The sequence below is a fragment of the Collinsella sp. AF25-2LB genome (genome assembly GCF_003458415.1).
Classification (GTDB): Bacteria; Actinomycetota; Coriobacteriia; order Coriobacteriales; family Coriobacteriaceae; genus Collinsella.
On the sequence record NZ_QRUF01000015.1, the window covers coordinates 1 to 48034 of the forward strand.

Annotated in this window: 32 protein-coding genes, 1 tRNA gene and 1 other RNA gene; 14 read left to right on the forward strand and 20 right to left on the reverse strand. The window is 60.4% G+C overall.

Annotation, left to right across the window (positions count from 1 at the left end; translation table 11 throughout):
* Positions 1-142 precede the first annotated feature (142 nt).
* From DWY51_RS07495 to DWY51_RS07515, 4 genes are all read left to right on the forward strand, one after another.
* Positions 143-649 (forward strand): MarR family winged helix-turn-helix transcriptional regulator, encoded by a 507-nt coding sequence (locus DWY51_RS07495; RefSeq protein WP_117770394.1) that lies wholly within the window; start codon positions 143-145, stop codon positions 647-649.
* The gene (locus DWY51_RS07500; RefSeq protein WP_117770395.1) at positions 642-2456 is read left to right on the forward strand and encodes an ABC transporter ATP-binding protein; all 1815 of its coding nucleotides are present in this window, start codon (positions 642-644) and stop codon (positions 2454-2456) included. Before DWY51_RS07495 ends, DWY51_RS07500 begins: the two co-directional genes overlap by 8 nt.
* The gene (locus DWY51_RS07505; protein ID WP_117770396.1) at positions 2449-4368 is read left to right on the forward strand and encodes an ABC transporter ATP-binding protein; all 1920 of its coding nucleotides are present in this window, start codon (positions 2449-2451) and stop codon (positions 4366-4368) included. The genes DWY51_RS07500 and DWY51_RS07505 overlap by 8 nt, the downstream gene beginning before the upstream one ends.
* 533 nt (positions 4369-4901) lie before the next feature.
* Positions 4902-5993 (forward strand): GGDEF domain-containing protein, encoded by a 1092-nt coding sequence (locus DWY51_RS07515; protein WP_199411394.1) that lies wholly within the window; start codon positions 4902-4904, stop codon positions 5991-5993.
* A gap of 43 nt (positions 5994-6036) precedes the next feature.
* On the opposite strand, the gene DWY51_RS07520 is transcribed toward DWY51_RS07515, so the two are convergent.
* Positions 6037-6915 carry a LysR family transcriptional regulator gene (locus DWY51_RS07520; protein ID WP_117770398.1) on the reverse strand — a complete coding sequence of 293 codons (879 nt, stop codon included), beginning with the start codon at positions 6913-6915 and terminating at the stop codon, positions 6037-6039.
* Positions 6916-7147: 232 nt separating this feature from the next.
* On the opposite strand from DWY51_RS07520, the gene DWY51_RS07525 reads away from it, so the two are divergent.
* The 4 genes from DWY51_RS07525 to DWY51_RS07540 all read left to right on the forward strand — a co-directional run bounded on the left by DWY51_RS07525 (position 7148) and on the right by DWY51_RS07540 (position 13022).
* Positions 7148-8029: an SDR family NAD(P)-dependent oxidoreductase gene (locus DWY51_RS07525; RefSeq protein ID WP_117770399.1), complete on the forward strand. Its 882-nt coding sequence runs from the start codon at positions 7148-7150 to the stop codon at positions 8027-8029.
* Between the two features lie 66 nt (positions 8030-8095).
* The gene (locus DWY51_RS07530) at positions 8096-9352 is read left to right on the forward strand and encodes an MFS transporter (RefSeq protein WP_117770400.1); all 1257 of its coding nucleotides are present in this window, start codon (positions 8096-8098) and stop codon (positions 9350-9352) included.
* A gap of 69 nt (positions 9353-9421) precedes the next feature.
* Positions 9422-10462, forward strand: a complete 1041-nt coding sequence (locus DWY51_RS07535) for a Gfo/Idh/MocA family protein (RefSeq protein ID WP_117770401.1) — start codon at positions 9422-9424, stop codon at positions 10460-10462.
* Between the two features lie 412 nt (positions 10463-10874).
* Positions 10875-13022 (forward strand): Tex family protein, encoded by a 2148-nt coding sequence (locus tag DWY51_RS07540; protein WP_117770402.1) that lies wholly within the window; start codon positions 10875-10877, stop codon positions 13020-13022.
* Between the two features lie 226 nt (positions 13023-13248).
* On the opposite strand, the gene DWY51_RS07545 is transcribed toward DWY51_RS07540, so the two are convergent.
* Both DWY51_RS07545 and DWY51_RS07550 read right to left on the reverse strand, forming a co-directional pair.
* Positions 13249-13953: a transaldolase gene (locus DWY51_RS07545; RefSeq protein ID WP_233504658.1), complete on the reverse strand. Its 705-nt coding sequence runs from the start codon at positions 13951-13953 to the stop codon at positions 13249-13251.
* A gap of 193 nt (positions 13954-14146) precedes the next feature.
* On the reverse strand, positions 14147-14974 hold the full coding sequence (locus DWY51_RS07550; protein WP_158556927.1) for an HAD-IIB family hydrolase: 828 nt from the start codon (positions 14972-14974) through the stop codon (positions 14147-14149).
* Positions 14975-15049: 75 nt separating this feature from the next.
* Between DWY51_RS07550 and rlmKL the strand changes: the two genes are divergently transcribed.
* The gene (gene rlmKL, locus DWY51_RS07555) at positions 15050-17617 is read left to right on the forward strand and encodes a bifunctional 23S rRNA (guanine(2069)-N(7))-methyltransferase RlmK/23S rRNA (guanine(2445)-N(2))-methyltransferase RlmL (RefSeq protein WP_117770405.1); all 2568 of its coding nucleotides are present in this window, start codon (positions 15050-15052) and stop codon (positions 17615-17617) included.
* A 93-nt stretch (positions 17618-17710) separates the two neighbouring features.
* On the opposite strand, the gene DWY51_RS07560 is transcribed toward rlmKL, so the two are convergent.
* From DWY51_RS07560 to DWY51_RS07580, 5 genes are all read right to left on the reverse strand, one after another.
* Positions 17711-18424 (reverse strand): response regulator, encoded by a 714-nt coding sequence (locus DWY51_RS07560; protein ID WP_199586771.1) that lies wholly within the window; start codon positions 18422-18424, stop codon positions 17711-17713.
* 4 nt (positions 18425-18428) lie between these two features.
* Positions 18429-20054, reverse strand: a complete 1626-nt coding sequence (locus DWY51_RS07565) for an ATP-binding protein (protein ID WP_117770407.1) — start codon at positions 20052-20054, stop codon at positions 18429-18431.
* A gap of 111 nt (positions 20055-20165) precedes the next feature.
* The gene (locus tag DWY51_RS07570) at positions 20166-20360 is read right to left on the reverse strand and encodes a hypothetical protein (protein ID WP_147333367.1); all 195 of its coding nucleotides are present in this window, start codon (positions 20358-20360) and stop codon (positions 20166-20168) included.
* 61 nt (positions 20361-20421) lie between these two features.
* Positions 20422-22449, reverse strand: a complete 2028-nt coding sequence (locus tag DWY51_RS07575) for a KUP/HAK/KT family potassium transporter (protein WP_117770409.1) — start codon at positions 22447-22449, stop codon at positions 20422-20424.
* Positions 22450-22608: 159 nt separating this feature from the next.
* Positions 22609-23481 carry a nitroreductase family protein gene (locus DWY51_RS07580; RefSeq protein ID WP_117770410.1) on the reverse strand — a complete coding sequence of 291 codons (873 nt, stop codon included), beginning with the start codon at positions 23479-23481 and terminating at the stop codon, positions 22609-22611.
* Positions 23482-23694: 213 nt separating this feature from the next.
* On the opposite strand from DWY51_RS07580, the gene DWY51_RS07585 reads away from it, so the two are divergent.
* Positions 23695-25995, forward strand: coding sequence for an LTA synthase family protein (locus DWY51_RS07585; RefSeq protein ID WP_117770411.1), 2301 nt, complete (start codon positions 23695-23697; stop codon positions 25993-25995).
* A 711-nt stretch (positions 25996-26706) separates the two neighbouring features.
* Here the strand turns inward: DWY51_RS07585 and DWY51_RS07590 are convergent.
* The 7 genes from DWY51_RS07590 to bilS form a co-directional block, all read right to left on the reverse strand.
* A complete protein-coding gene (locus DWY51_RS07590; protein ID WP_117770412.1) occupies positions 26707-27405 on the reverse strand; it encodes a hypothetical protein in 699 nt (232 codons plus the stop codon).
* 2 nt (positions 27406-27407) lie between these two features.
* The gene (locus tag DWY51_RS07595; protein WP_117640426.1) at positions 27408-27989 is read right to left on the reverse strand and encodes a hypothetical protein; all 582 of its coding nucleotides are present in this window, start codon (positions 27987-27989) and stop codon (positions 27408-27410) included.
* Between the two features lies 1 nt (position 27990).
* Positions 27991-33462: a hypothetical protein gene (locus tag DWY51_RS07600; RefSeq protein WP_117770413.1), complete on the reverse strand. Its 5472-nt coding sequence runs from the start codon at positions 33460-33462 to the stop codon at positions 27991-27993.
* A 3-nt stretch (positions 33463-33465) separates the two neighbouring features.
* A complete protein-coding gene (locus DWY51_RS07605; protein ID WP_117770414.1) occupies positions 33466-34113 on the reverse strand; it encodes a hypothetical protein in 648 nt (215 codons plus the stop codon).
* An 89-nt stretch (positions 34114-34202) separates the two neighbouring features.
* Positions 34203-34943 carry a SipW-dependent-type signal peptide-containing protein gene (locus DWY51_RS07610; RefSeq protein WP_117770415.1) on the reverse strand — a complete coding sequence of 247 codons (741 nt, stop codon included), beginning with the start codon at positions 34941-34943 and terminating at the stop codon, positions 34203-34205.
* A 70-nt stretch (positions 34944-35013) separates the two neighbouring features.
* Positions 35014-35571, reverse strand: a complete 558-nt coding sequence (locus DWY51_RS07615; RefSeq protein WP_158556928.1) for a signal peptidase I — start codon at positions 35569-35571, stop codon at positions 35014-35016.
* Between the two features lie 721 nt (positions 35572-36292).
* Entirely contained in the window at positions 36293-36844 is a 552-nt protein-coding gene (bilS, locus tag DWY51_RS07620) for a flavodoxin family protein BilS (protein WP_117770417.1), read from the reverse strand.
* A gap of 347 nt (positions 36845-37191) precedes the next feature.
* Here bilS and DWY51_RS07625 point away from each other — a divergent pair, with 347 nt between their 5' ends.
* Positions 37192-38457, forward strand: a complete 1266-nt coding sequence (locus DWY51_RS07625; RefSeq protein WP_158556929.1) for an ATP-binding protein — start codon at positions 37192-37194, stop codon at positions 38455-38457.
* A gap of 28 nt (positions 38458-38485) precedes the next feature.
* Here the strand turns inward: DWY51_RS07625 and DWY51_RS07630 are convergent, their stop codons facing one another.
* Together DWY51_RS07630 and DWY51_RS07635 are read right to left on the reverse strand one after the other, a co-directional pair.
* Complete coding sequence (locus DWY51_RS07630; RefSeq protein WP_117770419.1) at positions 38486-40345, reverse strand: ABC transporter ATP-binding protein; 1860 nt, start codon at positions 40343-40345, stop codon at positions 38486-38488.
* A complete protein-coding gene (locus DWY51_RS07635) occupies positions 40346-42217 on the reverse strand; it encodes an ABC transporter ATP-binding protein (RefSeq protein WP_117770420.1) in 1872 nt (623 codons plus the stop codon).
* A 209-nt stretch (positions 42218-42426) separates the two neighbouring features.
* Between DWY51_RS07635 and DWY51_RS07640 the strand changes: the two genes are divergently transcribed.
* A complete protein-coding gene (locus DWY51_RS07640; protein WP_117770421.1) occupies positions 42427-43494 on the forward strand; it encodes a hypothetical protein in 1068 nt (355 codons plus the stop codon).
* Between the two features lie 355 nt (positions 43495-43849).
* Here DWY51_RS07640 and ffs read toward each other — a convergent pair.
* Together ffs and tadA are read right to left on the reverse strand one after the other, a co-directional pair.
* Positions 43850-43945, reverse strand: an RNA gene (gene ffs / locus DWY51_RS07645) — signal recognition particle sRNA small type.
* Positions 43946-44397: 452 nt separating this feature from the next.
* Complete coding sequence (gene tadA / locus DWY51_RS07650) at positions 44398-46179, reverse strand: tRNA adenosine(34) deaminase TadA (RefSeq protein ID WP_117770422.1); 1782 nt, start codon at positions 46177-46179, stop codon at positions 44398-44400.
* A 51-nt stretch (positions 46180-46230) separates the two neighbouring features.
* Here tadA and DWY51_RS07655 point away from each other — a divergent pair.
* A tRNA-Ser gene (locus DWY51_RS07655) sits at positions 46231-46320 on the forward strand.
* 3 nt (positions 46321-46323) lie between these two features.
* Here the strand turns inward: DWY51_RS07655 and DWY51_RS07660 are convergent.
* On the reverse strand, positions 46324-46908 hold the full coding sequence (locus tag DWY51_RS07660; RefSeq protein WP_117757518.1) for a TetR/AcrR family transcriptional regulator: 585 nt from the start codon (positions 46906-46908) through the stop codon (positions 46324-46326).
* A gap of 212 nt (positions 46909-47120) precedes the next feature.
* Between DWY51_RS07660 and DWY51_RS07665 the strand changes: the two genes are divergently transcribed.
* Positions 47121-47672: a LemA family protein gene (locus DWY51_RS07665; protein ID WP_089573514.1), complete on the forward strand. Its 552-nt coding sequence runs from the start codon at positions 47121-47123 to the stop codon at positions 47670-47672.
* Positions 47673-48034: the final 362 nt, after the last annotated feature.

The window sequence follows — 48034 nt, forward strand, 5'->3', positions numbered from 1 at the left end:
TTGCAGCGTCGAGCAGCTACGCGGTTTGGTAAAACCGCGTAACCACTAGTTTGGTACCTTGACATTCATTTCTCATGCTCCTAGATTGGTTAGGCACAAAACAATTCCACTACCTAACTAAAGAAAGGAGCAAAACTAATTCATGTGCGATGAACCTCTTAACCTTTGTTCGCACGAGCCCGGCGGCGACCCGTCACAGCCGGCGGATGCACCCGAAGCGGTTAGCTCAGAAGACAAGCTTGCCAAACGCATCCTCAATGGCCTGGGCTTTTGCGGCCATTACATGCATTTTCATGGCGGAGGCGTGTCCGGCAAGGCGCCCATCATCTGCCTGCTGGCCAAGCAACCCGGCGGCGAGATGTCGCAGCAAGAACTCGGCATGCACTTTGACCTCAAGCCGGGGTCGCTTTCCGAGATCCTGTCCAAGCTCGAGCTCAACGGCCTCATCGAGCGCAGCCGTAACCCCAAGGATCGACGGCAGCTCACCATTCGCCTGACCGAAACCGGCCGGGAAAACGCCCGCATCGACCAGGCAGCCCGCATTCGCTTTAGAGAGCAGGCCTTTGGTGCCCTCACCCACGACGAGCGCGAGCAGCTCGCCGAAATGCTCGAGAAAATCCGTGTAACCTGGGAGGAACTGGATGATTAAAACCCTCATGGGCAGCATCCGCGACTATATAAAAGTCACCGTTGCCACGCCGTTGCTCGTGCTTGGCGAGGTGCTCTGCGAGATGCTGATTCCATTTATCACCGCCAACCTGATCGACGCCATCAAAGATGGCACCACCGTAGCCGAGATGCTTCCCACCGCGGGCTTTTTGGTGCTCATCGCGCTGACGTCGCTTGCTTTTGGCGCCGCTGCCGGCGTCACCTGCAGCCATGCGAGTTGCGGCTTCGCTAAGAACCTGCGTCACGACCTGTTCTACAAGATCCAGACGTTCAGCTTTGCCAACATCGATGAGTTCTCGAGCTCCTCGCTCGTCACGCGCCTGACCACCGATATCAACAACGTGCAGCAGGCCTTTATGATGATCATCCGTATCGCCGTGCGCGCGCCGCTGGTATTGATCTTCGCCTTTACCATGGCATTTATCATGGGCGGCAGCGTCGCCATGGTCTACCTGGTCATCATTCCGCTGCTGGGCTTTGGGCTGTTCTTTATCATCTTTAAGGTGCGTCCCATCTTCTCGCGCGTGTTCCACAAGTACGACGCCCTTAACGAGTCCGTCGAGGAAAACGTCACCGGCATGCGCGTGGTCAAGAGCTATGTGCGCGAAGACTTTGAGAAGGAGAAGTTCGCGACCGCCGCACGCGACGTCCAAATGGACTTCACCCGCGCCGAGAAGCTGCTGGCCTTTAACAACCCCATGATGAACATCTGCGTCAACGGCGCGTTCGTCGTCATCATCTACCTGGGCTCCAAGCTCATCATCACGAGCCAGGGCACGTTGTTCGACGTGGGCCAGCTCTCCTCGATCTTTACCTATGGCTTCCAAATCCTCATGAGCCTGATGCAGCTATCGATGATCTTTGTCATGGTGACCATGGCCGACGAATCGGCGCACCGCATCACCGAGGTGCTGGCCGCCGAGCCCACGATCGCCGATCCCGCCGAGCCCGTGCTCGAGGTCGCCGATGGCTCCATCGACTTTGACCACGTGAGCTTTAAGTATTCCGCGCATGCGAAGCGCCAGGCGCTCGACAATATCGACCTGCACATTAAGAGCGGCGAGACCATCGGCATCATCGGCGGCACCGGCTCGGCCAAGTCCACGCTCGTAAACCTCATCGCCCGCCTGTACGACGCCACCGAGGGTACCGTGCGCGTGGGCGGCGTGGATGTACGCGACTACGACTTGGACGCCCTGCGCCACCAGGTGGCCATGGTGCTGCAGAAAAACGTGCTGTTTAGCGGCACGATTGCCGAGAACCTGCGTTGGGGCGACCCGAACGCCACCGACGAAGAGGTCCGCGAGGCCGCGCATCTGGCCTGCGCCGACGAGTTTGTCGACGGCTTCCCCAAGGGCTATGACACCTGGATCGAACAGGGCGGCTCCAATGTTTCCGGCGGTCAGAAGCAGCGCCTGTGCATTGCGCGTGCCCTGCTGCGTCGCCCCAAGATCTTGATCCTGGACGACTCCACGAGCGCCGTCGACACCAAGACCGACGCCAAGATTCGCGCAGGGCTGGCAAGCTATCTGCCCAACACGACCAAGCTCATCATCGCCCAGCGCATTAGCTCCGTGCAGGATGCAGACCGCATCATCGTCATGGAGGGCGGCCGCATCGCGCAGATCGGCAACCACGATGAGCTGCTCAAGACGAGCGAGATCTACCGCGAGACCTTTACCTCGCAGAACAAGATGTCTGCCGAGGGCGAAGGGGCCGTCGAGGCCGACACCGAGGCATCTGCAGCACAAGCTCAGACCCAGGAAGGAGGCGAGGCACATGAGTAAGGCAACGACCGCCGAGCGCGCGCTCAACCGCAAGGGCGGCACCATGTCGCGCCTCATCAAGACGCTCTTTGGCTTCTACCCCGTGCTTTTGCCCCTCGTCGTCGTCGGCGTGGTGCTCTGCGCCATCATCAACTCCATCGGCGCGACCTTCCTTCAGAGCGCCCTGCAGATTATTAGCGAATCGTGGCAGTCGGGCGATTGGGAAGCTGCACAGCCCAAGATCGCACAGCTCGTGACCACCCTCGCCTGCATCTACGGCGTCGGCATCCTGTCCTCGCTGTTCTGGAACCGCGCCATGGCCATCGTCACGCAGGGCTCGCTCGAGAAGCTTCGCGAGAAGATGTTCAACCGCATGCAGGACCTGCCGATTCGCTACTTCGACACGCACCAGCGCGGCGACATCATGAGCCACTACACCAACGACATCGACACGCTGCGCCAGATGATCAGCCAGTCGCTGCCCAACCTGCTCATGACGACCATCGTCATCGTCACGGTGTTCTTTATCATGCTGTACTACAGCGTTTGGATGTGCCTGGTCATTGTGGCAGGCGTCGCCTTTATGACCTTTATGACCAAGCTGCTCGGCTCCAACTCCGCGCGCTTCTTTATTGCGCAGCAGACCGAGCTCGGCGTTGTCGAGGGCCATATCGAGGAAGTCATGAACGGTCAGAAGGTCGTCAAGGCATTCTGCCACGAGTCTGCCGCCGAGGCCGATTTTGACGAGCGCAACGAAAAGCTCTTCGAGGTCTCGCAGAAGGCCAACATGTACGCCAACATCCTCATGCCCATCCTTATGAACCTGGGAAACCTGCTCTACGTGCTGGTCGCACTGGCAGGCGGCATTTTCCTGGCGCTGGGCGTGCCCAACCTGAGCATCTCGGGCATGGCGCTGTCCATCGCCGTCGTGGTGCCGTTCCTCAACATGACCAAGCAGTTCTGCGGACAGATCGGCCAGATCTCGCAGCAGATCAACGCCGTGGTCATGGGCCTCGCCGGCGCCGACCGTATCTTTGAGCTCATCGACGAGGAGCCCGAAGCCGACGAAGGCTATGTGACGCTCGTCAACGCTCAGGTGAACCCCGACACCTGGCAGCTCGAGGAGGCCGACCACCACACCGGCATGTGGGCGTGGAAACATCCGCACCGCGCAACCGGCGAGATCGAGTACGTGCCGCTGCGCGGCGACCTGGTCATGGACAACGTCGACTTTGGCTACACGCCCGACCACGAGGTGCTGCACGGCGTGTCTGTGTTTGCCAAGCCGGGCCAGAAGGTCGCGTTTGTCGGCGCCACCGGTGCCGGCAAGACGACCATCACCAACCTCATTAACCGCTTCTATGACATCGCCGACGGCAAGATCCGCTACGACGGCATCAACGTCAACAAGATCCGCAAGGCAGATCTGCGCCGCTCGCTGGGCGTGGTGCTGCAGGACGTGAACCTGTTCACCGGCACCGTGATGGATAACATCCGCTACGGCAATCTGGATGCCACCGACGAGGAGTGCATCAAGGCGGCTAAGCTCGCGGGCGCGGACGACTTTATCACCCGCCTGCCCGACGGCTACGACACCATGCTCACCGGCAACGGCGCACAGCTGTCGCAGGGCCAGCGCCAGCTGATTTCGATCGCACGCGCCGCCGTCGCCGATCCGCCGGCGATGATTCTGGACGAGGCCACGAGCTCCATCGACACCCGCACCGAGGCTATCGTGCAGGCCGGCATGGACAAGCTCATGGAAGGCCGCACGACGTTTGTCATCGCGCACCGCCTGTCCACCGTGCGCAACTCCGACGCGATCATCTGTCTGGACCACGGCCGCATCATCGAGCGCGGCAACCACGACGAGCTGATTGCCAAGCGCGGGTATTACTACCAGCTCTATACCGGAGCGTTTGAGCTGGAGTAGTTCGGCTCGCCGAGATGGCCGATTTGCCGCTCATTCGTCGGGCATGACCCTAAGATCAATGCCCTCCTCTTTCGGGGCAAATCGACTCATCTCAACGACCCAAACACAATGCACCGCAACGAATAAAGCCTCCGCAGCCACACGAGCTGCGGAGGCTTTTTTCATGCCGGCCGGAAACCGTATCCCACTTTTCGGGCCCAGAATGGGATGCCGTTTCCCGCTGGGCCCCCTCCGGGAAACGACATCCCATTTCAAGGGCATAAACCGGGATGTGGTTTCCCCTAACGGCACCTTTGGGAAACCGCATCCCACTCTAGACGCACAAAACGGGATGAGCTTTCCCATGGTGATCCAAGACCAGAAGCATGTCCGATAGCGCGGCCAGGTCAAGAACAACAAGGCAAGCGTCACGCCAATTTGGACGAGCGTCTGCTGCAGTTTGAGGCTGCTGGCCCATATGGTAGAGTTAACCACCCATGAATTTCAGCACACTGCGTGCTACCTGTTCTTTTGTCATTTAGGGGAGTGAACTTGTGAATACTTCTGTCGCCAAGAAGGCCGGCCAGGCGGTGCGCCTGCTCATGATGGTGCTCACGGCAGTTCTCATCTTCTTCTTCATCAATGTTATGCTGCTCGTCTCCGATATCCAGGGCACGGCGCGTGTGGTCAACTACGCCGGTCTGGTGCGCGGTACCACGCAGCGAATCGTTAAGCTCGAGGACGCGGGCCAGCCTCAAGATGACCTGCTTAAAGCCGTGGATTCATACATCAACGGTTTGCGTTACGGAAGTGACGACCTCAACCTCGTCCGTCTCGACGACGATGAGTATCAGGCAAAAATGACCGAGTTTGCAAATTATTTTGATGAGCTTTGCACCGAGATCATCCGCGTGCGCGAAGTCGGCTATGAGAACACCGACATCATCTCCATGAGCGAGGAGTTCTTTGGCATTTGCGACGATGCTACGCGACTCGCAGAGGACTACTCTCAGGAGAAGGCGTCGGCACTCAACTATCTCGAGGGCCTGGTGATCATCGACATCATGGGCTTGGTGGCGACCTTTGCGGTCGAACTTGTTCGCGCGGTGCGAACTGCCGCGCTCAATCGCGAACTGCAGAGCAAAGTCTATCTCGACGAAGCCACGGGACTGCCCAACAAGAACAAGTGCGAGGAGGTCTTGGGGCAGGAGCAGCCTGTCTCCGCGGAGGCGCCCGTTGCGGTGTGCGTCTTCGACCTTAACAATCTGCATACGGTCAATAACAGCTTCGGCCACGAGAAGGGCGACGAATACATCCGTTCTTTTGCCCGGCAACTGGGAAGTGTGGCGTCCGAGACGTGCTTTGTGGGCCGCGACGGCGGCGATGAGTTTATCGCGGTGCTGTGGGATGCCGATCGGGCTGCCGTGGAGTCCTGTCTCGCTCGGGTTCGTGCGAACGTGAACGAGTATTCCGAGGCTCACCCCGACATGCCTATCAGCTATGCGGTGGGCTATGCGCTTTCCAGTGATTTTGATGAACCGCCTACGATGCGCGAGCTCTTTTCCCAGGCCGACAAGAACATGTACGTCGATAAGAACCGCGTAAAGACAGCCGAGGCAGCCGGGCCGCAACGCGAGGACCGCTAAACCCGTAGCAAAGGGTAGCTAATTTGGGACGGGACTCTTTTGGCTACTTGAGGAGTTGGGCCATGGCGTTGACGAATTTTTGTACTTGGAGGGTGGGCTCGAGCGGATAGTGCAAAAAGACCGGCACCTCTCGCCCGCACAGGAACGGCACGCCCACAAAGGCCGGGTGCACCCCCGACCATGCGCCGCAGGTGAGCACCGCGTCGCCCTTTTCCTCTGCCTCGTTAAAGAGCGCAAAGTCAAAGCTGTCCACGTCGATCACGTCTACGCCGCCGTCGGCCAACAGATCGATACGCAGACTGTCCATAGCGTCGTTGCCGTGACGGAGCACGCGCAGGCGCATACCCTCTAAGTCGGCAACTGTGATGCGCGTCTTGCGCGCCAGCGGGCTCGTGCGCGGCAGGTCGATATAAAACGGCACGTTAACGATGCGAAGCTTTTGGCAGGCGTCGCCCCAGCGTGGAGTAGAAAAACTCGACTGCACTACATCCACCTCGCGGCCCAAGCTGCGCATGACGGATTCGCGCTCGTCATAGAGGTCGCTTACCGGCACGATCTCAAATCGCAGCGATGGTTCCAGATCGTGGATGTCCGACCACATCGACAGCGTTTGGCGCCCCGGGCACATCATCGACACGCCCAGGCGCACGGCCCCGCCATCGCCTGCCGCGCGTCGGGCACGGCGCAGCGCGTCCTCGGACTGCCGCATGATCGAACGTGCATCGTCCACCAGCAGAGCACCTGCCGGCGTCACCTTAACACCAGAATGCGAGCGCTCGAACAACGTGATGCCGAACTCGGCCTCGAATCCCGACACCTGTTTGACGAGCGCCGGGGTCGACACGCGCAATTTTGCCGCCGCACGCGAGAAGCTTCCCAGCTCCGCGGCGGCCGATATGGCCTCAAGTCGTCGATCGTACACGTCAATCTCCTGTTTCCAGACGTATGGCAATGAACTGCCAAGGGGGTCGTTTTGGCAGGTCACACACTAAATTAGGGACACATCGTCTTGCGAGCTATAAACCTACGGTTAACGCCATTCTAACAAATATGCAATTCACCTGCGCAAATGCAAAGCATACGATAACCTGCGAAAACCACGTGGGTCGGTTAATGGGAGCGACTCACCGGGAGGCACAAGAAGGGAAGTTCCTATGAGCAATTGGCTTAAGCTCGAGGGCGATGTCTGCGCCGTGACCGGCGCACTCGGCGGTATGGGCGTCGAGATTTGCCGCGAGTTCGCCCGCAACGGCGCCAACGTCGTCCTGCTCGACCTGGACGAAGAGAAGGTCAAGGCCGCAGCCGCCGACCTCGCCGCCGAGTTTGGCATCCACGCCGAGGGCTACAAGATGAACGCCACCGACGAGGCCGAGGTTCAGGCCGCCGTCGACGCCACCATCGCCGACTTCGGCCGTGTCGACGTCCTCGTCAACACCGCCGGCATCCTGCGCTTCGCCGCCATGGAGGACCTGCCGCTGAGCGACTGGGAGCAGGTGCTCAACGTCAACCTCACTGGTTACTTCATCACCTCGCAGCGCTTTGGTCGCGAGATGATCAAGGCCGGCCAGGGTCGCCTGGTGCACATCTCGACCGTTGCCAGCCACTCCCCCGAGACGTTCTCGGGCGTGTACAGCTCCACCAAGGCCGGCGTCAACATGATGTCCAAGATGCTCGCCGCCGAGTGGGGCCCCTACGGCGTCCGCTCCAACTGCGTCGAGCCCTGCTTCGTTAAGACCCCGATGTCGGCCAACTTCTACGCCGATCCCGAGGTCGAAAAGAGCCGCAGCCGCCTGATCGCCACGCGCCGCATCGGCGAGGTCAGCGATATTGCCAACGCCGTCATGTTCCTGGCGTCCACGCGCTCGGACTTTACCACCGGCGACGCTATCAAGGTCGACGGCGGCTTCTCCAACATGATGGGCGACCTCACCGCCAAGCCCGGCGGCCGTCGCGCCTATGCCGACAACTACCTTAAGAACAAGGGTGTCGAGCTCTGGTCCGATGAGTCCGGCGTCGCCAAGCCGACTGACCAGTAAACCAACCTGACAGGGAGGTCCCGCGGACACGCCCGCTCCTCCCCCGTATCGATTAGAAAGAGTCCAATGGCTTCCACCAACTCCAACAAGGGTCGCGCCGTCGTGCTTTCCGCCGCGTGCGTCACCATGTTCTTTATCAGCTCCATCGCGCTGTATTCCGTCGTGAGCAAGAACCTGCTCGCCGTCTACCCCGAGTGGTCGAGCGCCCTTACCTGGGCTTTCCCGGTCTTTCAGACCATCATGGCCGTGACGGGCATCTTCGCCGGCCGCATCTCCGATAAGATCGGCCCGCGCAACGTCGTGATCGCCGCCGCTGTGTGCTACGGCCTGGGCTGGTTTATGTCCGGCACCGTCACCGAGCCGTGGCAGTTCTACCTGTGGTTCTCGCTCGTCGCCGCCATCGGCAACGGCCTGGGCTACAACCCGGCACTCACCACCGGTCAAAAGTGGTTCATCGACAAAAAGGGCCTTGCCTCCGGCATCACCCTGGCCGCTTCGACCGCCGGCCCCGCCGTGCTGTCCCCGGTGCTCGCCTCGTTGCTCATCCCAAGCCTGGGCATCTTTGGCGCCCTCAAGGCACTCGGCGTCATCTTCTTTGTGACGATCGCCGCCTCCGCCCTGTTCCTGAAGGCCCCCGAGGCCGGCTGGCTGCCCGAGGGCTTCGAGGCCCCCAAGGGCGGCGCGCATGCCGGCACCTTCGGCGACCTCACCCCGGGCGAGATGGTCAAGACCCCGCGCTTCTGGGTTCTCATCGTCACCTTCGCCTTTGCCGCCACCGCGGGCACCCTGCTCGTGGGCAAGGTTGCCTCCATCGCCGCCGTCCAGCTCTTCGCCGACCCCACGAGCGCCGCGGCCGTCGCCCTCGGCGGTGTGGTGGTCTCCGTCAACACCTGCGCCAACCTGGTCGGCCGTCTGTCCTTTGGCCAGATCATCGACAAGCTCGGCGCCTATAAGTCGCTGCTCATCAGCCTTGTCGTCACCATCGTCGCGCTCGTCATCATGTCGATGAGCTTTACGCAGGCCATGTTCTTTGTGGCGCTCGCCCTGCTTGGCTTTAGCTTTGGCGCCCTGCTCGTCATCTACCCGCCGCTCACCGGCGGCGCCTTCGGTACCAGCAACATCGGCGTCAACTACGGCATCATGTTTTTGGGTTATGCCGCTTCCACCTGGATCAGCCAGCCCATCACTGCCGTGCTGTATCACGCCGAGGCCGGCAGCGCCGCCTACCAGCAGTCCTTCTACGGCGCCATTGTGATCGCCGCCATCGCCGTCGTGCTCACCGTCTACATGATGGTCTCCGACAGCAAGAAGAAGTCTGCCTAGTTTTACCGATGCGACAAAGGGACAGCCCCTTTGTCGCATCCCACCGGTCACCAGTATTAAGGAGTCGAAATGTCTGAGCTCAACCCCGTCCGCATTGCCGTTATCGGCGCCGGCGCCATGGGCCGCAACCACATCCGCTTTGTCACCGAGGAGCCCGAGGCCGAGCTCGTCGCCATCGCCGACGCCTTTGAGGGCGCCCGCGCCACGGCCGAGGCCGCCGGCGTGCCGTTTTACACCGATCCCGCCCAGATGATGGACGAGATCAAGCCCGAGGCCGTCATTATCGCTACCCCCAACGACCTGCACCTGGGCGTTGCTCGCGAGGCTGTAAAGCGCAACATCGTGCCGCTGGTCGAAAAGCCGATCTCCAACGACCTTGAGGATGCTCAGGCCTTCGCCGCCGAGGCCGAGACCGCCGGCGTGCCCGTGCTCGTGGGTCAGCACCGTCGCCACAACCCCTTCGTCAACAAGGCCAAGGAGATCATCGAGTCCGGCGAACTGGGCAAGCTCACCGTGTCGAGCTTCCACTACATGATCTATAAGAACGACGAGTATTTCGATGTCGAGTGGCGCCGCAAGAAGGGCGCCGGCCCGATCCTGGTCAACCTGGTGCACGACGTCGACCTGCTCCGCTACCTGCTGGGCGAGCCCGTTGCCGTCCAGGGTATGCAGTCCAGCGCCGCCCGCGGTTTTGAGACCGAGGACTCCGCCGTGGTCAACGTCCGTTTTGCCGACGGCGCGCTCGCGAGCATGACCATCTCCGACGCCACCGCCAGCCCCTGGAACTGGGAGGCAACCGCTCGCGAGGATCCGCAGTACCGCCCCTTCGACGCCGACGCCTACTTTATCGGCGGAACCCTGGGCGCCCTGTCGCTGCCCCGCCTGCACCAGTTCTCCTACGACGGCGCCTCTAACTGGCACAAGCCGCTGCAGATGGAGATTCCGGCCGTCGACCCGGCACTGCCGCACAAGATGCAGCTCAAGCACTTTGTGAAGGTTGTCCGCCGCGAGGTCGAGCCCGTCGTGACCCCCGCCGATAACGTTAAGACGCTCACGCTGCTTAACGCTATCAAGGAGGCCGCCGAGACCGGCCAGCTCGTCGAGCTGTAATGCCTTAAGAGCGACCGCGGCAGAAACCCCATGCCGAGTCCCTTCGGTCCGCCACCAACAAGCCCCTCTTCTTTGCCCTGCGAGCAGCCTCCTGCCCGCAGGGCATTTTGCTACCTTGCCGACGATTTTTCTGGGGCAGGGGCTATTTTGCACCTCGACTTGGTTCGTTCGCCACGAAATGCGCCTATCTACTACGTTTAACCGACTACCCTCAACCATGCCGAATTTTGCGAAATAAAAGCCGCAGGTAGACGGCTTGCCGATTTCCGGTAAAACCAGGCACGGTCGACCCATGCGGTTCAAACGTAGTAGATGGGTCGTTTTCGTGGCGCGGCTCCAAAACAGCCTTTTGGGACGGGTGGTATCCTTGGTAGCCCTGTGCTGCAAACGCACCTTAAACGCAAGGAGTCCCATGGATCTTATCGCCCAGCTCGCCCGCGAGCTCAACCTTAAGGCCGCCAACATCGAGGCAGCCGTCAAGCTCATCGACGAGGGCAACACCATCCCCTTTATCTCGCGCTACCGCAAAGAAGCCACGGGCGGCATGGACGACGTCGCCCTGCGCGCACTCGACGAGCGCCTGTCTTACCTGCGCAATCTTGAGCAGCGCAAAGAGGACGTCATTCTGCTCATCGACGCCCAGGGCAAACTCACGCCCGAACTCGAGCAGCAGATTCGCGAGGCCACGCAGCTCCAGCGTGTCGAGGACCTCTACAAGCCCTACCGCAAAAAGCGCATGACCCGCGCGCAGAAGGCCCGCGAGGCCGGCCTGAAGCCGCTTGCCAACATGATCATCATGCAGGCCTCGGCCAAGGGCAGCGCACTCGACGCTGCCGCGGCATACGTCAACGAGGAGGCCGGCTTCGACACGCCCGAAAAGGCGCTCGCCGGCGCGGCGGACATCGTGGCCGAGACGGTGGCCGAGGACCCCGAGAACGTCGCCGACCTGCGCGCCTTTACGCAAAACACCGCCGATATCGTCGTCGAGGCGACCGACCCCGCCGAGAAGACTCCCTACGAGCCGTACTACAGCTATGATGAGCCGCTGCGCCGCATCCCCAACCACCGTGTGCTGGCTATCGACCGCGGTGAGCGCGAGGGCAAGCTCCGCGTGCGCGTGAACGTCGACGGCGCCGCCGCCACGGCACGCCTCGGCAGCCGTTGGCCCCGACGCCAGGGCGTCTTCGCGCCCGTCTTTGACGCCGCCATCGCCGACGGTTACAAGCGCCTCATGGCCCCCTCGCTGGAGCGCGAGGCCCGCGCCAAGCTCACCGTTCGCGCCCAGACCGAGGCCATCAACGTCTTTGCCAAGAATCTCGAGGGCCTGCTCTCGGCGCGCCCCGTGCGCGGCGCCCGCGTGCTCGCGCTCGATCCAGGCTACCGCACCGGCTGCAAGGTCGCCGTCATGGACGAGACCGGCAAGCTGCTCGACCACGGCGTGGTCTACCCCACCAAGCCGCGCCATGACGTCGCCGGCACCAAGCGCGAGCTCGCTCGCCTCGTCAAGAAGGACGGCGTCAACACCATCGTCATCGGCAACGGCACCGCCAGCCGCGAGACCGAGGAAGTCGTCTCGGAGTTCATCGCCGAGCAGGCGCCCAGCCTTCGCTACACCATCGTTAACGAAGCCGGCGCGTCGGTGTACTCCGCCTCCGAGCTCGCCAGCCAGGAATATCCCGACCTGGACGTCACCGTGCGTGGCGCCATGAGCCTGGGCCGTCGCCTGCAAGACCCGCTGGCAGAGCTCGTCAAGATTCCGCCCCAGTCCATCGGCGTTGGCCAGTACCAACACGACCTTGATCAGGCCGAGCTCTCGCGCACTCTGGGCCACGTGGTGGAAGACGTCGTCAACCGCGTGGGCGTCGACGTGAACACCGCGAGCGCAAGCCTGCTGGGATATGTATCGGGCATCACGCCGAGCGTGGCCAAAAACATCGTGGCCTACCGCGAGGAAAACGGCGCCTTTACCGATCGCCGCCAGCTCAAGAAGGTCCCCAAGCTGGGCCCCAAGGCATATCTCAACGCCGCGGGCTTCCTGCGCATTAGCGGCGGCAAGAACCCGCTCGACGCGACAAGCGTCCACCCCGAGAGCTACGAAGTGGCCACATCCGTCTTGGAACGCGCCGGCGTTAAAGCCAGCGAGCTCAGCCGCGGCGGCGTACCCGACATCGAGCGCCGTCTGGGCAGTATCTCGACGCTGGCAAGCGACCTAGACTGCGGCACCCTCACGCTCATCGACATCGTCAACGAGCTCAAGAAGCCCGGTCGCGACCCGCGCGACGACGCACCCGAGGTGGTCTTTAGCCGCTCGGCGCTTTCCATCGACGACCTGGAGCCCGGCATGGAACTCAAGGGCACGGTGCGCAACGTTGTGGACTTTGGCGCCTTCGTCGACGTGGGAGTGCACCAGGACGGCCTCGTACATATCTCCAAGCTGGCCAACCGCTTTGTCAAGCACCCCAGCGACGTGGTGCGCGTCGGCGACACGGTCAAGGTGTGGGTCGAAAAGGTCGATCGCGACCGCAAGAAGATCTCCCTCACCATGGTGCAGGGAAAGTAAACTGTTTAAAGCAAGGGTCCCCCCTCTCGCGACGTGCAAAATCGCGAGTATTCTGCAAATTCCGCCGTTCCGAACGCCCCACAGAGACGAAAAAGCAAAAAAACAGCCCCGTTTTAGCGTCGTCAGAGCCAAAACGGGGGCCGTTCCATGCTTCGGTTAACTGATAAAGACCTTTACCTTGCTGAATACTCGCGATTTTGCACGTCGCTACAGGGGGTACCCTTGCTTACGGCAGAATATGAAAGCCGAGCGAGGCGATATCCTTGGCAAAGCCGCGGACGGTGTCGAGCGAGACCTCGTACGGGTCGCGACCGATGTTCTTGCGCTTGGCCAGGATGCTGTTGGGTACCGTGATAATCTGGCAACCGCAGGCCTCGGCCTGGTAAATGTTGATGAGCTCGCGCGTGGACGCCCACAGGACCTCACAGTTGGGCTTGGCGGCGGCCTTCTTGACCGACTCCGTCATAAACGGAATGGGGTCGACGCCGGTGTCGGCGATGCGGCCGGCAAAGAGCGAGATGATGGACGGCGTCTCGGCGTCAACGGCCTCGACCATCTCATCGACCTGCGTAGGCGTAAAGATGGTGGTGACGTTGACCTTGATGCCGTCGGCCGAAAGCTTGCGCACCAGCTCGGCGGTGGACTCGCCCTCGGTGGTCACGCACGGAATCTTGACGTAGACGTTCTCGGCCCAGGTAGCGATCTCGCGCGCCTCGACCTCCATGGTCTCGACGTCGTCGGCAAAGACCTCAAACGAGACGGACACATCGGTGATATGGGCCAGGACCTCCTTGGCAAACGCGCGGTAATCCGTCACGCCGCCCTTCTTCATAAGGGACGGGTTGGTCGTGAAACCCTGAACGTTGCCGTTCTCGTACATGTCGAGCATGCCCTCGAGGTTTGCACCGTCAGCGAACACCTTGATTGCCATCTGCCTGATTCCTTTCGTTAGCATACGGCCGATAAACTGCTAAACACTTTACCTACGTTTATCAAGGCGTGAACTGCGGTTTTTTATCTTCTCGGCGAACGGTATAAACACCTCAGCGTTTGGATTGATAAATCGATTGAGCATGCAAAAACAAAGAGTCGCAGTTTGAGCAAACGTCAGAACGCGGGATTCATTAGATGAGGCCGAAATGCTGCATCGCTGTGACGGTGCCGTCGTGTGCGACATCATCAGTCACGTAGTCGGCGAGCGCCTTGACCTCGGGCATGGCGTTGCCCATGGCCACGGCCGTCTCGACAGCGGCGAGCATACCCAGATCGTTGCCGGAATCGCCAAAGCCAAAGGTGCGCGCGTTGCCGGTGCGACCCAGGTATTCCAGCGCTCGCGCCACGCCCACGCCCTTGTCAATGCCCTTGGGGCTCAGCTCGCGATTCTGACCACCGGTGTTGCACGGCTCAAACTCGCGATCGATAAAGCCGTCATCGTTGGCTACGCGAGCCAGGTAGCTCGCGACGATGCACACCTTGCCCACGCGCAGACGGCCGTCGACGCGCATTTCCTCGGTGCTGTGCACCACAGAAGTGCCGATCAGAGACGACTGCTCAACACCCGCGGGTTCCAGGGCAAAAGTAGCCACGTTGGTCTCGAAAAAGGCCTCAATCCCTGCCGCGGCCATACGGCGCGCAAGCTCCTCGATAACGTCCTCGTCAAAGCAGTCCTCATGCACCACGCGGCCCTCGACCTCGAGCGTCGCTCCCGCCATGGCAACGACACCCGCCGGGTTCAGCGCGCGCAGGCCATCGGCAATCAGCCACAAGGGACGACCCGTGCAGATAAATGCCTGGTGTCCCGCGTCGCGCAGACGATGAAACGCCTCAACGACCGCCTGCGAGGGGCGAACCGCCGAAAAGTCCTTGTCGGTCATGTTGTCGGGATCGAACGACGTCAGCGTGCCGTCCACGTCAAAAAAGAGCACGGCGGAATCGGGGCACGCATCAATCATATGGGTTCCTTTCGGGGGCGAGAGTAAACGAAGCATCCATCATATAATGGAGCGACGCAACCAGAGAGGTCACCCATGGAATTTTACGCAAGCTGCCCCGAGGGCTTTGAGTCCGCACTCGCCGATGAGCTTAAACGCCTCGGGCTTTCGCATGTTCGCCGGCTGAAGGGCCGCGCTACATTTGAGGGCGAGCTCGAAGAAGGCTACCGCGCCTGTCTGTGGTCGCGCCTGGCGAGCCGTGTGTTCGTGGTACTCGGGCGCTTTGAGGCGCAGGATGCCGATGAACTGTACGACAGCGTTTACGACATCGCCTGGGAGACCATCATCCGCCCCGGCGCCACCATCGCCATCACCGCCCGCGGCGTGACCGAGCAGCTGCGCAACACGCGCTTCTCGGCCCTGCGCGCCAAGGACGCGCTGTGCGACCGTCTGGCCGAGACCACGGGCCGTCGCGCCGACGTCGATGCCGCCGACCCCGATGTTCACCTACTGCTTTCGCTGCGCCAGCGCCGCGCGAGCATAAGCCTGGACCTTTCGGGCGACCCGCTGTTCAAGCGCCTGCCGCCCGCGGCGACCCGTGCCGGCGAGGGTGCGCACGTGTTGCGCCCCGACTACGCCGCCCTGGTGCTGGCGCAGGTCGGCTGGACCGCACTGTGCGAGCGCGAGCTGACGGCCGATGATTACGAGAACGAAGCCCTGCCCACGCTGATCGATGCCTCGTGCGCCGGCGGCGGCCTGTTGCTGGAAGCCGTGAACATTCTGTCCGACCGCGCCCCGGGCGCCACACGCGAGCGCTGGGGCTTCGAGGGCTGGCAGCTGCACGACGCCGCTCTGTGGGAGCAGCTGCTTGCCGAGGCGCGCGAACGCGAGGCGGCAGCACGCGAGCGCCAGGCACGCATCGTGGCCGTAGACATCGACCCCGCCGCCCGCAAGACCGCCGAGCGCATGGTCAAGAGCGCTGGCTACAAGCGTTTCGTCGACTTTTGTGCCGCCAAGCCCGCCACCGTGCTGGACCATGCGGGCGCCGTCGCCGGTGCCGCCGTGGTCGCAGACACCACCGAGACCCCGCTTTCGCTCATGCACGACGCCATGACGCTGGTCGGCGAGCTGCGCCGCGCGCCCGAGCTCGCTTCGGCACCGGTCGCCGCACTCACCCGCGATGGCCTTATGGCCCGCGCGCTCCATGCCGAGCCCGCGCGCTCCATCGCCGTCATGCCCAATAACGAGGAGGCGGCTATTGAGGTTTGGCCTTCGCTCGACCACGCCGCCGCAGCGTTTGAGGCTGCGACCAGTGCAGATGCCGAGGCCGAGGTTGCGGATGCCAACGAAGCCAACGACGAAGCCACCGCTTCCTCCATGCCCGAACCTACCGCCACGCTCGACTTGGGCGACGGCAAGCCGCTGCCCGTGCTCATCCCCGAGTCCGAGCAGTTCGCCAACCGCCTGCGCAAGAACGCACGCCTGCGCCGCAAGTGGGCCAAGCGCGAGGGCGTGAGCTGCTACCGCGTCTACGATGCCGACCTGCCCGATTACTCCGCCGCCATCGATCTGTACGAGGGCTGCCCGCAGACGCCGGGTCGCTGGCTCGTCATCGCCGAATACGCCGCGCCCAAGACCATCGACCCCGCACTGGCCCAGGCCCGTATGCTCGACATTCTGGCCATCGCGCCGCGCATCCTAGATGTTCCCGCCGAGCATGTGCACGCCAAGGCCCGCATGCGTTCGCGCGGCGGCTCGCAGTACGGCAAGCAGGGCGCCGGCAAGGGCGCATCGGGCGAGCGCGCCAATATCGCGCGTCGTCGCCTGCCGCTCATCGAAGAGGGCGGCCTCACCTTTGCCGTCAACTTTGACGACTACCTGGACGTCGGCATCTTCTTGGACCACCGCGTCACCCGCAACCTGGTGCGCGAGCACGCCAAGCAGGCGCGCCGCTTCCTCAATCTGTTTGCCTACACCGGCACTGCCACCTGCTACGCGGCCGATGGCGGCGTCGAGGAAACCGTGACGGTCGACCTCTCCAATACCTATCTGGACTGGGCCGAGCGCAACATGCGCCAGAACGGCTTTGTGGGGCCTCAGCATCATTTTGTGCGCGACGACGTGCTCGCCTGGATTCGCGACCAGCGCCAGACGCGCAACCGCTGGGACCTGATCTTTGTCGACCCGCCCACGTTCTCGAACTCCTCCAAGATGGGCCGCCGCACCTGGGATGTCCAGCGCGACCATGTTGAGCTTTTGGCTGGCGTATCGCGCCTGCTCGCGCAGGGCGGCCATGCCATCTTTAGCTGCAACCTGCGCGGCTTCCGCCCCGAAACGCGCAAGCTCGCCCGCGCGGGCGTGGTGCTGGAGGACATTACGGCGCAGACCATCCCCGAGGACTTCGCGCGCAACCAGAAGGTGCACCACTGCTACATCGTGCGCCGCCTGCCCATCGAGGACGCCATGGCCGAAGTCGGCTTTAGCGCCGAGGAAATTGCCGAGCGCGTCGAGGAACTACGCAACCCCGAGGCCCGCAAGCCTCGCGCAGCAGCACCCGCGCACGCGCAGGCCGGCGACCGCGGACCACACGGCGACGGCAAACCCGCCGGTGCAGGTAAGCCCAAAAAGAAGAAGTTCTACGCCAGCAAGCCCAAGGGCAAATAGCAAAAATGCGGTGGAATAGTTCCCAGACGGCCTCATCAAAGGCCAAAACGGGAACTATTCCACCGCAACTCGTAGTGGGATGGCGGACGCCGTCTATCCCTGGGTAACCAGCCGGTAGCCGATACCCACGTGCGTCTGGATATAACGCGGATGCGCGGGGTCGGACTCGATTTTCTTGCGCAGCGTACCCATAAAGACACGCAGGCTCGCCAGGTCGCTCTTGGTCGCCGTACCCCAAATCTCGTGCAGGATAAATTGGTGCGTCAGCACCTTGTCGGCGTTGTGTGCCAGCAGGCACAAGAGCTTGTACTCGATCGGCGTCAGATGCAGCTCCTCGCCATCCATCATGGCGATGCCAGCATCAAAATCGATATGCAGCTCACCGGTATTAAACGAGCCCTCGGAGGCAACGCCGCCCGTTTGCGCATACGAAAGGCGCCTGAGCGTGGTGCGGATGCGCGCAAGCAGTTCCTCGACCGAAAACGGCTTGGTCAGGTAGTCGTCGGCACCGGCATCGAGCGCTCGGATCTTGTCCGCGTCCTCGCTGCGCGCCGAGACCACGATGATCGGCATGCCCGACCACGCGCGCACCGACTCCACCACCTTGACGCCGTCCATATCGGGCAGGCCCAGATCGAGCAGCACAATGCTCGGCGCCTGCGACGAGGCGGCGGCGATGGCGGCATGGGCGGTCTCCACGGCCATATGGCGCAAGCCGTGCGCCTCGAGCGCGGCAACGATGAGGTTGCGAACGGCTGGATCGTCCTCAACGACCAAGATGAGCGGTTTCACGGCAGAGTTCGGCACGGTGCTACTCCTTATCAAACGAAACATCGGCGACGGGAAGCTCAATCGTAAAGACCGAGCCGTGCGGGTCCGCCGCGGCAACCCCTATGCTACCGCCATGCGCCAGCGCAATGGAGCGGCAAAGCGAAAGCCCCAGGCCCACACTGCGCCGGCTATCGGCCAAACCATGGTTGGCGGTGTAGAACGACTCAAAGATACGCTCGCGGTCCTCGGGAGCAATGCCCGGGCCGTCATCGGCCACCGAGCACGCCACGCGTCCATCGCCGGCGTCAATCGAGATCACGATATGCGAGCCTGCGGGCGTGTAGGTAATGGCATTGTTCACCAGGTTTACCACCAGCTGCACCATCAGGCGCGCATCGACATTGACGAGCGCCGGCTCATCGCTCGCCACCACCTTGAGGTCGTGCTCGCGCACGGCCGGATTTACATGGCGCAGCGCCTCCTCGACGATATCGTCCATAAGCTCGAGCGTGGTCGACAGATGCATGCCGCCGCCCTCGAGTTTGGTGATGGCGAGCAGGTTCTCGACGGTGGCGTTGAGCCACAGCGCATCCGAGCGAATGGATAGCAGCAGGCCGCGGCGCGTCTGGGCATCGAGCACCGCGGTGCCGGTCGAACCCTGATCGAGCAGCACGTCGGCATTACCCGAAATACTGGTAAGCGGCGTGCGCAGATCGTGCGAGATGGAGCGCAGCAGATTGGCGCGCAGCTGCTCGTTTTTGGCGAGCACCGCCGCCTCCTCGCGGGCCTCCATGGCGCGGGCGCGATCGAGTGCCAGCTCGCCTTCGCTCACGATGGCATCGGCAAGTGTCCGCTCCTCGTGCGTCAGCACGTCGGGCTCGGCAACGATAGCCAGCACGCCCACCACCGAGGCAGGATCGCCCGCGCGCACCATGGTGTCGCCCGAGCGCACGGTCAGGTAGATGCCGTAGAACGCCGAGCCGCCGTAGGTGGCATCGAGCGGCGTTCCCACATAGGCGGACGCCGAGAGCCGCGGCGGCATCTGCGGCGCCAGTTCATGCACCGGCGCGACATCGCCCACGGCCGTGTATGTCGCACGCGGCAGCAGGTCATCGCCCTCGGCGTCGGCGCTGTACCACACGACAGGACAGCCCGAAAGACGCGCCAGCTGCGTTGCCATAGCATGGACAATCTGCTGCTGATCGGCGCAGCGCTGCAGCATGCGGTTGGTCTCGAGCACCATCTGCGTGCGGCGGTCGCTGGCGGCGGCCTGCGCCAAGGCGCGGCGCAGGGCCAACGCAATCGAGCTCGACACGAGCGAGACCGCAAACATAATGAAGAACATGCCGGGATAGACGCGGTCGATAAACGACAGCGAGTAGCGCGGGTCGACAAACAGGAAGTTGTAGAGCGCCACGGCGGCAGCCGAACTCAGCAGGCAATACAGGCGGCTCCAGGTAAAGAATGCGCACAGCTGCACGGCGAACACATAAACGATCATGATGCTCGGCGCGAGACCAGGATGGTCGAGCAACGCGCCCACAATCGTCGCCGCGACCAGCAGCCCCGCCGACACGCAGACGTCATACAGAGGGCTGCGGCGCGTCAGCGTCGTGCGCCGCCACCAAAAGTTCTCGGCAATATCGCCGTCCGCACGGACGTCCATCAGCACCCCGCCCCTCTCTCAAAAACAAAAACCACCACAAAGGGACAGGCACCTTTGTGGTGGTTTCCCTTGTGGTGGTTCCAAGTGTATAGCCTTTGCAACCGGCGGTCGCTAGACAAACAGCACGTGCGCGAGCAGGGCACACACGCACACCGCTCCAAATACCAGTGCCACGATCGAAATTACGCGATCGGCCATATCCATGTTGGCACGATTCGTAAAGAACCGATCTTCGGCGGCGTCGACGCGCGCCTCACGCACCATTTCGACCACCGCCTCATGGCCATCGAGCGCCTTTGTATCCATGTTTACCTCCCCGGCCTCATGCTTGTCCATCGAAAACCAACTCCGTGCAACCTGTCGGCGCCTACGGACGCTCGTCGGGAGCCAGGCGCTGCATCTTGCTCACGGCCTTAAACTTGGTGAACAGCGGCACGTACTCAAAGCTCACGTTGGAGTTCTCCAGGCCGTACCAGCGCGCAGGCGTGCCGGCGGCGCGGCGGATGATGTACTTGAGCGTGATGGCCGTACGCTCGCTGGGCTCCACGTCGCTTTCGGGCGCCAGCAGCTTGCGGATCATGACGAACTTAAACGTACCGATGTTGCCCGGGTCCTTGTAGACCGAGTAGTCATGCGTCTGCGCCGGCAGCTCGCCGCTGGCAGCCAGGTCCTGAACAACCTGGCGCAGGTAAGCATTGACGCGCTGGTTGATCTTATAGCCCAGGTACAGATGCACGCGGAATACGTAGTCGGTGCCGAACGTCTCGACCGAGTAGGCAAAGGTATGCGGCTCCTCCATGGTCTCGACATTCACGAACCACCAGGCGCGAGCGCGCTTGGGGTGCTTATCCAAAATCGAGTAGACGATATCGCGGTCGATATAGTCGGTGTTGGTGTCCTTGGTCAGGTACACGATGTTGTCGCTCATGAGCTCGTAGCGATCGTCGTCGCGCAGGCGTTTGAGCTGCGGCAGATAGCTGCGCAGCGGCAGCAGCGTAAACTGACGTTGCTCGACCGCCGTGCCGTTGTACCAGCACACCATAATGCCCATGATGAGTGCAGCCATGAGGATGGTGAAGTAGCCGCCGTGGAAGAACTTGGTGAGCGAGCTCACAAAGAAGAAACCCTCGAGCAAAAGGAAGAAGGCGGCAAAGATCCACGGCGCGACCTTGAGATTGCGCTCCACGTGCAGATAGAAGAAGAGCAGCATTGTCGTGCACATCATGGTCAGGGTAATGGCCAGGCCGTACGCGGCCTCCATGTGCGCCGAGTTCTGGAACAGCAGCACCACGACGACGCAGCCCACGAGCATGACGTTGTTGACCATGGGGATGTAGAGCTGGCCCTTGGTCTCGGCAGGATAGAAGACCTGCATATGCGGCATGAGGTCCAGGCGGCTGGCCTCGGACACCAGCGAGAATGCGCCGGTGATGAGCGCCTGCGAGGCAATGATGGCCGCGACGGTGGAAAGGCCGACGGCAAAGGGGCGCAGACCCGGGGCGAGCATCTGGTAGAAGGGGTTGAGGTCGGCGATACCCATGAGCTCCGGGTTGCCGGCGTTGTTGATAAGCCACGCGCCCTGGCCCATGTAGGACAGCAGCAGGCAGCACTTAACGAACGGCCAGGTGGCATAGATGTTGCCGCGGCCCACATGGCCCATGTCGGAATAGAGCGCCTCGGCACCGGTGGTAGCGAGGAAGCAGCTGCCCAAAATCATGATGCCCGCATGGTTGTTGGGGCTCAGCAGAAAAGCGATGCCACGCAACGGGTTGAGGCATAGCAGCACCGCGGGATACTGGCAGACAAAGAACAGGCCCGTGCCGCCCAGGAACAAAAACCACAGCGTCATGATGGGGCCGAAGGCGTGACCGATCTTGGCCGTGCCGATGCGCTGCACCAAGAAGAGCGCGATGATGATGGCAAGCGTGATGGCGACGACACGACCCTGGTCGTCACCGAGCACGGCATGGACCGCCGGGATGGTGCGCAGGCCCTCGATGGCCGTGGTGACGGTAACGGCAGGCGTCAGGATGCCGTCGGCGAGGAGCGCCGCGCCGCCCAGCATGGCGGGGATGATGAGCCACTTGCCGCAGCGCTTGACCAGGCTGTACAGGGCAAAGATGCCGCCCTCGCCGTGGTTGTCGGCGCGCAGCGAGATCAGCACGTACTTGACGGTCGTCAGCAGCGTGACCGTCCACACGACAAGGGAGAGCGCGCCGAGCACGAACTCCTCCGTCACGCTTCCGATGCCGCCGTTGCCGGCAACGAGCGCCTTAGTTACATACATAGGGCTGGTGCCGATATCGCCGTACACCACGCCCAGCGTGACGAGCATCGCCGAGATGCTCACAGGAATCGCAGCGTGCGAAGCTGCCTCCTTGGCCTTTTGTTCCATAAGCCGGTTTCCTCCCAATTTTAACGTTCGACGGGATTATATGTAATCAGCCCATATTTTAATGGCACCGTTTTCCCAGCTAGATAAACATTTATGCGGCCTTTAGGCCACCGCGGCGATATGGAATGTGACAAAGGGACGCCCCCTTTGTCACATTCGTCATTTTCCGAGCCAGTTTTTGAACCACCACTCCATAGAGCGGCTCATCTCGGCCATAAAGGGGCTCGTGTGCTTACGGGTGTAGATGTCGATGACGCGGTCGCCCACCTCGCGGGCGTGCGGGCGAAACATCGCATCCATCTCGGCCACCTGCGCATCCATCGTCGCGGCGTCGGCGCGACAATAACGCTCCTCGTGCACCAGGTTCACCACGGGATGCGCGATTGCCGGGCGCTCCTTACGGGGCGTGCCGATGATGAGCATCGACAGCGGCATGGTATAGGCAGGCAAGTCCAGCAGTGCGGCAACTTCCTCGGCGTTCTCGACGATATCGCCGATATAGCAGCTCCCCAGCCCCAGAGATTCGGCGGCAACCACGGCGTTTTGCGCGGCGATCACGGCGTCCTGCGCCGCGATGGCAAAGTCACCCAGACCCGGTGCACGACGGGGCGCCTTGCCCGTGCGCTCGACAAACTCGGGCTCAAAGCAACCCGCGTGCTCAAACAGATCGATCCACTTGGCATAATCGACCACAAATATGAGTGCCCAGGGCGCCTTGGCGATCATGGGCTGGTGATCGCACAGGTCGGCCAGACGGTCCAGCGTAGCCTGCTCGCGAATGCTCACGATGGAATACATCATCATAGCGCCTGCCGACGGCGCGCGACTCGCCGCATGCAAAATCGCCGCTCGCTGCTCGTCGGTCACCGCCACGGGACGGCCGTCGTCATCGCGCGCAAAAGCGCGCGTGGACGAGCGGTGCTCCAAAATGTCCAGTACCGCGTTGCCCGTAGTCTCGACCGGATAGCCGTACGTATCCACGCCCGCAGCTCCGTCGCCGCCCATGTCCGCCTCGCAAACCTGCTCGCTCATCGCCCTACCCTCGCCATTTCTTTAAGAAGCCTTTACGTTTCCGTGTAATTCCCGTCCATTATCGCGCAGGTCGCCACTACATTGCGTCACACCGCCACACGCGCGCGTTAATATGGCTGGTTGTTGTGCGCAGCCACCAATCGCTGCGCATATCTTGGTAACAATCGGGTAAATCCCCGCTTTCGTAGGTTTTAGTTTGTGAGGAGTCTCAGCATGTTCGCTGCCGCCATCTCGCTCGTCGGTCTTGCGGCGACCGTCTACCTTGTCTTGCGCGAGGCCAAGGCCATTTGCGCAAAGTCGGGCACCGTTGCCAAAAGCGCTCTTGGGTGGAGCGTCGCCTTCGGCCTGTTCCAGGTCTTTTTGACTATTTGGGGCGCCGTGGGCCTCGTCGCTCAAAACGAGCCGCTCGCCTTTGTGATGCTCATCCTGACCAACGCCATCCTCACCGGCTGCGCTTGGGCCAGCATCGCCCGCGACCGCATCGCCCCGCGCGTCTTTGCGTTCGCCTCGGCCGACGCTCCCGCCCCCACTGGCAAGCTCGCCCGCCTGCGCGGCGCCTTTGTGGGCAAACCGCTCGTCGCCGCCGTCCTGTGTCTGCTGCTCGCCGGCGTCTTTGCGCTGCTGGGCATGGAGGTCTCGTCCAACCACGACTTTACCTGGGTCTACCCCCTGTGCATCCTGCTCGAGTGGGCCATCATCACCGTGCTCATGACCGGCTTGTTCTTCCTATTCCAGCGCCACGGCGCAGCTCCCGCGGTCCTGGCCTTTGCCCTCTTTGTCCTGGGCATTGCCGAGTTCTTCGTCATCACGTTTAAATCCATGCCCATCCAGCCGGGCGACCTTTCGGCCATCTCCACCGCCGCCGCGGTCGCCGGCAACGGCTACACCTTCTCCATCTCGCTGTTCTGCGTGCTGTCCATGGGCTTTACCGCCATCGCCATGCTGCTATGCGAGTACGCCGGCCTGGTGGCACCGCACCGTCAGAAGGGCGCCGCCAACGCCAAGCGCATGCTGCTCACCAACCTGCTCGTGGCAGTGCTGTGCCTGGGCGGCGTGACCGCGCATGTCACGCTCATCGACTATTACAACACTCTCGGCATCACCGTCTACACCTGGCGCCCGCTCGAGAGCTACTGGCGCGAGGGCTATCTGCCTGCCTTTATTAGTGCAGCACAGTCCATCAAGCCGCCCAAACCCGCCGACTACTCCGTTGACGATGCCAAGGCCACGCTCAAAAAGTACGCCAAGGCCTACGACAAGTCCGACGCGGCCAAGAGCGACGAGCGCGCCGCCGCCCAGGAGCAGTTCGATAGCGAGAAGCCCACGGTCATCGCCATCATGAACGAGACCTTCTCGGACCTGTCGATCTATCAGAACATGCGCGCCGGCTACGAGGGCCCGCAGTACTTTAAGAACCTGTCCAACTGTCTCAGCCGCGGCAAGCTCTATGTGAGCGCCTACGGCGGCGGCACCGCCAATACCGAGTTTGAGTTTATGACCGGCAACTCCATGGCCAACCTGGGCTCAGGCGTGTACCCCTACACCATCTACAACATGGAAACGACTGGGAACCTGGCAGAGCAGTTCAAGTCGCTCGGATATTCCACCACGGCCATGCACCCCAACCACGCGACCAACTGGAACCGCGAGAACGTCTACAAGGACTTTGGCTTTGACCAGTTCCTGTCCATCAACGATTTCCAGGGCGCCGATACCCTGCGCGGCATGGTGACCGACCAGGCGACCTACGACAAGATTCTTGAGCTGCTCGACCAGAACGCCGATCCGCAGTTTATTTTCGACGTGACCATGCAGAACCACTCGGGCTACGACACGGGCCTGCTGCCGGTCGACAAGCAGATGCACCTGAACATCGACACGACCGACCTGGACGCCAAGACCGTCGAGGACGGCACGCTCTCCGATGTCGACGAGTATGTCTCGTGCATCGAACAGTCCGACCAGGCGCTGCGCTACTTCCTCAACGCCCTGAGCAAGCTCGACCGTAAGGTGGTCGTGGTGTTCTGGGGCGACCACCAACCGTTCTTCCCGTCCAAGTTCAACGATAAGTGGTTTACCGGCGAGGACGACGCCACCCACCAGGAGCGCTTGTGGCAGACCGACTACATCATTTGGGCTAACTACGACGTTGCCGGTTGTGACCAGACGAGCGAGGTCGACGACCTGTCCACCAACTACCTGTCCACCCAGCTCATGCAGCTGATCGGCGCACCGCTGACCGACTACCAGAAGGCGCACATGACGCTGCGCGAGTCGCTGCCCGCCATCAACTCGGTGGGCTACGAGGACGCCAGCCTGCGCTGGGCGCTCTCCTCCAACGTCACCGGCGACGACGCCGTTGCCGCAGCCGCCACCAAGGCACGCGAGGATTACGCCAAGATGCAATACTACGAGATGTTCCGCGACGGCAAGAACGTGTACACCGAGCACTTCCAGACCGAGGCCAACGAGACCGACCCCAACCTGGCGCCGGGTACGACCAAGATTAAGTAGCTGCTAGCTGCTGAGCCACAACTGAAACGTCTGTCCAGGCGGAGGCATATAAGGTTCCCTGCTCGGACAGTCCTGCGCAAGACGAAGGCCACATTAAGTGGCCTTCTTTGCGTGCGGAACTCGCGATGAACCTTATATGCCTCCGTCCGGACAGACGCCTTGTTGTTGGAGCGCGGCTTGTCATGGGGGTATCCGCTGAACATATATAAGTTGAAGGCCACATTAAGTGGCCTTCTTTGTATTCGGAAAGTGTGTCCCGGAATCTGCCTTCGGAATGGGACGCAGTTTCCGCTTGAGGGCCTGTTGGGAAAGCGCATCCCACTTCAAGAGTAAATTCCGGGTCGCACTTTCCGCTAAGGCTCTCAACCGGAAAGTGCATCCCATTCCAAGCCTTAATTCCGGGACATAGTTTCCGGACAAGACATCAACCGGAAAGTGGGGACCACTCTGAGCGCCGATTCTGGGACACACTTTCCGAAACACCGCCCATCCGGAAAGCCCGTCCCGCTCTGAATACATCCGGGCATGGAATATCCGCTTATTAGGCCTTCCGTCAATAAAGGGGCGCCCTCCCGAGCGGCGGGCTCGAAGTTCATCGCGAGTTCCGCACGCAAAGAAGGCCACTTAATGTGGCCTTCGTCTTGCGCAGGACTGTAGAGCAGGGAACTTCGTGCCCGCCGCCCGGGAGGGCGTTGCGTTTAGAAGATGAACCTAGCGCTTATCCCTCCGGGACAAAAGAAGTGCGGCTATAAATGCGATGATTGCAAGTGTCAGCAACACCAAAAGCAACGTGAGCGTGTTGTCGCCCGTTGCCGCCAGACCAAGCAAGCCGAGCTTCTTGCTGTCAGCAGACTGCACGGAAATCTTCTCGCCATCGTCCTCGGCGGTAATCTCCCAGCGAATGGTCTTGTTTGCGTCGGCAACCTCGTTGCCCACCGATGTCGGAACGTTTAGCTGCAAATTAAGCACCGTGCGGCCATCGCTCGTAAACGTGGCGATTTGCGTGGGATAAGCGAACGCGCTGCCCGGTGTTCCTGTCTGGAGCCAACCTGCAGAGCCATCGCCCGCCGACGCCGTTAGGGTAATGGGCGACAGCAGGCGTGCCGTCTCGTGATCGACAACGGCACGCACAAACACGCGCACCTGGGACTTTACGCCCGTGGCACGAATCTCTATCTGCTGATCACGCACATCGCCAGGCATCAGATCTTTAAAGGCCAAAAACAGATCGGGCTCCCCCGAGGAGTCCGTCGCCCCCGAGACCGTCAGCTGACGCGCATTTCCGTCATAGGCAATCGCGGGAGTATCGGCAAACGCACGGGCGGGAACAGCGAGCGCGACCACGCAGAAAATGGCCGCGACCATGCAACGCAAGGAGCGCGCAACACCTTTACGAATCGGGAACGCCATACTTACGCACCTCCATGCGGCGGCACCAGCACGTCATTCTCGACCGAGCAACCCCATGCGTCGTGCACGGCCTCATCGGGCGTCGCCTGGACCGCCTGAGTGGAGATATCCACGACAAGATTGCGACCTTCGGTTGCCTTGAGCTCGGTAACCCTATTAATGAGCACGCCGGTTTCCGCGCCGGGAGCGACGGGCGACGTCCAGTAATAGAACCCGTCGCTCGCCTTAACCCAGTTATAAGCCGAGTTCGCGCCCGAGGCATCAGCCACGCTCCACGCAATCTCGTAATCCGCCTCACCCTTCGGCTCCTCCTTCGGCTCATCCCACAGGCGTGCGCCATCCTGGTCCTGCCAGTAGATATCCACTGCAGCACGAATATAGGCGGGCGCGGTACCCGTGTTCTTCGCCTTGACATCGCTTTTCACTTTGCCGTTGAGCGTTTCCTGAACCGATGGCGTCACCGACCCGATGCCGAACTGGTTGACCAGCACGCCCGTAACCGAAAGCCAGGCCAACGTGCCTGCCGTACCGGCCAGGAGGATAACCCCCACCAGCAAGGCGATGATGCGCTTGCGCTTGGACATGCTAATCCTCCTTCTTTGCTACGTTGCCGTTGCTCCAAACGTTATGGGCACGCTTGCTGCCGTCGATCCATTTGTCGTTCACACGCGTGTTCGTGCAGGTGAACGTGGCATCGTTCGCGCTCGATGCAGCGGAGATAGTCGCCTGCGCCTTATCGCCCGGCTGCTTGCCAGGGACGCCGATTTTGTTGCTGTAGCGCCATGCCCACGCTGAGTCCTCCTCGACGGTGTAGATACCCGCCGGGACCGCAAGCTCGATAGCGCCGGAGTACCAGGCGGAACCGTCCTTCAGCTGCGCATCCGATGACACCGTTACCTCAACCGTGCGCTCCTCCAAGGCGTTGCCGTCCATGCCGGCCCGGGAAACCTTGAAGCGGAACGTCTTGCCCTTCGCCCAGCTATCCTGGGTTTGCTTGACGATCTTGAGCGTATGCGTAGCGGCGAAATCGAACACCGCATTGCCATCGCTCTGAGTGCCGTCGCCCGTGAGCTTGTAGTCCAAACGATTCGTCAGCTCAAACGAGCCCTCGCCTGAACCCGAACTGTAAAGCGAGACATACTTCCCGTTGACAGGCGCAGGAGTCTGGCCAGGAAGACCATAGCCCACGCGGTCAACGTGCACCGTCAGTTGCGTGCCCATGAAGGGCTTTGCAAAGCAAGCCTTGAACGGCGCCTTATCGCTCTTGTCATCTATCGTGTTCGCGGCATTGGGATCAAGCAACCACTTGAGCTGCCCGGTCACATTCTTAGGGCTCGCATCGTCCGATGTGTCGTTAGCGACGACCCTATACGTCACCGGATACAAATCCATGTTGGCTGTAACCGGTTTACCCTTGAAGTCGCTCCACGCCACAGCTTTGTCGCCATTAACCCACTGCCACTCCAAGAACAACTCCTTCAAGCTGCTATCCGCTCGCTCGCCCAGGAATGCGACGATTGCGGAGTAGGCTTCGGGATCGTAGGCCACTTCCTTTGGCTCCATGACGGGTTCACCCTTGTCGTCATAGACCGGGTTGCCGTTCTCGTACATCTTGGGCACCTTAACTGTCTGAACAAAGCCGGCATTGCCATCCTGGCCACGCAGAACACTCGTATCGTTCGGGTCTACCGTAGCGGTGTAGATGACGTTGCCTTCGGTGTCGTGATAGCGCACTTTAAGCGGCGTCTTCTTGTACACCGCAGTGTAGGTCACGCTCTCAAAGGGCTCGCTGCCCTCGAGGGGATACTTCTCATCGTCAGTCATCAGGGTGTACTGCCCGTCATTGACATAATCGCGCGACCAGCCGACAAAGTCGTACTTGGTGCCGTCAATGCCCACAACCTCCTTGACAGCCTTGACCTCAAGAGAGATCTGGTCGCCGGAATCAGTACGGCCGAGACCGCGGACAAGAGCAGGATTCGCGAGATTTAAGTCGATGTTCGATTGAACGGTAACCAGGCTGGGACGGTAGACCGGGTACAGCTCCATGGGGGCCCTGACCACGGTAGAAGCACTCACCATGCGGATACCCTCCGACCAAGCGACATAGCCCTTGACAGGTGCCGGCTTGGCTTCCGTCCAGCCCACGAAGGCGTTGAACGCACCTCCTGTATCCCTATCGATAGCGCTGACGTCATAAGTGGGCTTCGGGATGCCGCCATCAAGGTTGCCGAGCATATCGCCTTGCTGAGCAACTTTGCCGTCAACATCTTTGGCATTGAGATGGTACACGACCGCCAACGGCGAATAGTACGCCACAAATGTATAGGCCCCGCCGGGTTCCACCTGATGGGAATACGAGTTATCGCCGTTAGGTTCGATCTCTTCAACTTCGCCATTCGGAAGCTCGATCTCAACCTTCTGCAACTTATACAGCTCACCGCCTGCTTTATAAACCGGAGTCGTGACGTCAGGGGTCACCGTTGCCGTAGCAGGGTCGGTGCCCGCGTTGATAACGGGATCGATGTCGTACCTAGGCACATTGACCTTGTCCGTGCCCTTAAAACCGGCGCGATACAGGTTGGTGGTGTACCTAACATCGTACTTCGCGTACACCGGATAGGCATCCTGCCACTGGGTGACCTTAAAATCTGGTTTCACCAGATACGGTTCGGCCTTATCCGGGTCAGAAGTGGTGAAGGAATCGCCGGCGACGTCGTAGATATAGTTCCAGACGGCAGAATCCTTCTGGACCTCGGCAGTCGAAATCCAGCCCAAGAACTTATAACCCGGCACCGCCATCTCCGCATCGGTCGGAGAAGACTCAAGGGTCAAGGGGCTTTCATAAGAACCAGTTAGCCCGTCCTGCGGCTTTCCTTTTGCCTCAACCGAGGTGTTCACATGCGGGTAGTAATACGTGAACGTCGGATCCGCCCCGTTCACCTTGGCCTGCAGCAAGTTACTCTCATAGCGCCGCGTGGCAGTCCTCACGACATTATCGCCCTTGTTGTAGAAATTAACGTCCGTGGTAATCATCGCGCGAACGTAGTACTTCTTATCTGTACGCACCATGCTCTCGATGGGATTTTTCACATATGTCCAATATTCACCATCGCGCTCAAGCGTCCAGAAATTCAGGCGATAGCGATCATTCACCGGTTTGACCGTTACGTTCAGCGAAGCCGAAGTCCAAGTATCGCTTAGCGTTGCAGCGCCTGGAAAATCGGTATCGGCATAGAGGTTTTTTAGAGTATCGGCTCCCGTATCGTTTTTAACGTTGTGCGAGTACGCGTTAAGGGGACTCACGACAAGTGTTTCCTTCGTGAAGCGTGTGCCACACGTTTCATAACTATCCTTTATACCGTGGTCAACATGCTCCGGGCCCCAGTGGACGACGTTTTCACGCACGAAGGTACTACCGACGTTTTCCTCAAAGGGCGTTTGATAGCGATTCCAAACGGAACAAAGTAGCTTGCTGTCCGTAAACTCATGGTTGGTATAAGCCCGAACGTAATAATCCACTCGGTACTCAAAGCGGGCGATGTAGGTATGCGGCGCGGTTAAATCGACATCGGCGGGGAGCGTATAGCTGGGATCGCGGCTTACGCGCACCTCGAGCGGGGCATCCTCGGTTCCCTTGTTTTCATACCAACCCAAGAAGCGATAGCCGTCGGGCAGGGTGCCGTCCTTGGATATAGCATTGCCGGATACATCGAGCACCTGCACGGTATACGCGCTTGTGCCATCTTCTGCAGTCCCAACCTTAACGTAAGTTTTGCCCACGCCTTCGCGCTTAGTTTTATCATCCGGGTCGTGGCCTTCAAACTCCGTCAGGATGTTCGACACGTAGTCGCTGTACACGGGATAGAAATCGGTAGGCCCGACCACGGTGATCTCGCTACCCGCAGGATAGAATGCTCCCTTGTTTTTCAGATCAGCCAGCTGAGTAGAGGTGATGGCGGCATAGGCACCGTTCTTCCCGGCCTCGTTGCTAGGCTGCGAGGTCCAGCCGATAAACGTTGCGCTGTCGGAAAGCCCCTCGCGGTCTGCAGGAGCCGTAGGCGTCACATCCACACCGTAGCGATACCAATCAACTGACTTGTCGTGCGCATCACCGGTTTTCCAATCAAGCGTCTCACCCTTAACGTTATAGAACAGCACCTGCGCCTCGTATGAAGCGATAAAGAGGTCGTTACCCTTGAAGCCGAATTTTTCATCGACGCCGCTTCCGTTGTCGGCGGTGTAGGTCGAAGCCTTATCGTGGGCCGTGTTCTCCTCGACGCGCTTGTCAGCAGCGACAGCAGCAGCATCGGTCTTGCCGTCAAACCAGCTGTTGTCTTGTCCAATTCGGTTCACACGCACGTCGGGCTCGCGGAACCAGCCCATAAAGCGGTAGCCGTCGTTCGCCTTACTCAGCCCCTCAGGCTTTGCGGAGGTATCCTGCCTAAACGTCACCGATGTATCGCCCTGGGCCAAGCCCTGAGCCGTTCCCGCCAGCACGGCGCTCACGGCAAAGGCGTACGGATCCGAGGTCTTCTGTTCAATTCCAAGTTTGGTCGCCTCGATGGTCGCGGTGCCCGCGCCGGGAAAATCAATCGTCGCCTTAACGCTCTGGCCATGCACGGGAATATTCAGCGTGTAATCCATCGCCCACTCATTGGGGTGCTGGCCACCCAGGGCATCGTCGTTGTCGGTCGAGCGCATGGTGCCGGCACAGAAATCGTAGTCGTGCTCTTCCCACAGCTCGCGCGTGGTGTAGCGCTCGTCATCCCATGGACCATAGCCATCACCCTTGGTGGTGCCGTCGCCGCCAAACGAGGGGATTTTCTTTTTGGCAGGGGTGCCCTGGCTGCTGCCTTTTAGGCTCACACTCGGCTTAAAGTAGCATTCGGTAACCGTGGCGTCACCCTTGTTGGCGCGCGCAGCAATACCGCCCAGGTTCACATCGTTTTGAATGATAGGGATCACGGCGATGGGATTGTACTGACGCGAGCTCAAGTCACCCGCAAAATGGCTTCGAACGAGCTCGTTGCCCTTTTCGGTTAGAATACGACCCGCCAAGCCACCCGTCCACGCACGCGTCACGGCGACGACGCCCACGTACGACGCGGCATAGCTGTAGCACTGCGCCGTCGAGAAGCAGTCGATAATCTTGGCGTTACCCGCCATGCAGCCCACAAAACCCGAGGCGTACACGTTGTTGCCGCCCAGAGCGCCAACAGCCACGTCGTACTTATTGGTAACGTCGGTCATGCCGTTCTTGGCAACCGAGCCGTCTCCGTTGCGCGTAGGCGTAACGCGGCAGTACTCAATCGTCGAATTTGTAACGTAACCGGCAAACGCCGCCATATACAGACCCTCACCGCCGAGCGCCTGCACGCCCGAGGTCGTATTGTTGACGGCACGGCCGCCACGGACCTCGCAGTTGTAGAGGGTGCAGCCGTCGAGCTCGCCGGCGATAAGACCGCCCTCAAAGCCTGCGTTGGTAATGAGGTTGAGAGCATTGTTGGCGCAGGTCACGTGCAGCGTGCTCTCCATGACCATAACGTTTTCGAAGCGCGTTTTGACGGCCTTGCCCACGATAATGCCACCGCGGAAGTCCGCCCACACGTTGGCGTCCTTGACCAGGAAGTTTTTGATGGTGGCACCGTTGGTCTCGGCAAAAAATCCCGTATCGCGCTCGGGGTCAAAAGTGTCTTTATCGTAGCTCAGGCCCTCAACGGTGTGGTTTTGACCATCGAACACGCCCTTAAACGGATGCTCCTTGTTGCCAAACGACAGATGCTTAACGGTGTGCGAGACAATGGTCTTCATGTCGTCATCATTAAGCACGATATCGTTATCGAGATAAACGCGCCAGCCGGACGTATCGCGCTCACGCGAAAGCGCCACGTACACCAAAAAGTCGTTCGCGTTTTTGATGTGGTATTCGTTTGTGTTCTCGGGCACGTCCTCGGCATGCACCACCGTTGGCAGCGCCATAACGCAGCAAAGGGCAATCGCCGCGACGGCAACTAGCCTGCTAAGCACGCCCCGGTTCATGTTCTTGATCTTCATAGGCTAGTTCGCCTCCGGCCAGCCCGCGACGTCAAGCACGTCGAGGACGGTATCGCTTGCCTGCTGGTTTTTGGCCTGCACGGCCTGAACATCGATATCGAGCCTGAATGAGCCGCCGCGCACGGCATCGTGGTAGTCGCCCACAAAGCGCAGCGAGTCCATGAGGCTTTCCGTCATGGCGCCGGGGTCGAGCGTGCCGCCACGCCCGGCCAATCCGCGGTAGTAGTACCACCCATCGCCGCCATCGATCCACGGGGACCCCTCGCCCGCGTTCACATGAAACGCAACGCTGCCCGAAGCATCCGCGCTCGAACCGTCGGGCGCCACCGACGTCATGTGCAGACGCGCGCGAACGTACTCAGGCTGCGTGCCGACGTTCTCCACGCGCACAATGCGGCTGATGTCAGAACCCCCGGCCTTGGTGTCGGGATAGTCCCCGTGCTCGTTGGGCTCAAACGGAATCTCCTCGCCCTGCTCGTTGAGGGTGTATTCGCAGACTCGTACCTTCACGCTGCCAAACGATAGAACGTTGTTCGCCGGAACCATATCAACGGTAAAAGCCAGCGTGCCGCACAGGCACGCCAGGGCCAACAGCGCCATCGCGGCAAGCGCCAAGGTGCGTTTCTGATTGTCGGAAAGATTGTTGAGCATTACGTTCGCCAATCGTCGAAAAAAAGGGGACCGAGATCCCGGCCCGAAAATGGGGATGGGGAGCGGGCCGGGATCTCGGTGGGGAGGGATTAAGCCTGAGCCTGTTTCTTGGCCCAAGCCTTGGCCTGCTTAAGGGCATTGGCGGCAGCGCTGGTCTCTTCGCCCTTCTGGCCGTCGCCGAAGATGTAGGCGGAAACGACAATCTTAGGCTCAATCTTCTTGCCCGTACCGTCCTGGCCCGAGACAACATCCTTGCTCGTCATTTCGCTGGGAATCATAACCTTGTTAAAGAGCTCGTCGGTGTAGACATCCTGAGTAGCGTCAGCTTTCAGGACTGCAGGGCCGTTCAAGGCGTTCTTTGCATACATGAACAGACCGCTCACATACTTGCCATCAGCGTTCTGACTGGTCTCCCCTTCGACCGCCTTCCAATTGGAACCGAGCTCAAAGCACGGAGTCTTGGCATAGGGCGCGTTATCGTTGACCACAGCGTTCTTCACATAGATGAACACATAAGCGTCGTCGGAACCCTTCCCAATGCCAACATTCGGGTTCTTATCCATCGAGGAACCAGGGACCATCTTGTGGTCTTCGTCCTTATTCCACTTGGTCTCGAACAGATAAGCTTTGTCGACGTTATCCTGCTTACCAGGCTTGGTGGGTTCATTCTCATCAGGCTTCTTCTCGGGAGTCTCAAATTTGCCGATCGTAAACACGTTCTCCAGCGACTGATCAGCCGACAGCCATGCATAGGTGCCCACACCGGCAGCCAGCACCAACAGCAGCAGGGCGGCAATGATGCCGTAGCGCTTTTTCTTCTTGTTTTCCATCGTTCTCTTCCTTTCGAGAATCGTTTTCCCCGGCAACGGCCCCTACCGCCGCCGACGCTTTTCCCTGCCGCTATGAACGCCGCTCCCTCGCATGCACGCGGGTATGCTTGCCCGCAGGCTCGTCGGGAACCATCCGATCGAGCACTATCGACGCCGCGATCAGCAGCGTCAGAACGGCCACCACAACAAGCAAACCGGGCATCGTCGTGCAATATGCGTTGACGAAGCCCAGGTAAGGGACACAAAAAGAAACAGTGCCGATAACACTCGAAAAAGGCGTCTGCTCGGCATCGTGCATGATGCTTCCGTCTGCATTTTTGTTCGCAATTCCCTGCGTGCCGATCATCTGCGCCACAGGGTCGATCTGATACACCTGGTGCGTCACCACGGTGCCGTCCGATCGGTAAAAGGTTGCATTGTCGCCCACGGCAATATCCGTTGGCTCAACCTGGCGGACAAACACCATGGAGCCAACGGGAAGCTCGGGTTCCATAGAGCCCGAAAGCACAGCAAAAGGCGTGTATCCAAATGCGCGAGGAACAAAAGAAACGACGGCAAGGGCTATGACAAGCGCGAACGCCAAGCTACTCAAAAGTGCAATAAATCGTTTGAGTCTACGCGCCGTCAAAGTGATAATTCATCCCCCTTGAGGACCTATTCGACCCATCCAAAGGTCAGCAAGTTTCAACAGGAACCGCAAGGCGCTTGAAAAGTGAGTCCGAAATAAGCCAATTTGGAATCTTTTCCTAATAAGAACATAGCGATGTGCTACACATTTTTCAATGTTTTGTCGCTAAATGCTACCTATTTTGACGTAAGTGGTCATTTATCCCCAAATTGGTCTGTTTTATCCAATATCTGTGACTAACCCCCTACGTAACTTCCCCATAGAGGAATAGATTTTTTGCGGAACTAAAATAATGGTACCCCCCCCCCACATTAAAACAAATTGCTGGAAGTGCCATTTATTTCCGCCCCCTTTTACTGAAGTTTTATGACAGCCTCATGTAGCTCGCAGCCCATAACCCTCTGAAAACCGTGTCCCAGAATTCGCTTGCGAAATGGGATGCGGTTTCCGCTTGTGGCCCCGTTGGGAAGCCACATCCCGCTTCGATCACAAATTCCGGGTCGCTCTTTCCGCCAAGGCCCTCAACCGGAAACTACATCCCATTTCTCAGCCGAATACTGGGATGCATTTTCCACAGAGTCCCTCAACCGGAAACGGCATCCCATTCCAAAGGCAAATTCCGGGACGCAGCTTCCACAACCCCGTGTTAAGAAAAAAGCCTCGAGAATCTCGAGGCTTTCACGTTTGTACGATTGAACGCGCGGCACCGCAAGCGGCGAAGTTATTCGCCCAAAACGGCCTTTTTTGCGGCTGCAGCCATGTTATCCAGGTCTTCCTTGGTGGGATGGTCCTTCGCGGCAACCCAGTTGTCGAGCAGCATCTTAAATCGGACGTTTTCGGAATCTTGCTCGAGCATGGCCTCGTAGCGCTGCTTGACCGCGGGGCCCATCTTGCCCTGGCACATCGCCCAGCCCGCAAGCTCGGCATCCCCAGCCAAATTGGAAGTTACGCGATCAATAATCTGCTGGTAATAGCTCTGGTCGGCCCCAAAGCCGCAGGTGCCAAACAGAAAGACGCGCTTGCCGTGCAAGGCGGAGAGCAACGCCGCGACCGAAGGCGTGCACGCGCCCTTGTCGCACCAAAAACCGACGAGCACTGTGTCGGCCGTGCAGGCGCCCTGCGCCTCGAGCGCAACCTGATCTGCATCCGCATCGTCGCTCAACGCCGCGGCATGGACAAACTCAACACCCGCAGCCTGCAGAGCGCGCTTGATCGCGCCCGAAACCATCCTGGTATTACCGCTCTTGCTGTTAACCACCAAAGAGCACGTCATAGTCACGTTGCCTCGTTTCCCCCAAAACTAAAGCCACTAATGCAATTTATTAGATGAATATCTTAGTACTAACGTGACAGATGTAAACCACCGTCTGTCGATTGGCGACGCAGACGACATCTTTGGACAGATTTCGAACAGTATGTACTTCGGATTGAAACCGCCACAGAACGTTTCACGAATGGCCGAAAAACTGTTTCACAAAACGCCGTCAAATTGTTTCACATAATATCGTCAATTTGTTTCACGGAATACCATCAAATTGTGTCATGGTTTTTCATCAAAATGTTTTACGCGCTGGTAAGATGCTATAAAACAAAATGTTTCTTTGAATGGCGGGAAGTACGATGACTAGGTATATGAGTAGATGTATCGATCGCTCAATCGAACGCGATCTTGGCATTTTTGGTGCCGTGCTCATTCAGGGACCGAAGTGGTGCGGAAAGACGACTACGGCCCAGCGATTCGCTGAATCATCGTTGTCTCTCTCCGACCCTGCCGGAGACTTTGCCGCACTGCAGCTTGCCAGGATCGACCCAGCTCAAGCAATAGTCGGCGCAACGCCGAGACTCATCGATGAGTGGCAGGAAGAGCCAAAACTGTGGGACGCAATACGTTTCGAATGCGATCGTCGGACCGGTGAGCCAGGGCAGTTTTTGCTTACGGGGTCAGCAACACCAAACGAAGCCGACCAACCGATGCACAGCGGCATCGGGCGCATATCACGTTTGCGCATGGAAACAATGACTCTGGCCGAACTCGGGGTTTCCTCAGGGGCGGTCTCGCTCGAAACGCTGCTTAACGGATGCCCCATCAAAGCGGCACTTGGATCCATCAACGGCATCGCCGATATCGCCGATTTGCTATGCCGTGGTGGTTGGCCTCAGGCGGTTGGCAAGACGACTGCCGATGCAATGCGTATATCCGCTGCCTACATCGACGGTGTCTGCGAATCGGATGTTTCGAGGGTTGACGGCGTGAAGCGTGACCCAGAGAAAGTCAGGGCTCTTCTGTCTTCGCTTGCGCGCAACGAATCCACTCTTGCCGGCGAAAAGTCTCTTGAGAAAGACCTCGGCGGTGAGGTATCGAGAAGTACGCTGCGGCGCTATACGGATGCCTTGCGCAGAATACACATCATCGATGATATCCCGGCTTGGCATCCGGCGCTCAGGTCTCCGGTAAAGCTGCGGCAAAGTGCAAAAAGGCACCTCGCCGACCCTTCGCTTGCCGTCGCACTGCTCGGAGCAAATCCGGAGTCATTGGCATCCGACCCGAAGACGCTGGGACTGCTCTTCGAATCCCTCGTCCTGCACGACCTTAAGGTCTATGCAGCCGCAAATGACTCATCGGTGTCCCACTACCATGACGCCGACGATCTCGAGGTCGATGCCGTTATACACAGGCGCGATGGAACTTGGATTGCCGTGGAAATTAAACTCGGAAGTCCGCAGATCCCCGAGGCATCTGCAAACCTGCTTCGACTCGAGCGCAAACTTGTCGAGCGTGGCGAGAGACCACCCGCGGCCAAGCTCATCGTCATCGGGTTCGGCATGCCAGCCCATACAACGCCCGAGGGCATTATCGTTGCCCCCGTTGACACACTCGCGCCCTAGCGCTGCATTACATGCCCCACGGGCTTGCTCACTGGGCGAATTGGCTGCGGTAGAGTTCGGCATAGAAGCCGTCTGCCGCCAGCAGCTCGTCGTGTGTGCCCCGCTCGATAATCTGGCCGTCGCGCATCACCAGAATGCAGTCGGCGTTGCGGATGGTGCTCAGGCGGTGCGCCACGACAAAGCTCGTACGACCGGCCATGAGCTCGTCGAATGCCGCCTGAACCTGCAACTCGGTGCGGGTATCGATGCTCGAGGTCGCCTCGTCCAGCAGCAAGATTGCCGGGTCGGTGAGCATGACGCGCGCGATGCACAGCAGCTGCTTTTGGCCCTGGCTAAACGTGCCGCCGTCCTCGCCGATTACCGTATCGTAGCCGCCCGGCAGCTGCACGATAAACTTGTGCGCATGCGCGCGCTTGGCGGCCTCGATAACCTGCTCGCGCGTGGCATCGGGGCAACCGTACGCGATGTTGTCTGCCACCGTGCCCTCGAACAGCCAGGTATCTTGCAGCACCATGCCAAAGGCGCGGCGCAGGCTTGCACGCGTGTAATCACGCGAAGACCGGCCATCGACCATGATGCGTCCGGCATCGATATCGTAAAACCGCAGCAGCAAGTTGATGAGCGTCGTCTTGCCGCAGCCCGTGGGACCGACCAGGGCAAAGCGCATGCCGGGCTTAGCCTCAATGCAGATATCCTGCAGCAGCTTGCGGTCAGGCACGTAGCTAAAGTCCACATGTTCAAAGGCGACCTCGCCCTGCGGGGCGGCAAGCTCCACGGCATCCGACGCATCGGGCTCCTGCTCGCGTGCATCAAGCAACGCAAACATGCGGCGCGCCGAGGCGTACGCGGTCTGGATCTGCGTGATGACGTTCGTGACCTCGTTGAACGGCTTGGTGTACTGGTTGGCGTAGGACAGGAAAATCTGCACGCCGCCCACCGTGAGCGCCGCCGGCACGCCCGTGATCACGCCCACGCAGCCGATCACAGCGACAACGGCGTAGATGATGTTGTTGATAAAGCGCGTGCCGGGATTAGAAAGCGAACCCATGAACTGCGCGCGCTCACCTGCCGTATAGAGCTCGGCGTTGAGCGCGTCGAAGCGCGCTTGGGCGTTGGGGCCGTAGGCAAAGGCGTCGACAAGCTTCTGCTCGCCTACGTACTCCTCGATATGACCACCGAGCTGCCCTTGAATACGCTGCTGCGCCGTAAAGCTCTTGTTGGAAAGCTTGGCGATGGCGCCGGCCGCAAAGATGGAAAGCGGCGTGACGAGCACCACCACGAGCGTCATGGCCAGGTTAATGGAGAGCATAAACGCGAGCGTGCCCACGATGGTGATAACGCCGGTGAAAAGCTGCGTGAAGCCCTGCAGCAGACCGTCGCCCACCTGGTCGACGTCATTGACCACGCGGCTCATAAGGTCGCCGTGGGCATGGCTGTCGATAAAGCTGAGCGGCATGCGGCTGAGCTTGTCACTTGCCTCCACGCGCATGTCACGCACCGTTTCGTAGGACAGGCGGTTGACGCAATAGCCCTGCAGCCACTGGAAGGACGCTGCTCCCACCACGACGAGCGCGAGTTTGGTAACGAGCGGCAGCAGCGCATCGAAGTCCACCTGGCCCGCGGCAACGATCAGGTCGATGCCCTCGCCAATGAGGATGGGCGTGTAGAGCTGCAGGATCACCGAGACGGCGGCACTCACAAACGACGCTGCAAACGAGACGCGGTGCGGACGAACATAGCCCAGCAGGCGGCGAGTCACCGCACCGGCGGGATAGCGCTCGGGGTCGCCGGGCTGGCGCGGACCGTCACCCAGGTCGTTGAGGTTATCGTTGCCGGACACGTTGGCCGTCATCGTGGCGACCGAACCGGAGGAAGTGTACGGATTCATTTAGCAGCCCTCCTTTGCGCAGACGGATGCGGGGGCGGTCGGAGCGGACGCGAGTCTTGGGGTGGGCGTGGGCGTCGTGCTCCCCTGCTGGCCCTCGAGCTCCTCGCGGCGCAGCTGCGACTGGCAAATCTCGCGATAGAGCTGGCAGGTCGCGTACAGCTCATCGTGCGTGCCCAGGCCCGCGACCGAACCGTGATCGAGCACGCAGATCATGTCGGCGTCGCGCACGGTCGAAACGCGCTGGCTCACGATGACGGTCGTGAGCGGCAGACCACCCTCGGCGGCACCACGCACGCTGCGCTCGCGAATGGCATGGCGAAGCGCCGCGTCGGTCTTAAAGTCGAGCGCCGAGGCAGAGTCATCCATGATCAGGACCTGTGGCGAGCCCACCAGGGCGCGCGCGATGGTCAAGCGCTGGCGCTGACCGCCGCTGAAGTTCTTGCCGCCCGCCTCGACCGGAGCGTCGAGCCCCTGCGGCTTGTTGCGCACGAACTCGCTCGCCTGTGCCATATCGAGCGCTGCCCAGAGCTCCTCGTCGGTCGCCGACTCGTCACGCCAGGTCAGGTTGCTGCGGATGGTGCCGCTCACCAGCGACGCTCGCTGCGGAACGGTCGCGACCACATGGCGCAGCTGATCGAGCGGCCAGGTGCGCACGTCGGCGCCCATCACGCTCACACTGCCGGCGCCCGCATCGTACAGGCGCGGGATAAGCGAGACGAGCGTGGACTTGCCGCTGCCCGTACCGCCAATAATGCCAAGCGTCTTGCCCAGCGGGAGCTCCAGGGTCACATCGTTGACGGCGTTGGCAGCGCCAGCGCCAAAGGAGAAGCTCGCATGACTCAAGCTCAACGCGGGAACCGGAACAGCGTTGCCCATCGCGCTCGGCTCGGGCAGTGCGACCGGCTCGTTGCCCTCGTCGGTGATGCTCGGCACGCAGTTGAGCACCTCGTTGATACGCGAAGCACTCGCGCTCGCCTTGGTAAAGACCACGACCAGGTTGGCGACGTACACGATGGAGGTCAGGGTCTGCGTCATGTAGTTCACAAACGCCATGACCTGGCCCTGCGTAAGCTCGCCCACGTTGACCTGGATGCCGCCCACCCACAGGATGGCGCACACGCCCAGGTTCATCACCAAAAACGTGACGGGATTAAGGATTGACGAGAGCTTGCCCACCGCGATGGCGGTATTGGCCTGGTCATCGGCGGCTTGGGCAAAACGCTCGCGCTCGTGGTCCTCACGCACAAAGGCGCGAACAACGCGGGCGCCCGAAAGCCCCTCGCGGCAGATAAGCGCGATGCGGTCGAGCTTTGCCTGCAGCTGCTTGTAGTAGGGAATGCAGCGCGCCATGACAAACCAAAACACCAGGCCGATGGCGGGCGTGCAAATCAAAAAGACCATGCCGAGCTTAAGGTCGATGGCAAGGGCCGCGCACATAGAGCCCACCGCCAAGAAGGGCCAGCGGATGAGCATGCGCACGCCCAGCGCCACGGCAAGCTGCACCTGGTTGACATCGTTGGTGATACGCGTGATGAGCGACGGCGTGCCAAAGCGATCGAGTTCGGCATAGCTCAGCTTGTTGATGTGCTGGTAGAGTGCGCCGCGAATGTCAGTACCCATGCCCTGCGAGGTGAGCGCCGCCATCTTTTGGCAGACGAGCGTAAACGAGATGCCGATCACGGCCATGGCGGCAAGCACCATGCCGTAGTGGACGACGGCGTCCACGTCGTGCGAGCCAATGCCCTTATCGATCATCTGGGCAATCACCAGCGGCGTCAGCAGGTCAAAGATCACTTCGATCAACTTGCACGCAGGGCCGATCACCATATATCGGCGAAACTTACCACCAAAACGCCTGAGCAACTCAATCATGTATAGGCGCTCCCTATCATCATCCACATTCAATTCGAACCATGATAGTACCGCCACCCCAAAAGAAGCGTAAACAACTCGTCATTTCTAACGGGATTCAGTTTTCAGAGGAGCATACGCGCACACCCAGCCAGTGGCGGGCCAATCGCTTGGTATACTTACATTAGTGCTACCAAGTTAGTCGCCGACCCTTGAAATGAGGTGCCGAGATGAACGACATTCTCGCGAGAAGAGCAAGACGAACAACCTTGGGCATCGCCCTTTCCGCGGCACTTATCGCGGGAATCGCCCCCGCAACGGCGATCGCGGCAGAAACCAGTTCCCCCACCGGTGCGGCCGTTTCGCAGACGAGCGCCGCCAACGGCAATTCGGGCGCCCCGCAGACAGAAGACGCGGCCGCCGCAAAAGAAAAAGCGTATGCAGCCATGCAGGAAGCGCTCAAAAAACTCGAGGCCGCAAAAGACGCCGCAAGTCCCGAGAAAATTGCGAGATTCAATGATGACATTGCCCGTTTTCAAGAGCTCCGCGACAAGATGGCGGCGCAAGCCGCCGAAGAGAGGGGACTCCTTCCCACCATGCAAGCGGACATCGATGCAGCCCAAGCCAAATACGACGGGGCCATCAACCGGGTAAGCGAGCTCCAGGCAGAATTAGACAAGAAACTTGAGATGCTTAAGACACTCGAAGCACTCGGCTACGAGGAGTTTGTCGAAACTGTTAAACAGCAAATAAAGCAGTTGCACAGTGAGATCGTAACGGCAAAAGCGCAAGTAGGCCATTGCGAAGAGGAGCTCCGCGAGTTCCAGTACCGCCTCAGAAATCAGGAAAGACGAGTTAATAACTGTGAACGTGCTGTAGAGAAATATAAAGGCGATATCGACCGGTTCATAGCCTGGCGAGATGCGCTCCTCGACAATTTGAAAAAAGCGCAAACGGCCTATGACGACGCCTGCAAGGCATACGAAGAGGCAAAGGCCGCGGCAGACAAGGCCACCTCGCCCGAGATAACGCAACCGACCGAGACGACGCCTCCCTCCAACTCGGCGCAACCGGCCGAGGCGACACAGCCCACCGGCTCGTCCGCGACCGGCAAAAATACCCCGCCAAACTCCACCAAGCAGGCGAACTCGAGCAGCGGCAAGCAAGCAGATACGACCGCCGGCAAGCTCGCGAACACGGGAGACGCAGCACCGAGCGCAATCGCACTCGCAGCAGTCGCCGCCGCAGGCCTCGGAATAACCGCCACAGCCACACGCCGCCTCAAGAACTCAAAATAGCCGCCAGAGCATACTACCTTCGCCAATCCACAAACCCAGAGACAAAAGAGGCCCGTTTCCCCAACCCAGGGAAACGGGCCTCTTTAATTAACTGCAAAAATTCAAGCAACAGCACCGCCGACTCTTGAACCACATAGCCATCAATGCCCAGACAACGCCAGCAAGCCGCATTCCGCAAGAGATAGATTAAATTAGATAAACGCGCCTTTACGGGTGATTTTTGGACGACGGGGCCCGGCCGGCGGCGAGGTGTTTGGTAGTCGAGCGATCCCACAGGCGAAGCCGAGGACCAGCGAGACACCAAACACCTCGCCGCCGGCCGGGCCATGTCGCGGCACCAAAAAAGCGCCTAGCGCGTTCGATGGATTCGGATGCCCGACAGAGGCTCCTTATGGCTGCTTCCTTCCGGACCTGACCAGATTCGGAACATGTCGTCATCCGAACCCATCGAACGCGCTAGGCGCTCGATATATATTACCTGCTCCCGCCCGATGGGGCAAGACAGCTAATTTGGGACGAGGCTTTTTTGACTACTTTTTGACTGGGGACATCAGGGTGACGAAAGTAGCCAAGAAAGCCCCGTCCCCAAAAGACTGATCTGGTGCTGCGCCACAAAAAGGGCCTATCTACTACGTTTTGGTCGCAGGGGTCGACCATAGCCGACTTTTTCGAAAACCGGCAAGCTCTCTACCTGCGGTTTCATTTTTGCAAATTCCGAGATAGTCGAGGGTGGTCGGTTAAACGTAGTAGATAGCCGTGTTTCGTGGCAAACGGTCCGACTCGAAACCCATGTCGACCAGCCTCGGATGACCATTCACGAAGTTGCGGTGGAATACGGACTGAATTGGCACCTTAAAGGCAAAAACACTCCGTATTTCACCGCAACTTATAGAGAGATAGGTTTTAGAGGCGGGCGAGGTCGTAGGATCGAGCGGCAGACTCGCCGGCGCAGATAAGGTTGGTTATGGCTTCTTGGGGATCGAGCGCCAGCTCAAGGCCTATGGGCTTGCGGCAGATCGTCAAAACCAGGTCGACGCCCTGCTCATACACCGCATCCAGGTTGTCAGCGCGACCGCCCACGACGGCAACAACCGGCTTGCCATAGCGCTTGGCACGGCGGGCCACACCCACCGGCGCCTTGCCGGCGGCGGATTGCTCGTCCATATTGCCCTCGCCCGTTATGACCAGGTCGACATCGCGCACGCGCTCGTCAAACCCAATCAGATCAAGCACCGTCTCCACGCCCGAATGTAGCTCTGCACCGAGCGCTAGCAGCGCGGCGCCCAGACCGCCAGCGGCACCGGCGCCGGGCACGCCGAGCACCGAGCCAAACGTCCGCGTGCCCTCGGGCACGCGCAGTAACCCCTGAGCCCGTGCCTCGGCAATCGCCGTATCGAGCAGGCGACCGTAACCGACCATCCAGCCGTCGTACCCGCCCAGCGCTTCGACATCGTCTGTCGGCAGGCCCTTTTGCCCGCCAAACACCGCAAGTGCCCCGCGACGCCCCACGAGCGGATTCTCGACATCGGAAAGCACCACGACACGCGCGCCATCCAAAGCCTGCAGCGCTGGCGCCAAATCAACGCTCGCCACCTGCTCAAGGCCCGCGAGCCCCGGCGCGATATCGCAGCCACGGTCATCGACAAGACGCGCGCTCAGCGCTTGCAGCATGCCGGCGCCACCGTCGTTGGTGGCGCTGCCGCCCAGTCCTATATATAGAGTCCTCGCCCCCGCGCGAACCGCACGAAGCATCAGCTCGCCCACGCCATAGGTCGTAGCGGCCAACGCCGCCGACTCCGTGCACGGCGAGTACCCGATGCCCGCGGCTTCGGCCATCTCAATGACAGCCGACTCGTGCTCGCCGTCCACCAGCATCCGGGCAGCCACGCGCATGCCCAAGGGACCTGCCACCTCGCAGGTCACAATCTCACCGCCGCACGCGGCAACGGCATCGAGCGTTCCCTCACCGCCATCCGCCAGCGGCAGCGCGCTTACTTGGGCATCGGGCCACACGCGGCGCACGCCCCCGGCAACTGCCGCCTCCGCCTGCGCGCTCGACACGCTGCCCTTAAAGGAGTCAATCGCCAGCAGCACACGGCGGGGCCGGCGGCACGCAGGACCAAAGTCAACTGCCGCGCCAGCATCCTCACCGGCACCTGCAAGCGCTGCGGCGTGAGCAGCGTGTGCGTCAAGATCGGCCCCACAACCGCAATCAGCGCCGCCCGCTCCGCGCAGACCGCCAAAATAGCTACTCAGCAGCTCGCGGCATTCATCCGCCAAGACCCCAGCCGTCACATTAAACCGATGATTCAGGCGCGAATCGGCATTGAGGTCGTATAGCGACCCCAGAGCGCCCGCCTTAGCATCGGCCGCGCCGTACACGCAGCGCCCCACGCGCGCATTAACCATAAGCCCCGCGCACATGCAGCAGGGCTCGAGCGTCACGTAGACCGTACAATCGGAAAGGCGCCAGCGTCCAAGCGACTGAGCGGCGGCGCATAGGGCCGCAAACTCGGCATGCGCCGAAGGATCCTGGTCGAGCTCGCGGCGATTATGCGCCCGCGCGACAATCTCACCCGCGCGCACCACTACGGCACCGATCGGCACCTCGCCCACCGCCGCGGCGGCACGCGCCTCCGACAGCGCCTCACGCATGAACTTCTCATCGATTCCGGTGCTCGTCATCGTTCGCCTCCCCTGTTGCAAATCCAAAACGATGCTATCATTACGACTCACGGAGAGATGGCAGAGCGGTTGAATGCGGCGGTCTTGAAAACCGTTGAGCGCGAGAGCGTTCCGGGGGTTCGAATCCCCCTCTCTCCGCCACTCTTAGTGACTCACCGGCGTCATGGTCCGCTCGAACAGCGCATCGACCACGTCGGCGATTTCGGATCGGCGCTCCAGTACGTGGCCCGATTCCCACCACATGGTAAAGAGCCGAATAATGCCGCCGGCGACAAACTCAGACGTTGTCTCGAGCGATACGGGCGCAAGCGCATCCTCGTCAAGCGCGCTCATCACGCGCCCGCGTATGGAGCGCGCGATGCGGTCGCAAATCATGCTGGTCAGCATGCCCGACATACTGCTCGCCAAAATGTTATCCATGAGCTGCTCATGCGCCAGAATCAGATCCATGGCATCGGCGAACACTTCGTGGCGAAGCGCGCGCACGTCCTCGGCGCCCTCCGCGCCATCCGCATCGGCCCGCTTTTGCGGCAGACCCGACATGAGTTCATCGATATAGAAGGCAAAGTAATCGTTTTTGTCGCGGAAGTGCTTGTAGAACGTCGTCCGACGAATCATAGCGCGGTCGCACAGCATGGCAACCGTCACGTCCTCAAACCGATGCTCTTCGAGCAGCTCAGTAAAGGCCTCGAACAGGGCCCGATAGGTTTTCTTGATGCGAAGGTCCATACGTATCGCCCTCCTCAAGGAAAAGACAGCGCTCACTAATCTGTCGCATATCTTACACCTGTATCGCCCGCCCCCTGGCGATTGGCCTCACCTTGGTGGAAACATAACGCTTACCGGAAAGTTCGGTATCGCCAAGGGTTGCGGGTATACTAGTAGCGTTACACCAACGGCAGCCGGCGGAAGACGCCGCGGCCATTCGAAACGGAGACACCATGATTCCCGTCATCATCGGTATCGTTGTTGTCGTTGTGATTGTCTGCGCCATCGCCGGCATCTACAACAACATGGTCACCAAGCGCAATCGCATTGATAACGCCTGGCAGAACATCGACACGCAGCTGCAGCGCCGCAACGACCTGATCCCTAACCTAGTCGAGACCGTCAAGGGCTATGCCAAACACGAGCAGGACACGCTTGCCGCCGTGGTCAACGCGCGCAACGCCGCCGTAAGCGCCACCACGCCCGAAGCCAAGATGGAAGCCGACAACGTGCTGACCGGCGCTCTGCGCCAGCTCTTCGCCGTGGCCGAGGCTTACCCCGATCTTAAGGCGAACACCAACTTTACGCAGCTCCAAGCCACGCTCGAAGACACCGAGAACAAGGTGAGCTACGCGCGCCAGAGCTACAACGACTGCGTGCTCAGCTACAACAACGCCATCCAGACGTTCCCTGCCGTCATCTTTGCCGGCATCTTCCAGTTTAAGGAGCGCCAGGGCTTCGAGGCCGCCGAAGCAGCCCGCCAGGCACCGACCGTCAAGTTCTAACAGATCCGCAGCGTATCCTTAATCGGGTATATGCATAAACCGCCCCGTCGAATGCATACTTCGACGGGGCGGTTTCCTTTGTCGCGAAGGTCCCCCTCAAGGCGCCGTGCATTTTTGGGAGTATTCAGCACAGCCAAGAGCTTTGGGCTCCGCAGCAGAGGCGTTAGATAGCGAATACCCCTGCAGCCAGAGACCCAGCAGCCCATAACACCGCCTATTATTCGCGAAAAGCATCGACAAGCACGGATTTTTGCCCGAACGACGGTATACAGGAGCCTTCGATTACAGAATACTCGCAAAAATGCACGTCGCCACCACCCCCACATGGCGCGACGCAAAACAAAAGCGCGGCCTAAAAGGCC

Coding starts and splice junctions, on each gene's coding strand:
- DWY51_RS07495 (WP_117770394.1), top strand. CDS start 143: ATGTGCGATGAACCTCTTAACCTTTGTTCGCACGAGCCCGGCGGCGAC.
- DWY51_RS07500 (WP_117770395.1), top strand. CDS start 642: ATGATTAAAACCCTCATGGGCAGCATCCGCGACTATATAAAAGTCACC.
- DWY51_RS07505 (WP_117770396.1), top strand. CDS start 2,449: ATGAGTAAGGCAACGACCGCCGAGCGCGCGCTCAACCGCAAGGGCGGC.
- DWY51_RS07525 (WP_117770399.1), top strand. CDS start 7,148: ATGAGCAATTGGCTTAAGCTCGAGGGCGATGTCTGCGCCGTGACCGGC.
- DWY51_RS07530 (WP_117770400.1), top strand. CDS start 8,096: ATGGCTTCCACCAACTCCAACAAGGGTCGCGCCGTCGTGCTTTCCGCC.
- DWY51_RS07535 (WP_117770401.1), top strand. CDS start 9,422: ATGTCTGAGCTCAACCCCGTCCGCATTGCCGTTATCGGCGCCGGCGCC.
- DWY51_RS07540 (WP_117770402.1), top strand. CDS start 10,875: ATGGATCTTATCGCCCAGCTCGCCCGCGAGCTCAACCTTAAGGCCGCC.
- DWY51_RS07545 (WP_233504658.1), bottom strand. CDS start 13,953: ATGGCAATCAAGGTGTTCGCTGACGGTGCAAACCTCGAGGGCATGCTC.
- DWY51_RS07550 (WP_158556927.1), bottom strand. CDS start 14,974: ATGATTGATGCGTGCCCCGATTCCGCCGTGCTCTTTTTTGACGTGGAC.
- rlmKL (WP_117770405.1), top strand. CDS start 15,050: ATGGAATTTTACGCAAGCTGCCCCGAGGGCTTTGAGTCCGCACTCGCC.
- DWY51_RS07565 (WP_117770407.1), bottom strand. CDS start 20,054: ATGGACGTCCGTGCGGACGGCGATATTGCCGAGAACTTTTGGTGGCGG.
- DWY51_RS07570 (WP_147333367.1), bottom strand. CDS start 20,360: ATGGATACAAAGGCGCTCGATGGCCATGAGGCGGTGGTCGAAATGGTG.
- DWY51_RS07575 (WP_117770409.1), bottom strand. CDS start 22,449: ATGGAACAAAAGGCCAAGGAGGCAGCTTCGCACGCTGCGATTCCTGTG.
- DWY51_RS07580 (WP_117770410.1), bottom strand. CDS start 23,481: ATGAGCGAGCAGGTTTGCGAGGCGGACATGGGCGGCGACGGAGCTGCG.
- DWY51_RS07585 (WP_117770411.1), top strand. CDS start 23,695: ATGTTCGCTGCCGCCATCTCGCTCGTCGGTCTTGCGGCGACCGTCTAC.
- DWY51_RS07590 (WP_117770412.1), bottom strand. CDS start 27,405: ATGGCGTTCCCGATTCGTAAAGGTGTTGCGCGCTCCTTGCGTTGCATG.
- DWY51_RS07595 (WP_117640426.1), bottom strand. CDS start 27,989: ATGTCCAAGCGCAAGCGCATCATCGCCTTGCTGGTGGGGGTTATCCTC.
- DWY51_RS07600 (WP_117770413.1), bottom strand. CDS start 33,462: ATGAAGATCAAGAACATGAACCGGGGCGTGCTTAGCAGGCTAGTTGCC.
- DWY51_RS07605 (WP_117770414.1), bottom strand. CDS start 34,113: ATGCTCAACAATCTTTCCGACAATCAGAAACGCACCTTGGCGCTTGCC.
- DWY51_RS07610 (WP_117770415.1), bottom strand. CDS start 34,943: ATGGAAAACAAGAAGAAAAAGCGCTACGGCATCATTGCCGCCCTGCTG.
- bilS (WP_117770417.1), bottom strand. CDS start 36,844: ATGACGTGCTCTTTGGTGGTTAACAGCAAGAGCGGTAATACCAGGATG.
- DWY51_RS07625 (WP_158556929.1), top strand. CDS start 37,192: ATGACTAGGTATATGAGTAGATGTATCGATCGCTCAATCGAACGCGAT.
- DWY51_RS07630 (WP_117770419.1), bottom strand. CDS start 40,345: ATGAATCCGTACACTTCCTCCGGTTCGGTCGCCACGATGACGGCCAAC.
- DWY51_RS07635 (WP_117770420.1), bottom strand. CDS start 42,217: ATGATTGAGTTGCTCAGGCGTTTTGGTGGTAAGTTTCGCCGATATATG.
- DWY51_RS07640 (WP_117770421.1), top strand. CDS start 42,427: ATGAACGACATTCTCGCGAGAAGAGCAAGACGAACAACCTTGGGCATC.
- tadA (WP_117770422.1), bottom strand. CDS start 46,179: ATGACGAGCACCGGAATCGATGAGAAGTTCATGCGTGAGGCGCTGTCG.
- DWY51_RS07660 (WP_117757518.1), bottom strand. CDS start 46,908: ATGGACCTTCGCATCAAGAAAACCTATCGGGCCCTGTTCGAGGCCTTT.
- DWY51_RS07665 (WP_089573514.1), top strand. CDS start 47,121: ATGATTCCCGTCATCATCGGTATCGTTGTTGTCGTTGTGATTGTCTGC.